The 57671-nt window shown below is 45.6% G+C and carries 43 protein-coding genes and 1 riboswitch (2 of these 44 cut by a window edge); of the genes, 25 read left to right on the top strand and 18 right to left on the bottom strand.

All coding sequences use genetic code 11. The features are described from left to right. From J4N45_RS21665 to J4N45_RS21625, 9 genes are all read right to left on the bottom strand, one after another. On the bottom strand, nt 1-793 hold the 5' portion of the coding sequence (locus J4N45_RS21665) for a LysR family transcriptional regulator (protein ID WP_252016909.1). The gene continues 125 nt to the left of window position 1, outside the view; the window shows 793 of its 918 coding nt (coding positions 1-793); it begins with the start codon at nt 791-793; the stop codon falls past the left edge of the window. Nucleotides 794-825: 32 nt separating this feature from the next. Next, nucleotides 826-2292 carry a sensor domain-containing diguanylate cyclase gene (locus J4N45_RS21660; RefSeq protein ID WP_252016907.1) on the bottom strand — a complete coding sequence of 489 codons (1467 nt, stop codon included), beginning with the start codon at nt 2290-2292 and terminating at the stop codon, nt 826-828. Between the two features lie 244 nt (nt 2293-2536). Continuing rightward, the gene (gene galM, locus J4N45_RS21655; protein WP_252016906.1) at nt 2537-3574 is read right to left on the bottom strand and encodes a galactose-1-epimerase; all 1038 of its coding nucleotides are present in this window, start codon (nt 3572-3574) and stop codon (nt 2537-2539) included. Nucleotides 3575-3590: 16 nt separating this feature from the next. Next, nucleotides 3591-4751, bottom strand: a complete 1161-nt coding sequence (galK, locus tag J4N45_RS21650; RefSeq protein WP_252016904.1) for a galactokinase — start codon at nt 4749-4751, stop codon at nt 3591-3593. Nucleotides 4752-4810: 59 nt separating this feature from the next. Continuing rightward, the gene (locus J4N45_RS21645; RefSeq protein ID WP_252016902.1) at nt 4811-5863 is read right to left on the bottom strand and encodes a UDP-glucose--hexose-1-phosphate uridylyltransferase; all 1053 of its coding nucleotides are present in this window, start codon (nt 5861-5863) and stop codon (nt 4811-4813) included. 171 nt (nt 5864-6034) lie between these two features. Continuing rightward, complete coding sequence (locus J4N45_RS21640; protein WP_252016900.1) at nt 6035-9142, bottom strand: beta-galactosidase; 3108 nt, start codon at nt 9140-9142, stop codon at nt 6035-6037. Nucleotides 9143-9233: 91 nt separating this feature from the next. Next, complete coding sequence (locus J4N45_RS21635; protein WP_234496968.1) at nt 9234-10463, bottom strand: extracellular solute-binding protein; 1230 nt, start codon at nt 10461-10463, stop codon at nt 9234-9236. Between the two features lie 103 nt (nt 10464-10566). Then, a complete protein-coding gene (locus J4N45_RS21630) occupies nt 10567-11418 on the bottom strand; it encodes a carbohydrate ABC transporter permease (protein ID WP_252016899.1) in 852 nt (283 codons plus the stop codon). Beyond that, nucleotides 11418-12338: a carbohydrate ABC transporter permease gene (locus J4N45_RS21625; RefSeq protein ID WP_234496970.1), complete on the bottom strand. Its 921-nt coding sequence runs from the start codon at nt 12336-12338 to the stop codon at nt 11418-11420. Before J4N45_RS21625 ends, J4N45_RS21630 begins: the two co-directional genes overlap by 1 nt. Before the next feature lie 371 nt (nt 12339-12709). Between J4N45_RS21625 and J4N45_RS21620 the strand changes: the two genes are divergently transcribed. The 10 genes from J4N45_RS21620 to J4N45_RS21575 all read left to right on the top strand — a co-directional run bounded on the left by J4N45_RS21620 (nt 12710) and on the right by J4N45_RS21575 (nt 27885). Then, complete coding sequence (locus J4N45_RS21620; RefSeq protein WP_252016897.1) at nt 12710-13804, top strand: ABC transporter ATP-binding protein; 1095 nt, start codon at nt 12710-12712, stop codon at nt 13802-13804. 140 nt (nt 13805-13944) lie between these two features. Continuing rightward, nucleotides 13945-14943 carry a substrate-binding domain-containing protein gene (locus J4N45_RS21615; RefSeq protein WP_234496972.1) on the top strand — a complete coding sequence of 333 codons (999 nt, stop codon included), beginning with the start codon at nt 13945-13947 and terminating at the stop codon, nt 14941-14943. A 20-nt stretch (nt 14944-14963) separates the two neighbouring features. Continuing rightward, nucleotides 14964-17231: an alpha-galactosidase gene (locus J4N45_RS21610; RefSeq protein WP_252016895.1), complete on the top strand. Its 2268-nt coding sequence runs from the start codon at nt 14964-14966 to the stop codon at nt 17229-17231. 264 nt (nt 17232-17495) lie between these two features. After that, nucleotides 17496-19367, top strand: coding sequence for a methyl-accepting chemotaxis protein (locus tag J4N45_RS21605; RefSeq protein WP_252016892.1), 1872 nt, complete (start codon nt 17496-17498; stop codon nt 19365-19367). A 134-nt stretch (nt 19368-19501) separates the two neighbouring features. Continuing rightward, on the top strand, nt 19502-20983 hold the full coding sequence (locus J4N45_RS21600) for an ATP-binding protein (protein WP_252016890.1): 1482 nt from the start codon (nt 19502-19504) through the stop codon (nt 20981-20983). A 22-nt stretch (nt 20984-21005) separates the two neighbouring features. After that, the gene (locus J4N45_RS21595) at nt 21006-21704 is read left to right on the top strand and encodes a response regulator (RefSeq protein ID WP_252016888.1); all 699 of its coding nucleotides are present in this window, start codon (nt 21006-21008) and stop codon (nt 21702-21704) included. Nucleotides 21705-21820: 116 nt separating this feature from the next. Continuing rightward, complete coding sequence (locus J4N45_RS21590; protein WP_252016886.1) at nt 21821-23347, top strand: Lcl domain-containing protein; 1527 nt, start codon at nt 21821-21823, stop codon at nt 23345-23347. Nucleotides 23348-23946: 599 nt separating this feature from the next. After that, on the top strand, nt 23947-25377 hold the full coding sequence (locus tag J4N45_RS21585) for a sodium-dependent transporter (protein ID WP_042471239.1): 1431 nt from the start codon (nt 23947-23949) through the stop codon (nt 25375-25377). A gap of 1033 nt (nt 25378-26410) precedes the next feature. Next, nucleotides 26411-26719 carry a hypothetical protein gene (locus tag J4N45_RS21580; RefSeq protein WP_252016884.1) on the top strand — a complete coding sequence of 103 codons (309 nt, stop codon included), beginning with the start codon at nt 26411-26413 and terminating at the stop codon, nt 26717-26719. 218 nt (nt 26720-26937) lie between these two features. Next, nucleotides 26938-27885: a DUF1989 domain-containing protein gene (locus J4N45_RS21575; protein WP_252016882.1), complete on the top strand. Its 948-nt coding sequence runs from the start codon at nt 26938-26940 to the stop codon at nt 27883-27885. 380 nt (nt 27886-28265) lie between these two features. Here the strand turns inward: J4N45_RS21575 and J4N45_RS21570 are convergent, their stop codons facing one another. Further along, a complete protein-coding gene (locus tag J4N45_RS21570) occupies nt 28266-28898 on the bottom strand; it encodes a response regulator (RefSeq protein ID WP_128650294.1) in 633 nt (210 codons plus the stop codon). Then, a complete protein-coding gene (gene narQ, locus J4N45_RS21565) occupies nt 28885-30612 on the bottom strand; it encodes a nitrate/nitrite two-component system sensor histidine kinase NarQ (protein ID WP_394150510.1) in 1728 nt (575 codons plus the stop codon). Before narQ ends, J4N45_RS21570 begins: the two co-directional genes overlap by 14 nt. Before the next feature lie 239 nt (nt 30613-30851). Between narQ and napF the strand changes: the two genes are divergently transcribed. The 7 genes from napF (at nt 30852) to J4N45_RS21530 (ending at nt 38753) form a co-directional block, all read left to right on the top strand. Then, nucleotides 30852-31331, top strand: a complete 480-nt coding sequence (napF, locus tag J4N45_RS21560) for a ferredoxin-type protein NapF (RefSeq protein ID WP_234496981.1) — start codon at nt 30852-30854, stop codon at nt 31329-31331. 36 nt (nt 31332-31367) lie between these two features. Further along, complete coding sequence (locus tag J4N45_RS21555; protein WP_042471229.1) at nt 31368-31673, top strand: chaperone NapD; 306 nt, start codon at nt 31368-31370, stop codon at nt 31671-31673. Next, entirely contained in the window at nt 31670-34159 is a 2490-nt protein-coding gene (napA, locus tag J4N45_RS21550) for a periplasmic nitrate reductase subunit alpha (protein WP_252016878.1), read from the top strand. The genes J4N45_RS21555 and napA overlap by 4 nt, the downstream gene beginning before the upstream one ends. A gap of 77 nt (nt 34160-34236) precedes the next feature. After that, the gene (locus J4N45_RS21545) at nt 34237-34698 is read left to right on the top strand and encodes a nitrate reductase cytochrome c-type subunit (RefSeq protein WP_042495465.1); all 462 of its coding nucleotides are present in this window, start codon (nt 34237-34239) and stop codon (nt 34696-34698) included. Nucleotides 34699-34724: 26 nt separating this feature from the next. Beyond that, nucleotides 34725-35303, top strand: a complete 579-nt coding sequence (locus tag J4N45_RS21540; RefSeq protein ID WP_234496983.1) for a NapC/NirT family cytochrome c — start codon at nt 34725-34727, stop codon at nt 35301-35303. An 11-nt stretch (nt 35304-35314) separates the two neighbouring features. Continuing rightward, nucleotides 35315-35449 (top strand): TIGR02808 family protein, encoded by a 135-nt coding sequence (locus J4N45_RS21535; protein ID WP_081935794.1) that lies wholly within the window; start codon nt 35315-35317, stop codon nt 35447-35449. Nucleotides 35450-35606: 157 nt separating this feature from the next. After that, a complete protein-coding gene (locus tag J4N45_RS21530) occupies nt 35607-38753 on the top strand; it encodes an HD domain-containing phosphohydrolase (RefSeq protein WP_252016876.1) in 3147 nt (1048 codons plus the stop codon). A gap of 23 nt (nt 38754-38776) precedes the next feature. Here J4N45_RS21530 and secF read toward each other — a convergent pair whose 3' ends face one another. The 3 genes from secF to J4N45_RS21515 all read right to left on the bottom strand — a co-directional run bounded on the left by secF (nt 38777) and on the right by J4N45_RS21515 (nt 42107). Beyond that, the gene (gene secF / locus J4N45_RS21525; protein WP_503058229.1) at nt 38777-39607 is read right to left on the bottom strand and encodes a protein translocase subunit SecF; all 831 of its coding nucleotides are present in this window, start codon (nt 39605-39607) and stop codon (nt 38777-38779) included. Nucleotides 39608-39681: 74 nt separating this feature from the next. After that, nucleotides 39682-41508: a protein translocase subunit SecD gene (secD, locus tag J4N45_RS21520; RefSeq protein WP_252017216.1), complete on the bottom strand. Its 1827-nt coding sequence runs from the start codon at nt 41506-41508 to the stop codon at nt 39682-39684. A gap of 101 nt (nt 41509-41609) precedes the next feature. Continuing rightward, nucleotides 41610-42107, bottom strand: a complete 498-nt coding sequence (locus tag J4N45_RS21515) for a hypothetical protein (RefSeq protein WP_252016873.1) — start codon at nt 42105-42107, stop codon at nt 41610-41612. A 161-nt stretch (nt 42108-42268) separates the two neighbouring features. Between J4N45_RS21515 and J4N45_RS21510 the strand changes: the two genes are divergently transcribed. After that, a complete protein-coding gene (locus J4N45_RS21510) occupies nt 42269-42670 on the top strand; it encodes a hypothetical protein (protein WP_128650289.1) in 402 nt (133 codons plus the stop codon). A gap of 8 nt (nt 42671-42678) precedes the next feature. On the opposite strand, the gene J4N45_RS21505 is transcribed toward J4N45_RS21510, so the two are convergent. Next, nucleotides 42679-43353, bottom strand: a complete 675-nt coding sequence (locus J4N45_RS21505; protein WP_252016872.1) for a hypothetical protein — start codon at nt 43351-43353, stop codon at nt 42679-42681. Between the two features lie 295 nt (nt 43354-43648). Between J4N45_RS21505 and J4N45_RS21500 the strand changes: the two genes are divergently transcribed. Next, nucleotides 43649-44671: a phosphate/phosphite/phosphonate ABC transporter substrate-binding protein gene (locus J4N45_RS21500; protein ID WP_252016870.1), complete on the top strand. Its 1023-nt coding sequence runs from the start codon at nt 43649-43651 to the stop codon at nt 44669-44671. A gap of 12 nt (nt 44672-44683) precedes the next feature. Further along, on the top strand, nt 44684-46846 hold the full coding sequence (locus J4N45_RS21495; RefSeq protein WP_252016864.1) for a bifunctional diguanylate cyclase/phosphodiesterase: 2163 nt from the start codon (nt 44684-44686) through the stop codon (nt 46844-46846). 47 nt (nt 46847-46893) lie between these two features. On the opposite strand, the gene J4N45_RS21490 is transcribed toward J4N45_RS21495, so the two are convergent. Both J4N45_RS21490 and J4N45_RS21485 read right to left on the bottom strand, forming a co-directional pair. After that, nucleotides 46894-47871 carry a GGGtGRT protein gene (locus J4N45_RS21490; protein ID WP_252016863.1) on the bottom strand — a complete coding sequence of 326 codons (978 nt, stop codon included), beginning with the start codon at nt 47869-47871 and terminating at the stop codon, nt 46894-46896. Nucleotides 47872-47886: 15 nt separating this feature from the next. Beyond that, the gene (locus J4N45_RS21485) at nt 47887-48579 is read right to left on the bottom strand and encodes an iron-sulfur cluster assembly scaffold protein (protein WP_252016862.1); all 693 of its coding nucleotides are present in this window, start codon (nt 48577-48579) and stop codon (nt 47887-47889) included. Nucleotides 48580-48695: 116 nt separating this feature from the next. Next, nucleotides 48696-48759: riboswitch (Fluoride riboswitch) on the bottom strand. A 319-nt stretch (nt 48760-49078) separates the two neighbouring features. Here J4N45_RS21485 and J4N45_RS21480 point away from each other — a divergent pair. From J4N45_RS21480 to J4N45_RS21465, 4 genes are all read left to right on the top strand, one after another. After that, entirely contained in the window at nt 49079-50791 is a 1713-nt protein-coding gene (locus J4N45_RS21480) for an ArnT family glycosyltransferase (protein ID WP_252016861.1), read from the top strand. A 1321-nt stretch (nt 50792-52112) separates the two neighbouring features. Beyond that, complete coding sequence (locus J4N45_RS21475; protein WP_252017215.1) at nt 52113-54173, top strand: protein-disulfide reductase DsbD family protein; 2061 nt, start codon at nt 52113-52115, stop codon at nt 54171-54173. Beyond that, nucleotides 54166-54684 (top strand): protein disulfide oxidoreductase, encoded by a 519-nt coding sequence (locus tag J4N45_RS21470; protein ID WP_252016859.1) that lies wholly within the window; start codon nt 54166-54168, stop codon nt 54682-54684. Before J4N45_RS21475 ends, J4N45_RS21470 begins: the two co-directional genes overlap by 8 nt. A 23-nt stretch (nt 54685-54707) precedes the next feature. Continuing rightward, a complete protein-coding gene (locus tag J4N45_RS21465) occupies nt 54708-55445 on the top strand; it encodes a DsbA family protein (RefSeq protein WP_252016857.1) in 738 nt (245 codons plus the stop codon). Here J4N45_RS21465 and J4N45_RS21460 read toward each other — a convergent pair. After that, nucleotides 55442-56389, bottom strand: a complete 948-nt coding sequence (locus J4N45_RS21460; RefSeq protein WP_252016855.1) for a LysR family transcriptional regulator — start codon at nt 56387-56389, stop codon at nt 55442-55444. The two genes, J4N45_RS21465 and J4N45_RS21460, sit on opposite strands and share 4 nt — an antisense overlap. A gap of 101 nt (nt 56390-56490) precedes the next feature. On the opposite strand from J4N45_RS21460, the gene J4N45_RS21455 reads away from it, so the two are divergent. Next, nucleotides 56491-57671, top strand: partial view of an MATE family efflux transporter gene (locus J4N45_RS21455; protein WP_252016853.1) — the 5' portion only. The gene runs 172 nt beyond the window's last position; 1181 of the gene's 1353 nt are visible here — the first part of the coding sequence; it begins with the start codon at nt 56491-56493; its stop codon lies beyond the right edge, outside the window.

The following is a 57671-nucleotide window of genomic DNA, read 5'->3' as shown; positions in this document are numbered from 1 at the left end:
TAAATGGCAGTGAGAAGGTACGCAGTGATAAGCGTTTCTCAAGATTGTGAGCAATGTGCTCTGGTAGCGTTAATAACCCATCACTTTGCTGCACCATCGCGAAAGCCGAGCTAAAAAACGGGGTGGAAACTAAAATTCGACGCTCAAGGCCTCTTTCCTTCATTGCAGAGTCGAGAAAACTGTCTTTGTCTCCTCCTGCGGAAATTCGGATATGTTGATAGGACTCTAAATCATTGAAAGTGATGTCAGATTTCGAACTCAAAGGGTGCCCTTCTCGAACTACCACCACAGGTACATCTTCGCCAATCTTACGCGAACATAATGATTCCGGCGCACTAGGCAACATTGTCGAGGCCAGTTGAACATCTTCATCGCCCAACTTCTGTAGCAACTTAGGTTCCCACAAACGGTAAGAGAATTTGAGTAGAGGTGCGAGGGGCGATAACTGGCTAACAAGTTCAGGAAAAATGTATTGTGCGACATAATCCGATGAGGAAAACGTAAGCGTTTGATCATAAAGTTTCGGGTCAAACTCCTGACCACCCAAGACTCTTTGAATTTCCTCTAATAGCTTTTCTAACTCAGCACTTAACTGTATTGCTCGGGGAGTTAAAACATAATGACTTCCTTCTCTCACAAGCAATGGATCTTGGTAGATATCTCTTAGCTGACTTAATTGACGGCTAACAGCAGACTGAGTCACGTTAAGACGCGAAGCCGCTCGACTGACATGCTTTTCTGAGAGTAGCACTTGAAGCGTGTACAACAGGTTTAGATTGGTTTTACTAGCCATTGTTACCGTGAAAAATACGTTAGACAGACGCACTATTCTAGTGCTTGTGCCGGTTCAACTTGAGTGGGTATGTACTCCACTACAGCCTGGTTTTTACCTTGTTTTTTAGCAGCATACATGAGTTTATCGGCCTCATACAGCGTTTCAAAGTCGCTAGCACAATGATAGATCGCACACCCGAGACTAACGGTCACTGGCCAACCATCTATCTCATCGAGATCAATACCTCTCACAGACTCACAAATACTGTGTGCAAGTTCATCCGAGAAACAAACAGGCTGGTCAATAAAGGCTATCGCAAACTCCTCTCCCCCAATACGAGCAACGATATGACTTGAGTTAGTCAATGCTTTTATTTTCTCGGACACATGCTTAATCACCACATCCCCTTTTATATGCCCGTAGGTATCATTCACAATTTTAAAATTGTCGATATCGATAATCATGACCGTTAAATTGCTGTTGGACCTTCGGAAGTACTTCAATTTGTCCAGAAAATAGCGACGATTCCACAGCCCCGTCAGAGCATCCGTCTCTGAAAGGTACTTCAACTGTACGTTTTCAGCGGACAATTCTTGAGTCTTGGTTCTCACTACATGTTTTAGAATTACTAGGTAGATAAGAAGCATGATAACAATGCCAGAAATGGCGATTGCCGGTAAGTAGGAGGGGTACACGGTTTCTATATGCATCCATCGTCCGTAAATCCGCTGTAAATCCTGTTTTCCGACATGTTTGAAGTCGGCAATGATCGACTCCATTAGGCTTACATTCGATTGCGACGTGGCGTAATGAATATCACCCGAATATAGGTGCTTAACATCGATAAACTGACCGCTTTTGGGGCCAATATGCAAATAGTAGTTCGCTACTTGAAGGTCAGCGACAAAGGCTCGAATCCTGTTGTCTCGCGCTGCTTTTATCATCAGAGCATTATTGTCAAAATAAGCTAACCCAACTTCGGGAAAGTGGTTGAGCATATATTCTGCTTCATAACCACCCTTAACTACCCCGACCTTGTTGTTGTGGTGACCGAGAAGAAATTCATCAGCATCAAAGCTTTGTAATGAGTGATGAAAATAAAGCTGAGTGTCTAATTCGAATAGAGGCTCTCCGAATGCCAAAACTTTCGCTCGTTCACGCGACCATAATAAACCAGCATGGACATCTGCTTGCCCCGCTTTAACGAGTTCAATGGATTCTTGCCAATCAACAAGTTTGAATTCGATAACAATATCGTTCGCTTCGCCGTATGCTTTCCACAGGTCGATCAAAATCCCCGCAGGCTGATTAGCGTCGTCGAGAAAAGAATAGGGTTTCCACGCTTTCGAGTTAGACACTATTAGGCGCTTTGGAGTCAACGGTTGCTCTCCGTGCTGCTCCAACGCCAAAGCACCTGTATCTTGCGCGGAAGATCCGGATGCCAGTGCTGGGAATCCCCCCAAAAGCAACATCAGAATCGAGGTCACCAACGTACTAAAGTTGGCCCGAATCAACATGTTATACACTCACCATTATCTATAAGAGTATTATTTATAGTAGGTAAAACTGTGACTTTCCTTCCGCACTGTTGTAATTCTGGATCTACGTCTCAATATGCTTGAGACTTAAGCAGCATTTATAAAATATGGCCTGCTTAAAACAGCCTAAAATATTGACTACTAGAGTTTCGCAGCTACGTCTCAAAACCGAAATCAGTCTAAAATTTCACTTCTACCTGAGTTCTCTGGACACATTGTTCATTTAGAACTCGAAGCAATACCTCGTACTATGATTGTACTCGTCATCAGGTCTGAGAATGGTGTTGGATTCGCGCCAATCTCGGTTTGGCGAATCTGGATAGAACTGAGTCTCTAGTGCCAAACCCGCATAATCTTCGTATGTTCCACCATTTCGACTTGGGGTACCCGCAAGCCAATTTCCAGTGTAGAGCTGCATCCCGGGCATGGTCGTACTCACTGACATTGCCAGCTTTTTATCTGGTGATTGCAACGCTGCAACGCGTGAGGAGATATCGCGCCCACTCAACAATAGATAGCAATGGTCATAACCTTTCGCCTGTACTTGTTGCTCATTGACTAGTAGTTCAGAAGACAATCGTTTGGTGCGGTTAAAATCAAAGCTCGTTTCACTCACCAGCTCAGGCATTTCGTGCGGGATGCCAACTTCGTTAGTCGGTAAGTAATGCGATGAATCGATTTGAAGCCAATGTTCTAACGCCGTCTCCCCGCTATCGGCCCCAGATAAATTGAAATAAACATGATTGGTAAGATTAACTGGGGTCGCCTTATTAGTTGAGGCCCGGTAATCAATGTTGACAGAGTTGTCTTCGGTGAGCGTGTAAATCACTCTCGTCACGAGTCTACCCGGATACCCTTGATCACCATCTTCAGAGATAAGTTCAAACACAACGCTATTTGCTGTTTGTTTTATGAGGCTCCAACGCCGTTTATCGAACCCGTCACGTCCGCCATGTAGACAGTTCCCGGCTTGGTTGGTATCTACTTGGTAGCTATTTCCATCGATCGAAAATTTCCCCCCAGCAATACGATTAGCATATCGACCAACCGTCGAGCCCAAGTAGACTTGCTGACGCTCGTAATCCTCTATTGAACTCACGCCCAACAGCACTTCTCGTAAACTGTTGTCTACTGGAACCTTGCAACTCAGCCAAGCCGCCCCGATGTCCATAACCGTTATTTCCATCCCAGCTGCGTTGGATAAGGTGACTAACTTTGGTGCCTGACCATCTTTTGCGATACCACTAAACTCGATTCCCATAACTTATCTCTTATTACTAAAGCGCTTCAGCAAGTCCCGCACCTGATTGAGCTTGGCAAACGTAGATCGACTCTTTTAATCCTGTTGCTGCTTCGTAGTTCTGATTCACTGCCTGCTCGATGACTGGCACTAAACTAGGTGGAACTAATGCAACAACACAACCACCAAACCCGCCTCCCGTCATGCGAACGCCGCCATTTTCGCCAACGGCAGACTTCACTATATCAACAAGCGTATCTATCTCCGTGACTGTGATTTCAAAATCATCTCGCATTGAGGCATGTGATTCAGCCATCAGTTCGCCCATTCGCTTCATATCACCAGCCATAAGTACTTTGGCCGCCTCTTCAGTACGCGCATTTTCAGTAATGACGTGTCGAGCGCGCTTCGCGACCAGCTCATCGAGTTGGTCCTGCTTTTGATTAAACGCCTCAATCGACACGTCACGCAGCGCTTTAACCCCTAACACGCGAGCAGCTTCTTCACACTGTTGTCGTCTGGTGTTGTATTCACTATCAACTAAACCGCGCTTTTTGTTGGAGTTAATAATGACGACAGACATGCCTTCGGGCATCGACACTGAGGTGGATTCAAGGCTTCGACAATCGAGTAACATGGCATGATCTTTTTGTCCCTTCGCCGAAATCATCTGGTCCATAATTCCGCAGTTACAGCCGACAAACTCATTCTCAGCTTGTTGGCCGTTTAGCGCGATTTCTTCTTGGCTGATATCTAAGTCATAAAGCACTTTAAAGGTTTGCCCAATCACGACCTCTAAAGCGGCCGAAGAGCTTAAACCAGCACCTTGGGGCACGTTACCACTGACGGCAATATCAACGCCGTTAAACTCATAGCCCCTCGCCAACAAGTACTTAACTACGCCTCGAATGTAATTCGCCCACATTTTATCGTCTTGAAACTCAATCGGCTCTGCTAGGTTGAACGCATCGGTATCGTTGTCGTAATCCACGGCGACGAGTCGAACTTGGTTATCTTCTCTTTTAGCCGCAGCGACCACTGTCTGGTAGTTGATTGCACAAGGTAATACAAAACCATCATTGTAATCGGTATGTTCGCCTATTAAATTTACACGCCCCGGTGCTTGCACAACATGGGTCGGCTCGTAATCTAATACCTGCTTGAAAGACGCTTTCACGTTATTTATTAAATCAGACATAATGAACTCTCAAATCTTGTGTAAACACGTCGACTCAGCCAACGTATGGGATGTTTGTATTAACGCTCTTTGTAATGAACGTCACTCAGTACGCGCAGTCGCTCAGCGGCTTGCTCTGGCGTTAAATCTCGCTGTGATTCAGCGAGCATCTCGTAGCCCACCATAAACTTTCTAACCGTGGCGCTGCGCAAAAGCGGTGGATAGAAAAGTGCATGTAATTGCCAATGTTCGATATTCGTACCCTCTTCAAAAAACGGTGCAAAATGCCAGCCCATTGAGTAAGGAAAAGAGCACTGAAACAGATTGTCATATCGGCTGGTCAACTTCTTAATTGCCAAGGCGAGATCATCGCGCTGCGCGTCACTTAACTCACTCATTCGTCGAATATGGGCCTTAGGCAACAACATGGTTTCAAAAGGCCAAGCAGCCCAATAAGGGACGATGGCTAGCCAATGATCTGTTTCGACGACCGTTCTCGAACCGTCCTTTTGTTCGGATTCGACATAGTCCACGAGCAAGTTGGAGCCGTACTGTTCAAAGTAATCTTTTAGATGGATCTCTTTGCGCTCAATTTCATTGGGCAAAAAACTGTTCGCCCAAATCTGTCCATGAGGGTGAGGTTGAGAGCACCCCATGGTTTCCCCCTTGTTTTCAAATGCCTGTACCCAAAGGTAGTCTTTACCCAACTCTTCAATCTGTTCATTCCAGGTATCGATAACGCCACGAATTTTAGTGACGGATAACTCTGGTAAGGTTTTGCTGTGATCAGGAGAAAAACAGATAACGCGACTCAGTCCTCTCACGCCTTGAGTTTTAAACAACGGATTGTCAGATTGCGGTGCGTCTGGTGAGTCGGGCATCAATGCTGCAAAGTCATTGGAGAAAACGTAGGTTCCCTCGTAATCAGGATTCGTTTCGCCAGAGATTCGAGCGTTACCCGGACACAAAAAACACCCCTTATCAAAACTTGGTAGCTCAGCGGTTGAGGGTTTCTCATCTTGACCACTCCATGGGCGCTTAGCCCTGTGTGGTGATACCAAGATCCACTGACCGGTCAGCGGGTTGTAACGGCGATGTGGGTGGTCTACTGGGTCAAAATGTATATCAGCCATAGTGTTTCTCAATCTGTTTTGCAGGCCCGTTTTGATTATTCTATCAAGCGAGTCCATTAGTAATCCGTGATGCAACTCTCGATAATGTAAACGTTTTCACACCCAAAACATCCAATTCTTTTAGCTTATTTTCTGCACAACGTTCAAAAAGTGATTAACGGTTACAGCCAATTAATCCGCGGTCTTCAATACCACAGCATATCGATATTGCTGCTCACGAAGTTGGTACTCATCATGAACACTTGGTGTCCAAGAGTCGTCGCCCCCCACTCCCATGTGAAAGCCGTCAATCCGTACATACACCGCATCATCTTTTACAAGGTCGTTTGTGTGTTTTGCGTTGGCAAGGTTCGCTTGATTAAACTCACTGACAGAAAAATGAAACTCACCTTCCACCGAGAGATTGCCTACCGTTAATTCATGACAATCACAACGAAGACCATTCTCTGAAGGGAAAATGTAATTGGTGTGCATCTCTTCAAGACACTTTTGGTAACGACCGATATGAGCTGAGTACAATCTGTCTGGGTAGTTTTCGTGTGGACCACGGCCAAACCAATCAACCATAATTCGATCTTCGCTTGACGTCTGTTTTGGCAAACATAACTCAAGGCCAACACGCGGAATCGGTGGTAGACCTCGAGCGAGCGTGACATCAACATCGATAGCAATCGAGCCATCACTCGCTATGTGGTAACGCCAAGTGCTTGAAATTACTGGGGCTAGATCATTACTGTAGATAGCAACACACTTTATCTCTACACCACCAGAGACCTCATAAGCCTCTAAGCTTTGAACGTCTCGTCGAAGCGTTCTAAATCCAGCGGCCTCCCAGCGTGCGAACCAGGAGTTAGGGTCGAGCTTATTCGCTTCACTTGTACCAATGTCATTGTCTAGGGGGGCACGGTAGAAATTGTCTTTTATTGGTTGGCTCAGTACCTCGGCTCCACTTACCATCCAATCAGCCAAATAGCCCGTCTCTTTATCAAACTCAATAATAAAACTATCGTTCTCAATTCGAAGCTTGGTATCAGTATCAAGCAGTTGGAGCGAACCAAAGTTTTCCTTTTCAGCAAGATGGAGCTTGGGAATAGAGGCTAACTCAATTTGCTCACACGCGGTGATGTGTCCTGACTCTGCCCAAGGTGTCGCATTGATTAATCTCGCTTGTAGATTAAGGTGATAGCGTGCGCCAGGGAGTCGCTTGATAGCATCACACAGCTGTATCTGAAGACTAGCTTGAGCGGGAATAGATAGTGCGACCTCTCCAGATTGCACGATGTTGCCATTTTCCAAAAGTTGCCAAGAGAGGAGTTCATTGTCACTGGAAACAAACAAGTTTTCAGACACAGCTTCTATCACAAGTGGCTGGTCGCTGATCAACTTGAACTGGAAAAACTGCTGCGCTTTTTTAACTTCAAATAGAGTTGGGTGCACCGTTCTGTCAGGGAAAATCAGTCCGTTGATGCAGAACTGTCGGTCATTGATTTCATCACCGAAATCACCACCATAAGCCCAATAGGACTGCCCTTTATCATCAAATTTGGTAAGCCCTTGATCTACCCAGTCCCAAATAAACCCACCCTGTAATCTTTGATGGTCACGAAAAGCTTTCCAGTATTCAACGAAACTACCAAGACTATTTCCCATCGCATGGGCATATTCACATAGGATCAGAGGGCGCGTTTCATTGGGTAGCGCAATGGCTTTTTTGATGCCTACGCGAGGTGTGACCTCTGGCTGGTGCCCCACCACAGGCAAATCCCAATCGACACGGGCATACATAGGACAAATGATGTCCGTCGCCGATGTCATCGCACCGCCACCCTCGTATTGAACCGGTCTTGATGGGTCACGCTGCTTAACCCATTGGTACATTGCATGATGATTGCTGCCAATTCCCGATTCATTCCCCAACGACCAGATAATGATCGAGGGATGGTTTTTATCTCTTTCAACCAGGTTAACCATGCGCCTCATGAAAGCATTTAACCACTCGCTATCATCAGACAGACGGCACATTGGAAACTGACCGTGAGTTTCAATGTTCGCTTCGTCGACTAAATACAGCCCAAACTGGTCACAAAGCTCATACCACACCGGATGGTTTGGATAGTGCGCCGTTCGAACCGCATTAAAGTTATTTTGCTTAAGGAGTTTGATGTCACGAATCATATCGTCTCGTGTCATCACATGACCAAGCTCAGGGTGATGCTCATGACGATTAACACCACGAATGAGCAGGGGTTTACCATTTACACATAGCTGGCCATCTAAGATCTCGACGTTTCTAAAACCTACAGAGTAAGCCTCACAATCGACAACTTGCTTCTGATCGTTAAGCAGTGAAACGACAACTCGATATAAATACGGGCGCTCTGCGCTCCATGCGTTTACATCATCCAACTTGATTCTATGGGTGGATTGATTGTCCCACGCACCTTTTTCATCAACAAACTCAACGCCCATCACTTGCGACTGTTCCGATACAAGCCTCCCTGTATCGTCATAAACTGTGACCAAAATGGTTTGAGTAGACTCTGGCTTGGCAACTTTTGTCACCACTTTAAGAAGCCCATCGCGATAATCAGACTGGAGACTAGCGATCGTCTCGACATCAGCAATATGGCTATTAGGTTTGGTCCTTAGAGTGACATCGCGAAAGATGCCGCTAAGCCACCACATATCCTGATCTTCGAGATAAGAACCATCTGACCAACGCAGGACCATAAGGGTCAGTTGGTTTTCGCCCTCAACTAAATGAGCACTCAGGTCGAATTCAGCAGGCAGACGTGAGTCTTGTGAGTAGCCAACCCAAGTCCCATTACACCAAAGGTGGAAAGCACTGTTGACACCATCAAACGTGATGGTTGTAGTCGCACCTGACTGACTCGCAAATTGAAAGCGCTTGCGATACACGCCTGTAGGGTTTTGCTCTGGAACATTCGGAGGATTGTCGTCGAATGGGTACTTTACATTGGTATAGATTGGCTTGTCATAACCATGCAGTTGCCAGTTGCTCGGAACGGATAGAGCGTCCCATTGCCCATCATCAAAGTCACTCGCAACATACGACTCCAGCATATCCTCAGGACGTTCCAACAAGTGAAACTTCCACTCACCATTTAATGATACTTGGTTTAAAGATGCTTGATTGGTACGAGCCTCTTCTATGGTGCGATAGGCACGCAAAGGCGCATGAGGGGCAAGCACATTACGTTGCACAACGTGTTGGTTTTCCCACTCGCGAGCGGCGATGACTTGGGCGAAAGATCTCATCTCTACTTCCTACTGTTCCGAGACAAAAAGAGCGCTCCAATGCGTTGAGAGCGCTCATTGGTATTGGGTAAAACAGATATCCTGTGTTTACCTAGTTTTTAAATGTACGTTGACGCACTTTTTCCAAACGTTTGAGGATCTGATCGACACGCTCAGGTTTTACCATGAACTCTTGGAAACCTTTCATCCCCTCTTTCGCCATGGCAGGATCAGTATCACGGTCATAGAACTGAGCTGTACCACTCGCTTGAGCTAGCATTTCAACACCGATGTTTAGGAACTCGTCATCAGCAGGCTTCGCTTTGCTATTCGTCGGGATTTGCAATAGAACGTCGTTAACAAGCTGCTGAATCTCTGGCTTAGCAACAAATGCAAGGAACTTACGAGCATCTTCTTTGTTCTTCGCTTTGCTTGGGATGTGAATCGTATCCATCGGCGCGTCTTCTGCCAAAGGAACAGCAGGGTCAATCACAGGGAACTGGAAGAAGCCCATTTTGCCTTCCAACTCGTCAGGGAAGTTTGGAGCAATAAAGTTACCAATTAGGTACATTGCGGCTTCACCGTTATATAGGAATGGCTGTGCTTCTTGCCAAGAGTATGATGCGTGGTTTTCAAGGTAGTAACCTGGTTCAACAAGTTCCGCCCAGTTAGCAAATGTCTTTTTCACTCGCTCATCGGTGTATGGGACCTTACCGTCCATTAGGTCGATGTGGAAATCTAGACCGTTGGTACGTAGGTTGATGTAGTCAAACCAACCTGCTGCTGTCCAAAGGTACTTAGTACCGATAGCGAATGGTGCAACCTCATTTTTCTTCAGTGTTGCAGCGGCAGCTTTTAGCTCATCCCATGTCTTCGGTTCTGCGATGCCATACTTCTCAAAGATATCTTTACGGTAGTACACACCCCATTGGTAATACGTGTATGGTACGCCATATTGCTTACCGTTTACCGTCATTGCCGGTGCTGCAGATTTGAAGTCCTGAGCCATGTTATTCTCAGCCCAGATATCACTCACATCTTCAAGCAAACCACGGTCTACGAACGTTTTCATACGGTTACCCGCATACCAGAACACAACATCCGGTGGAGACGTTACCAGCCAGTTACGTATCGTCGTCTTGTACGCTTCTTTGTCATACAGATTGTACTTCACCGTAATGTCTGGGTTTTCTGCTTCAAATCGTTTTACGATTTCAGCCCAAGCTTCCTTTGGTGCAGGGTCTGCTTGGTCAGAGTTGATAACTAACTCACCCGCCCATGCTGTAGCAGAGACGGTCGCGCTTAGTATCGTGGTAGCAACGAGGTGTTTCACAGTTTTCATAGTAAGATCCTTATTGTCGAGCGTAAGCTCAGGCTCCATTTGTTATCGTTATGTTTTGCGTTGATACACTGCATTCAACGCGGGGTATGCAGTACAATTAGAATTAACCTTTGGTCGCTCCTAATGTTAAACCTGCAATAAAGTGACGTTGCATCGTAAAAAACAACACCACCGGAGGAATGGCAGCGACGATTGCACCCGCCGACATAAATTGCCATGCTGCCAACCACTGCCCTTTCAGAGAACTCAATCCAGCTGTTACCGGACGTACTTCATCACTTTGAACGAGTACTAGTGCCCAGAAAAAGTCATTCCATATAAAGGTAAAGACGAGAACCGACAATGCCGCAAGTGCAGGTCTCACAAGAGGTAGCACGACATGCCAAAAGATTTTCATTTCACTGACGCCTTCAACTCGCGCCGCTTCAATCAGTGCGTTTGGAATGCCAACGATGAAGTTACGCATAAACAGCGTGCAAAACCCTGCCTGGAACGCGACATGGAAAAAGATGAGAGCCCAGTGGGTATCGTAAAGCCCAAAGGTAATGGTCAGGTCACGCACAGGAATCATCAAGATTTGAAACGGGACAAAATTGCCTGCGATGAACATCGCAAAGATCCAGATGTTCGCCTTAAAGTTGTATTTGGCTAGAGCAAAGCCTGCCAACGTAGACAGAGCAACCGCGCCAGCAACAGCAGGCAACGTGATGATAAGACTGTTGAGCAGGTATTGACTCATAGGCGTCGCAGTGAATACCTGAGTATAGTTTTCAATAAACTGGATATCCGTTGGCCATCCCCAATAGTTACCTTTGTTGATGTCCTCCATAGAGCGGATAGACGTCATCATTACCGCGATAAGCGGAAGTAACCACAGGACAATAGCGATAGGCAAAGCCACTCGATAGCTTATGTTGGTAAAGCGTCCTGACTTTTCGATCGGTTGTGGGTACATTATTTTTCACTCCTCAGCATTCGCCACAAGAAGTAAGCGATATAGATATCCATAATCAGGAACAGAACAACAGAAACCGCCGCGCCATAGCCCATCCGATAGTTAAAGATTGACTCTTCGTACATTTGATATGCCAACACTGTAGAACTACCCCACGGGCCACCAGCCGTCATAGTCGCAACCAAGTCAAAGGAGCGAAGTGCCCCAATCACAGTAACGACGATAGCGATAAAGGTCGCTGGACGAAGCTGAGGCAGAACCACATACCAAAGCATGCGAAGCTTTTTCGCACCATCTAATCGTGCTGCTTCAAGCTGCTCTGGATCGAGATTGTTTAAGCCCGTTAAATAGAGAATCATGCAGTATGAAATTTGTGGCCACAGACCCGCTGCAATGATGCCGTAGGTGACGTAGTCCTCATTCGACAAAATCGCGACAGGCTCAACATTGAAGAAGCCCAATACGATATTGAACAAACCAAATGACGGGTCATAGAACCAAGCGAAGACCAAACCGACAACCACTTGAGAGATAACAAAAGGGAAGAAGAACAACGACTTAACAACGCGTATCCCCCTTACCTGTTGGTTCAGAAACAGCGCGATAGCAAGCCCTAGTGGTGGTGCAAGCATAAAGAACACCAACCACAAAAAGTTGTTTTTTAAAGAGGTGTAGAAGGCTTCTGAGTCAAAGAGCTCGCGATAGTTATCTAAACCAACCCATGTTTTCTCGCCGAGCCCGTCCCACTCATAAAAGCTCAGCCAGATACTATCCAGAATGGGATAAATCACGTAAACCGCAAAAATGAGCATCGCTGGCGCCAAAAACAGCCAGGGGGCAACATTGGTATTAATGCGGCTCTTACGCCGCTGTGAAGGTAATCGGTTTTTGGGGTATACCGTTTTCACAGATTGTTCCATTTCAAGGTGACTCCTACCTCATCGCAACATACTGTTAACACATATTAATTTTAGTAAATATCAACAATAAGTACTGTTTTAGATGAGTTTTAGTGAAAATACACCTAAATATTAGCCAGCATGGTGAAATGTTGTACTGCTCAAAATTAAAACTGTAAACGTTTCCACACTTTTCACTCAAATTCGTTAACAAATTATGATCATGATCAACTATTCTGGGTTTGACAGCTAACAAGAGTGCGATTAGGGCGTATGGTGATGGTATCAACGGACATCATGCGAGCACGATTAGCGCTATCGAGAACGTATAGGCTAACCGCTAACACTCGCTAAACTTTTGCTTTTACTTGTCTGCATAACTAGGAGTTCTTATGGCTGACATCCGCTTAAACCAAGTCATCAAACGCTTTGGTAAGGTACAAACCATCCACGGTGTGGATCTCGATATTAATGATGGTGAGTTTGTGGTGTTTGTCGGACCATCTGGCTGTGGTAAATCAACACTGCTTCGCTTGGTCGCTGGGCTAGAAGAGATCTCCGATGGTGAGATTTATATTGATGATGAGAAAGTCAACGACGTCGATCCGGCAGAGCGTGGCGTGGCGATGGTGTTCCAATCTTATGCCCTCTACCCTCACATGACGGTTGAAGAAAACATGGGTTTTGGTCTCAAGATGAATAACCATCCTAAAGACTACATCCATAAGCAAGTACAGAATGCAGCTAAAACACTGCAATTAGAGCACTTGTTAAAGCGCAAACCCAAAGAGCTGTCTGGTGGTCAACGCCAACGTGTAGCCATCGGTCGCGCCATTGTCCGTAACCCTAAGGTGTTTCTATTTGATGAACCCCTATCCAACCTAGATGCAGAGCTGCGCGTTGATATGCGATTGCAAATCGCCAAGCTCCATCAAGATTTAGCCAACACGATGATCTACGTGACCCACGATCAGGTTGAAGCGATGACGCTAGCCGACAAAATCGTGGTGTTGAGAGATGGTCAGGTAGAACAAGTCGGCAGCCCTCTTGAGCTATATCACACACCGCAAAACGAGTTTGTTGCTGGGTTTATCGGCTCTCCTAAAATGAACTTCATTCCTACCCTAGTAGAAGAGATTACCGACAATAACCTCACCCTAAAAACCGACAAAGGAGAGCGCTTTACGCTTCCGCGAACTGACAGCAGTTCCTCTACGCCTAATACAGGTGACAAACTGAGCCTTGGCGTTAGACCGGAACATCTAACACTCAACCATGACAGCCCGGTCAAATTGCAGTTCCAAAGTGAAGTTGTGGAGCGTCTAGGCAACAGCACCTACTTGTTCGGACAGGCGTCCGGTGTCGACGGATTCAAAGTACACCTACCAGGTGACCAAGCAGTCAACAAGTTTGAAAAAGTTGAGATAAGCTGCACCTATGAGGATGTGCACCTGTTCGATGCAGACGGACAACGCGTCACTTTATAACCTCGAGTCCGTCGCAAGTCTCAGCGAGTATTCGAGCAATCATAGCAAACACAAGGATTTGTTTATCCAGCAAATTGCGCTCCGCTATGAAACACGCTCTAATACTCGCCTAATTTAAGAGCCCAAGTAAAAGGTGCCCAATGGCAACCATCAAAGATGTCGCAAAAGAAGCAGGAGTCTCTGTCGCTACAGTGTCTCGTGTGATCAATAAATCGCCGAAAGCGAGTCAGTCTTCCATTACTTCTGTAACGGCAGCGATGAAGAAGCTCGGCTATCGCCCAAATGCGGCAGCGCGTGCCTTGGTCAATCAAAGCACCAACACAGTGGGTGTTGTCGTCGCGGATGTCTCTGACCCATTTTTCGGGACTCTATTGAAATCGGTCGATCAAGTTGCTCGAGAAGCTGGAAAGCACATATTAATTGGACATGGTTACCACAACGCTGAAGATGAACGCCATGCGCTAGAGCTGCTGATTAACAGTCGATGCGATGCAATTATTCTGCACGCCAAAGGTCTCAGTGATGAGGAACTCATCAATTACGCCAAAGAGGTGAAAGGGTTGGTCATTATCAACCGCTACATTCCAGAGATCGAATCGCGCTGTATTTCCCTTGATAATGAACGTGGTGCCTACCTTGCCACTCTGCAGCTAATCAAATCAGGGCATCGTAACATCGCGTGTATTGCCTCTTCTCAGGATATCGAAGATACCCATCAGCGAATTAAAGGCTATCGCACCGCTCTAGAAGACCACGGTATTGCGCTTTCCAAAAACTACATTGAGGCTGGCGAACCGAGCAGTGATGGCGGTGAGCTGGCTATGACGAATTTGTTGTCAAAGTCACTCGATATTACTGCCGTCGTGACTTACAACGATTATATGGCAGCAGGTGCTATCCAAGCGCTGGAAACCAATGCCATTGCTGTCCCTCAAGACATTTCCATAATTGGCTTCGATGACGGTCTGATCGCCCGTTTCGTGCATCCTCACCTAACTACGGTTCGCTACCCTATCGCTATGATGGCAGAAAGAGCGGCTCGATTGGCCTTGCTGCTATCACGTGGCGAGAAGATTGAGGATGACCCAATTGTTTTCACTCCAACTCTCGTGCAGCGTAAGTCCGTAATGACACGCTAACCAACCCTTAAGGTGGCGCAATGATTTTTGTTAATAGCGAACAGCTTGAGTTCCATCTCCAAACAGCCAAAACCAGTTACATCATCAAAGCGGACGAAACGGGTCATCTCATCAATCTTCATTACGGTGACAAGATGACACATCGCAGCAGCTTTGCAGCACTTCATCAGCGTTACAGCGGAAAGATGGGCTCGACAACGGACTACGCCGATGTTCCTGGGCAAAGCTTAGATACCCTGAAACTCGAAGTCCCCACCTTAGGGAAAGGCGATTACCGAAGCCCACTTTTACACATTGAGTATGCAGATGGGTCACGCATTACCGACCTCACCTACTCTTCACACCAAGTTGTCGACAGCAAACCCGCACTCGCTGGGTTGCCGTCAGCAAGTGGTGAGAAAAAAGGCCAGCACCTTATCGTTACGCTTGTCGACGCTATCACTCGATTGGCTGTCGACGTTCACTACTCGGTTTATGAAGCCTCAAACGTTATCACTCGCCATCTTGTTATTCGTAATGAAGACAGCCATAACATGCAAATTCATCGCGCGCTCAGTAGCTGTGTCGATTTTGCAGACGAAGGCTTTGACCTTATCCACCTTCAAGGCAAGTGGATAAAAGAAGCACAAATTGCACGCCAACGCCTAAACAAAGGCATAGTGCAGATAGATTCGAAGAAAGGCGTAAGTAGCGCGAACCACAATCCGTTTATTGCAATAGCAAATAAAGAAACCAACGAGCACATGGGGCCTTGTTACGGCTTCGGCGTCTTCTACAGCGGAAATCACCTATCTGTCGCTGAGGTATCGCCGCATTGCTTAACTCGCGTCATGACAGGAATCAATGATTTTGACTTCCGATGGGAGCTAAAACCCAACTCAAGCTTCACGACGCCAGAGGTAGTTCTCACCTTCTCTGCCACAGGCTTAAATACCATGAGCCAACAACTGCATCACTTCATAAATCATCATGTGGTACCAGAGCAGTGGCGATTAGTTGAACGCCCCATCCAAGTGAATAATTGGGAAGCAACTTACTTCGATTTTGACTACGACAAACTGGATGCTATTGCCCAAAAGGCTCAAGATATTGGTGTTGAGCTGTTTGTGCTCGATGATGGTTGGTTTGGAAAACGAGACGATGATACTACGAGTCTCGGAGACTACTTCGACAACCCAAAACTCCAAGGCGGCATTGCTCGTATCAGCAACAAAGTCAAAAGCTACGGACTTAGATTTGGTATTTGGGTCGAACCTGAAATGGTGTCACCAGACAGTGAGCTATTTAGACAACACCCCGAATGGGCGGTCGCTCATCCACTAAGAGAGCCTTCTCTGGGACGCAACCAGCTCGTTCTAGACATGGCAAACCCAGACGTAGTCGACTACCTGTTTGATAAACTGAGTGACGTATTTTCCAGAGCGGATGTAGACTATGTGAAGTGGGATCATAATCGTAACTTCAGTGATAATTACGCCCAGTCTTTAACCCCATCGACTCAAAGTGGGTTTAATCACAGATATGTTCTTGGGCTATACGACTTGTTGGCTCGCTTAACCGGTGCATTTCCAAATATCCTATTTGAGTCGTGTTCTAGCGGCGGAAACCGATTCGATCTTGGTATGCTTTGCTACATGCCTCAAACCTGGACCAGTGATAATACCGATGCTATTGAGCGCTTAAACATACAGCACGGCACATCCATGTGTTATCCCCTGTCATCGATGAGTGCTCACGTCGCTGCCAAACCTTCACATCAGGTACTGCGTCGCACACCATTGGAGACTCGCTTTAATGTCGCGGCATTCGGCAACTTTGGTTATCAACTTGATATCACGCAGCTCTCAAGCAATGAAACGCAGGCTGTCAGAGAACAAATTGCGTTCTATAAGCAACATCGCAAGCTGATTCAATTTGGGCGTTTCTATCGGTTAGCCTCGCCTTTTGACAACAATATCTCCACTTGGCTTGTCACTAACGAAGACGGTACTGAGGGACTGCTTGGCTATTACCAAAAGCTTCAACAAAGTAACGGCGATTTAGAGCGAATCAAGCTACCATTTTTCGAGCCCGAATCTGAGTTCGAGGTCCAGTCACGCTCTCAATACAGTGAAGAGGTGGAAACAACCAGCGTAAAAGCGACACCAGAGCTTTATCACCTATTTGGTGACCAGCTCGCCGCGTTTGGTTTGCCTTTGAACAGCCAATTTCTAGGTGTAGAGATCACTGAACAGACCCGTCATATTGGCGATTTCGGTTCGAGAATCTACCACCTTAAACGAAAATAGATTTATAAATCAGCACGCTAATCGCCCGCTATTCCTAACCACGGAATAGCGGGCGATTGCTTTTATATATCCTTACTTATATCACTGTTATGACCAGTAAAAATATTCGATATATCCCTATAAAGTTCATGCCTGACAGGTCGATAATCTGTATAGTTATACAAAACACTGTTCTTAATAATAAATCTGATTCATAACACCAGTTATGCATTCAATGTTGGCTATCTATAAAGGCAATATTTAGAGCTAAATCTAGGAAGTAGTATGAAATTTAGTCACAAAATCGTTTCCGCTTCGGCGGCTTTGCTACTCGTTACCGTTTCAACCCTAGGGATTACCCAGTTGATCACGGTGCGTAGCGAACTTCAAAGTCACATTGACACTAGCATCAACGAGTTAACCACAGGCGTTAAAAACACTATCACTTATGACTTAAACGCTAAGCGCGATATGGCAAGTGCCGTTACAGAGTCATTGGAAATTGACCCTCTAAATAACGACTACGTGGAAGACATCATTACTACCTCAACACTGAAGTCTAACTTCCAAGCTGTAGGTGTGGGCTATGAATCAAATGGTTCGCTAATCAGTAACGATGGGTGGGTACCGGATAGCAACTATGACTCACGTGCGCGTCCTTGGTATAAAGAAGCTAAGGCAGCCAACAGCACAATCATTACTGACCCTTATGTAGATTCGTCGACTAACAATGTGATTATCTCGTTGGGCTCATCACTTAATGACGAGTCAGGTCGCTTTGTAGGTAGTGTTGTGTTTGACGTCACCTTGACCACCCTAGCAGACTTGGTAAACCAAACTAACCTTTTCAACGCAGGTTATTTGTTTGTAGTGACGGATAAAGGCATGACGATTGCTCACCCAGACGCAAGCCTTAACGGTCAACCTGTAGCTAAGTTCGTTCCTGGCATTCAGCTCTCACAAGGTACTCAAGAGCTTCAAATTAATGGTAAAGATTACCAAGTAAACCTTATCCAAGTTCCTGACGAGAACTGGTACGTGGGCGCGATCATCGATAAAGATGTCGCCTTTGCAGCGATTGGTAAGATGCGTAATCAGTCTATCCTGTTTATCTTGGTTGGCGTGATTGTCAGCGTTATTGCTCTGACACTTCTCATCCAATTCCTGATGCGTCCTCTGACAGATCTGAACGCTGCAATTCAAGACGTTGCAAACGGCGACGGTGACCTAACTCACCGCCTAGACACAGACACGGATGCAGAGTTTGCTGAACTCGCGAAAGGCTTTAACACCTTCACCGCAAACCTTCAGCAGCAAATCATTCAGTCGAAGGAGATTTCAACCAAGATCCTAGCGCTAACACAGCAAACGACGGAAGGCGCTAAACACTCAGCGGTTGCAATGAATACCCAGCTTCAAGAACTTGAGCAGCTTGCGACAGCAATGAATGAAATGGCCAGCACGTCGTCAGAAGTCGCTAACAATGCTCAAGGTGCAGCAAGTGCAGCGCAAGCCGCAGACACTGCGACTCAAGAAGGCTCTGAGGTAGTGCTTGATACCACATCGGCTATCACTAATCTCTCTATGAGTATTGAAGAAGCAGTTATCGAGGTTCAGGGGTTAGAGTCAGCAACAGACAACATTGAAACCATTCTTAAGGTCATCAATGACATTGCAGACCAGACAAACCTACTCGCTCTAAACGCAGCCATTGAAGCCGCACGTGCTGGTGAATCAGGTCGCGGTTTCGCAGTAGTCGCCGACGAAGTTCGTACTCTTGCGCAACGCACTCAAGAATCAACAACAGAAATTCGCAGCATGATTGAGCAGCTTCAGGCAGGTGCACACTCTGTTTCTAGCGCTATGTCTCAAAGCAAAGAAAGCGCCACAATGGCCGTCGATCGTGCGCAAAGTGCAAACGATGCGCTAGAACGTATTCGTCAGTCTATCGCACAGATTTCTGATATGAACATGCAAATTGCCGCAGCAGCAGAAGAGCAAAGCTTGGTTGCAGAAGAGATCAACGCTAACACCATCAAGATCAAAGATCTGAGTGAGCAAGTATCTGACGCCGCTAACGGTGCAAATACGGCAATGACTGAGCAGTTTGATAACGTTCATCAGCAAGAAGCGATCCTAAACCGCTTTAAGGTATAAGCTCGCTAACACTTCAAGCTTAAAGCTCCGGTCTCAATACCGGAGCTTTCTTTTTTAACCATCGCTATTTCTCCAAATTTTCTCCACAATATTGAGGTAGACTAAATTTAACACTCCGTTTTCTCTGGATTCGCATGCGCTTTACTCTGTTTCAAAAGCTGTTTTTATCGCTTCTAACTTCAAGCTTGTTACTGTTAGCAGGTATGGCGTATCTGATTAACTCCAGTTTCAAAGAAGGGCTACAAAGCTACTTGAATCAAGAAGAGCTCACGAAGGTAGAAAGCCTTGCAAGCAATGTCTCTAGTTACTACTCCGAAACCTATGGTTGGGATAAGCTGCTTCGCTCTCCACAAGTACTCGCCACCTTGATGCAGCAAATTGGCGAAGCACCCCCTCCTCGCCCTAGGCGAGGTCCGCCCCCAAGACATGACCGATTGTCTCCTGACATACCTTCACCTTCATCAAAGCTTGAACGCGACCAGGTCTTATTCGTGCCACTTGGAGTGCGTATCAGCTTGCTAGATGAAAGTCGTATGCCTCTGTTAGGCCCTATGAGTCACGACTTTATCCTTGATGAAAGCTTACAGTTTGTAAGCTATGTGCCTATCAAACATGACGACAATACAGTTGGCTGGCTTAGCGTAGTGCAGAGTCGCAGCGTCTCAAATAAGCTTGCCGAGAGCTTTATTCAGTCACAGACCACTCATGTGCTGACCATTTCATTAGCCGCTCTGTTACTGACGTTAACGATCGCATTTTTCTCAGTGCGGTACTTGCTTAAACCATTAAGCGCGCTACACCATGGCGCCGTAGTTGTTGGCTCTGGTCAGTTGGACCATCGCATTGAGCATACAGGGAGCGATGAGCTTGCCGACCTTGTCGATGCATTTAATCAACTCACCGCGTCGTTAGAGCAGCAGAAACAATTGAGAGACCAGTGGCTGTCCGATATTTCTCATGAGCTTCGAACGCCAGTGGCTGTACTAAAAGGTGAAATCGAGGCTCTACAGGATGGGATTCGCCCCCTTGAAATGCGGTATGTCGATGGATTGCATGACCAAGTATCCACGCTGACACGGTTGATTAATGATTTACACACATTAGCCCTATCAGACAGTGGGGCCAAAGACAGTGACCAGAGAGATGCCGTAACACTTGTAGACGTGTTATCACCTATCGTTGAGCGTTATGAACTGAGGCTACAAGAAAAATCCATCTCACTTGAGCATCAACTTGAAGGCAATCCTGAAATTGAAGTCTTCGCCGATTCGAAGTCACTTCAGCAAGTTTTTCAGAACCTGTTTGAGAACTGCTTCCGTTATACTGATGAAAATGGCTCGGTCAGACTTTCAATTCAAGAGAGCAAAACCGAGGCGACTATCATTATTGAAGACAGTTATCCAAGCGTGCCAACGCAAGCTTTACCTAAACTCTTCGAGCGCCTTTATCGCGTCGATAAATCTCGCAGCCGCGCCAATGGCGGCTCCGGACTTGGGCTTGCTATCTGCCAAAGCATCGTAAAAGCGCACAATGGAAGCCTAAATGCCGAACACTCACCGCTGGGCGGTTTGAAAATGGTCGTAACGCTGCCAAAATCCAGCAACGATGAGCAATAAAAACAGAAACAAAGGAATGACCATGATTTTAATCGTTGAAGACGAACCTTCACTGGCAAACATTGTGTCCGAATACCTACAGCATAATGGATTTGAATCACACATTATCGATGACGGCGATAAAGTCATCGAATGGGTAAAGGAACACACCCCTTCTTTAATTTTGTTGGATTTAATGCTCCCTAATCGCGATGGATTGGATATCTATCGAGAACTACGCACTTTCAGCGATGTACCCGTCATGATGGCGACGGCTAAAGTCGATGAAATAGACCGCTTGCTAGGTTTAGAACTGGGCGCTGATGACTATATCTGTAAGCCTTACAGCCCAAGAGAACTTGTTGCCAGAGTCAAGAACGTACTAAGGCGCAGTCAAAGCACAAAGACGGCGTCACTGTCCGAGGCTGAACAAGTCAGCCCACAAGCGTCGCTAATCATCGACGATGCGCAAATGAAGGTCACCATTGATAGTGAAATTTTATCCTTAACGCCCGCTGAGTTTAAATTATTGCGTCATTTCAATAGCCATCACGGTGTCGTCTATAACCGAGATCAGCTCATTGACCGCATCTATTCAGACGGAAGAGTCGTCACCGATAGAACCATTGACAGCCATATAAAAAACCTGCGCAAGAAGATATTGGCTATCAACCCAAGCTACGATTGGATTAAGTCGATATACGGCGTGGGTTATCGATTCGAGTTGACTGAACGCGACTAGCCATCGGACTTCATCTTCACAAACAAACCCAGATACCTCCATATTTTCTGCACTTTTATCAAGCATACTTTTTTCATCAATTAAGTATGCTTTTACACACGAACGTGAGGTAGTGTATGAACTCAGACAACCGCCGCCAAATCTTTCCCAAGCTTTCTACATTAGCATTTGTGCTTTGGGGGACATTTTGCTTCACCGGACAGGCTTCCAGCAGTGAATCTCTCAGCTATAAAATCGTCGATACAGGCCAATCGGTTTGTTCAGACGAGTCGACTCAGCTTTCAACCTGCCCGCTTCAAGGGGAGTATGGTTTCGGGCAAGACGCCCAATATCAAGGATACGCGCCAAGTTACACCGCAAATAACGATGGGACGGTAAGTGATAACGTCACCGGCCTAATGTGGGCAGCATCGATTGACACCAACCGTGATGGAAAAGTAACTGCAGCCGATAAAATGAGTTACGACCAAGCAGTCAGCTACATCGCTAACCTAAACACGGCAGGATTTTCTGACTGGCGACTACCTACAATCAAAGAGCTCTATTCGCTGATCCTCTTTGACGGAGAGGATCCTAGCGGCATCAATGGTCCTGATTCTTATTCTATTCGACCTTTCATCGACCATCGCTACTTTGGTTTCGAGTCTGGCGATATGGCATCGGGTGAACGTCTTATTGATGCTCAATATTTGAGTAGTACTCAATATGTCTCTAAGACAATGGGCAAAGATGACACCGTATTTGGCGTGAATTTTATTGATGGACGCATCAAAGGTTACGGAATGCAGAGCCCCCGTGGAGGAGACAAAACCTTCTATATCCTGGCTGTTCGGGGGAACTCTGATTACGGTGTAAACCAATTTGTCGCTAATTCAAACGGCACAGTACACGATGAAGCGACAGGTTTGATATGGCAAACAGCCGACAGCGTAACGAGCTTAGATTGGAATGGTGCATTAGAGTACTGTGAGAATCTCGATTTAGCGGGTCGCCAAGATTGGCGTCTACCTAACGTGAAAGAGCTTCAATCCATTGTTGATTCCTCACGTTCACCGGCAACGAGCAATAGCCCGTCCTTAGATCCAATATTCAATGCTAGTCAAATTACCAATGAAGGTGGTGAACTTGACTACCCGAACTACTGGAGCAGCACAACTCACATGAATCTAAAGAACGCCAAGAACGCGAGTTACGTCGCCTTTGGTCGTTCCATGGGTTACATGCGTGACAACTGGGTGGACGTACACGGTGCTGGTGCTCAAAGAAGTGACCCTAAGGTGGATAATGGTCAAAGCTATCCACAAGGTCACGGGCCTCAGGGTGATGCGGTAAGGTTTGAAAACCACGTTCGATGCGTCAGTGACAATAATACAAGGTTCGTCGAACAGCCAGAGACAACTGAACGTCCAACGAAAACCTATACCCTGTCTAACTCAGACCTAACTGACTCTAAACCAGCAGGCAAAGTGGAGGGCAAGGGAAAATCGCAGCGTCGTAGTGGGGACCCGTTTGCCGACATGGACACCAATGGTGACAACAAGTTATCTCGTAGCGAAGTCCGCGGTCCCCTAGCTAGAGACTTCGATAAACTCGACAAAAACAAGGATGGCTTCATAACTCGAGATGAACTGCCTAAGAGATAAGTGGAATTCTCTACTTTATTTAGCAATCACTCGCATTATTAACTATAGTTTAACTTATCAGCATCGCGATCATTCTAAACAAGCGGACGGGATAGTTTACAGCACCATCCCGTTCAATTTTAACCCACCCTATTGACATCGTATTTATCTATATATTCTTTGCCATAATCGGGTAATAATCCGATATAAACATGCACTTTCTCACCTTCCAGGCTGGTAGCTAGCACTAATCGTCCGAAATTATATTCACTTAACAATCGCCTAAATGAAAATGCACTCATGCTAAAAATGAAAGCAACTCCAGAATCTTAATCTATAATATGCAAGTGAGTGATTAGTAAAAAACAGAAAATGGCGCCACCTAGTCAAGCATTTATAGAAACATCATCAAACAATGTTTAAAAAATCAGCAGTTGACAACAATTTGAATACAAAAGTCAGAAAAAAACACTTTTAACACTTCCAACTGCAACCATAAACTGTTTTACTTGTCACGGATAAAGCGCCTCTACAACTTTTAGAAAGTGTATATAAATAAATACACACAACGTTTCGGCGCCAAAGTTACGGACAAACACAACAGATTATTTGGAGTTATCGTGGCAACGAGCAACACAAACGCAGCACCCCGCGACAATTGGGGTTCGAAGCTTGGCTTCGTAATGGCCGCAGCAGGTTCTGCTGTAGGTCTTGGTAATATTTGGAAATTCCCTTACACAGCAGGTGAAAATGGCGGTGGTGCATTCATCGTTATTTATCTTGCATTCGTAATTTTCATTGGCTTCAGCGTAATGCTGACTGAGTTTGCGGTAGGTCGTAAGACTGGTCGCAGTGCAGTTGGTGCGTTTAAATCGACTGACGGTCGTTGGACATTCGTAGGTGTTATCGGCGTATTGAGTGGTCTACTTATTATGGGTTTCTACCCTGTTGTAGGTGGTTGGGCTCTAGCATACGTGCAGAAAGTATCTACAGGTCTTCTAAGTAACCCAGAAGCTATTGGTGATAGCTTTGGCGGTTTCATCACTAACCCTATCCAGCCACTAATGTGGATGGGTGTTTACTTGCTGATGAACATCATCATCGTTAGCCGCGGTATTTCTGGCGGTATCGAGAAAGCGGGTAAAGTCCTGATGCCAATCCTATTCCTGATTCTTATCATCGTTTCAGTAAAAGGTTTGTCTCTACCAGGCGCAATGGCGGGTGTGGAATTCCTATTTAGCCCAGACTTCTCGAAAGTAGACAGCGGCGTCGTGCTAGCGGCACTAGGTCAAGCGTTCTTCTCTCTAAGTCTTGGTATGGGCTGTATGATCACATACGGTAGCTACCTGAAGAAGAAAGAGAACCTCGTTCAAACGACTGGTATGGTTACGGCAATGGATACAGGTGTCGCTATTCTTGCTGGTATCGCAATGTTCCCTGCCATGTTCGCACTTGGCATGGAGCCAGCAGCGGGTCCTGGTCTAGTATTCGTCGTTGTTCCTCAGCTGTTTGCTGAAATGGGCGGCGTTGGCCTTATCTTCGCACTACTGTTCTTCGTTGGTCTAACGGTTGCAGCACTGACTTCTTCGGTATCTCTACTAGAAGTAGTTGTGTCTTACCTAATCGACGAGAAAGGCATGAAGCGTACTACGGCTGTACTATCTGCAGCAGCGGTAATGGCAGTTCTTTGTATCTTTGCTTCTCTATCTCTAGGTGGCGTTGGTCCTACTCTGTTTGACACTGGCGCATTCGATATCTTCGACCTACTAACTGATAAGATCTTCCTAGCAGTTGGTGGTATGTTGGTGTGTATCTTCGCTGGTTGGAGACTAAGCCGTGAAGAGCTAGAGAAAGAAATCACTAACGACGGTGAAGTGAAGTTCCCACTGTTCGGTCTGTGGTACAACCTAGTTAAGTTTGTTATCCCTGTAGCAGTTGCAATCGTAGCGTTTGCAGGTATCTCAAGCGGCTTCGATAGCGGTAAAGGCCCAATCATGCTGATGGGTATCGGTATCATCGCTCTGACTGGTCTTCTATCTAAGAAGCTATAATCTAAACAACGATTACTTGAAGCCCTCGTTTAATACGAGGGCTTTTTTTATCTTTTCAATACTCCCCTCCCCAATATTTCTATGCATCTATTCGGTCCACCTATGAGGACCTATTTTGTCTCTAAGACTTAAAATACGTACTCTTGACCTGAGCGCAAAGAAAGCAAAATCAGCCTACCTTTTGCGTTGAATTTTCGCTTGTGCATTCTTATTAAAGGCCTCTTGCCAATAGGGTGAGTTTCTCGGTGACAGCTCGTTCAAACCATGGGGGACTCATTTACCTTGCGGGGGTAATTGGCGGGCATGTTACTCATGGTTTTCATTCAGTTCCAATACGTAAAGTCGTCGCGATTGGAGCTGAGTTACGTCATCGAGAAAGTGGTGAGAGGCCTTTAAAAGAACTCGAAGACAGTTTGATTTTGCAAAGCAGCTAGACCGACGATCAACTGGCTGTTTTGCAAATGGCTCTAGCAAGTCTTTTTCTCAGCACGAGATTATAGCTTCATCCCTATAGTGCTAGAGCTATTTACAGAGCGTTTCTAAGTGGAACTAGAAGCCCTCTGCCCGGTGCTCAAAGTGATTGGGTTTGGTAAGTGTATTAGGGGTATTCTTACCTAGCAGTAACCACGCTTTGAGCATCACTTTATCTGTGAGACAGGTAACAAGCACAACTTTATACATTCTTAATTGCAATTTGCATTTTCAGCCTGAGTCCGCTCAGGCTTTTTTTTACATGCAGATTGTATCTGTACCTCGACCTATTCGTATTTCAACCCCAACCTATTCGTATTTTCGAGCGTCTCCTATTTTGTCTGACTTGACAGCGATAGATAACATACCTCACGCAGTCATTGGTCTGGCCATCTCTGCCCAATAAAAGGAGTTGTTGGCTCGTATCACCTTATTCAATCCGATTTGAATCAAACTGAGGACATTGGTCATACGAGACAAATCGATGCTTTAATTATCTTGTCAGTACGGCCATACGGACAAAGACGTCAAAGCATCTCTTCCAATTTAAGAGGTAATCGACATGAGTAATGGAGCAAACAAAACACTGGACGAGCAAAAGATGACCATCAAAGACTTAGTTAACACGCCTTTGAAAAAGGCCGCGTTGCTGGTGTTCATTCTAACGAATATAGGAATGGTTGCTGTACCAGCGGCACTTGCCGCTTATGGTGGAGCATTAGGTTGGAGTGCTGGCGAAGTCGCCTCAGCATCTGGCATCGGTTTTGCCGTCAATGAAGTGGTTCTTATTGCATCGGCACTATTACTGGGTAAACCGATCGTCGCGCTGGTTAAGTCCAAGATCAAGAATCGCTTTGGCAAGAAAAAATAACAGATTTTCTATCATTTAAATGGGGCTTCGGCCCTTTTTTTGTGCCTATTTTAAGCTGCGATCTAGGGTCTTGGAAAATTATTGCAACCTCAAGTATTAGCCCTCGTAAAGAACTCCTATTTTGTGATTATCTTGTAGAAGCTTGATACTAGCTGCACGCCCACAGTTGGACACGGGTCATTGTTTTAATCAAGGATGCGACCAAATAGGTAATCAATATGACTGACATTAAAATTGCAGAAGCTCAAGTAAACGCACAAATCGATACAACCTACAACGAGGACTGCGATCCAGCAAAGACCTACGAGCGTATGGCATCGCCGGATATGGCGTTTTATGACGCTGTTAGAGCAACGAAAGAAGATAATACTCGACAACATGTCTACGATGATACCTTAGAAGCTCATACTGGCAATGCGTTCTTCGTCAAAGCAGGTCAAGTAATTCGATTCGAGCAGCGCCCAAGTCTGCACAATGGTCGTACACAAATAATCGACGTACAAATGATAACCCCAGACCTAGAACAATGGGCGGATCACCTCAACACCTCAGCATTAGAGGGCTTGAACTTAAGAGTAAACTCTGGCGTCTGGTCTCAGCGTCATAAGATGGAAAAAATGGCTACACTCGTTGAAGATGAGTTCCCATATGAAAAACTCGAAGAAGGGTTTACGCATATCTTCTACGCTGCGCACTGTAATGCTGATTGGCTCACGATGCTTTATGGTGAGGAAGGCAACGTAAACTCATGCAACGAGAACTTCCTTCATGGGTTCCTGCGTGTACCAGCGATTGCTAACATCGAAGATGACGAAAGACGCAGAGAGGTGGCTGTTTTTCATGCGAACCGAAACGACGTCAATATCTTCCAGCCCAACCGATTTACCCAAATGGACGGAGATATCACGCGCTGCGTGTTAGCACCAGCGCCAGCCGTTGACGACGGAGTTGGTGTGGAATTCTATGCTGAGAAGGATCAATACTTCGTCGTATCAAATTGTCCTTATGCGGATCAGCAACTGCCGTTTCCCGAGGCTCGACCGAATCCTGTCTACGTATCGGTATTCGACACTGGCATTAAACCAGAACACCCTGGGATGAACAACCAAGGCTGGGAAAAGCAGGTTTGGGATAGAATCATGTCAAAAGACACCAGCGCAAAGTAATTTAATTTCAGCCACTTAGCCCCTTTTCATAAGGGGCTTTTTCTGTCATTGAAAACTGTATTTGATACTTTTCTCTGAACTAACCCCACCTACCCGATTACTCGAAAGAACATATCTACTTATCCTATTAGCGCGCAGAGTTTATATCGCTTCAGTGTTAGACGCCCTTAATAAATTTCAGTACTATAAATCCCGCATGAAATGTTCATATTGATTACCTCGAAGATGTGAATTCTTGCCTCAATCGGAACAGGCGGCCACCTGTTCCGATTACTCTCTTCAACTAACCACTTCACTATCATCACAAATAGAGCAACCATCGGGCACAAAAAAGCCCAACACTTTCGAGCTGGGCTCATATTTCTATCTTGCTTTACTTACTACTTTATTTCACCGAATCGTTCTAAGTAAAGGATCGTCGCAGCAGTACGCGAAGGCACTTGCAGCTTTCTTAACAAGCTCTTCATGTGCACTTTAACTGTCGATTCAGAGATAAACAGTCGGTCGGCAATTTGCTTGTTTCGAAAGCCTTTCGCTACTTCTTGTAAGATCTGCATCTCACGTTCAGTGAGTGTGGTGAACACATCTGTCGCGTTGGCTCTTTCGTGCAAGTACGTTTTAATCGCTCCGCTGAACGCCTTGTTGCCTGAGGAAAGTCCGAGAAGCAAATCAACGATTTCATCAGGCTCAGTGTCCTTGAGCAGATAACCGTCCGCACCAGCCTTAACAAGTGCATCGATATCAGCAGGGATATCAGACACGGTTAGAATCACTATGTGACCTTGGAAATCATCCTCTCGAAGCGCTTTAAGCGTGTCTAAACCAGACATTCCTTTCATGTTGAGGTCAAGAAGCACCAAATCTGGCTCGGTTTCTTTTGCCAATGCTACGGCGTCTGACCCATTACTCGCTTCCGCCACGATCTCGAAATCGTCTTCAAAGCTGAGTAACTGTCCTATACCACGCCTCATTAAAGGGTGGTCATCGACTAACATGACTTTACATTCGCTCACTTAGTGGCTCCTTAGTTCTTTGGAACGTGAATTGCACTTCGCAACCTTGATTCTCTGCTGAGGTAATTGAGAACTCAGCATTCAATCGTGTGGCACGTTCTTTCATAATACTCATGCCATAGTGGTCTAACTTTTCAATAGTTTGGTCAAACCCTACGCCATCATCACTAATTTTAACAGTTACAACAGCGTTGTCTTCCTCAATGCAGGAAACTTGTATAAAGGAAGCTTTGGCGTGCTTAATCGCATTAAGCACAGCTTCTCGGATCAATTGTAGAATATGGACTTGTTCGTTAGCCCCTAACTCAAGGGACGACATCTGATTGTCCAATTTTATTGTAGCGCTCGTCTGCCCATCGAGTTGGTTCAGCATCTCAGTGAGTGCTTCCCCAAACGTTCCCTCTTTTATCGACAACCTGAACGTCGTTAATAACTCACGGAGCTGAATATACGCATTATCTAAGCCTTCGCGAATATCATCTAGTACTCCTTGAGATCGGCTTCCCTCAAGAGTATCTATTTCCTTATTAAGCGAGCGATTGAGTAGTGTAACCTGTATCTTCAAATAAGACAGTGATTGTGCGAGAGAATCGTGAAGTTCACGAGCGATCGTCGCCCTCTCTTCCATCAAAATTAACTGCTCGGTTTGACGTTGGGTTTTGTTGTAATAGACCGCTCGAGACAAGATCTGCACAAAGTTATCAATGAGCTTTTCATCTGGACACGGTAACTCTATTTGATATCTAAGCTCGCCTAGAACTTCGCCGTCAAGCTGCAGTTGCTTTATACGCTCAGAATTACCATTGAACTTCCCTTCACTAGCAACCCAAGGCGACCCTTCAACTTCTGTCACTTGAAGTTCGACCGCGGTAATTCCTTCAACACTATGGATGTAGCTGAGTATGGCTCTGAAATTTTCATGTGAGATTCGTGTCGCGGTCAGCTCTTGTGAGGATTGGTATAGCACCTGAAGTGACTGATTCGCGTGTTGGAGCTTATGCGTTTTTTCATTCACTGCTCCTTCTAGCCCTCGATAGAGCTTACCGAGGTCCTCAGCCATATTCTTGAAGGCTTTGCCTAAGATCCCAAGCTCATTATCTGAGTTAACATCCACCTTTACGTCAAACGATCGATTTTGAATCTGTTCACTTGCAGAGATAAGCTGTCCTAACGGCCTAACAATTTGTTTGCGTACAAAAAGCACCACATAAACGGCCACGATTAATATTCCACCTAAACCAAGACCACCAGCCCAAGCTAATCGAATAAGTTTATTTTCTGAATGTTCTTGGAGTTTAAGAACAAAATGGTCGATTCGGTCTACAAAGTCCGCTACCAAAATTAGATATTGCTCGCGTTCTTCGCTAATTAGCACTTCCTTAAGTTCGTGCCAACGAATAATGAGTTGGTAGTAATCATTGGTAATTTCTTCCGGCACATCCCAAGACTGCAACGCTTTCATTGAAGGGGAATAAAGAGAACGTTCAAATTGCTCCACATGAAGAAAATAGAGCGGCGAGTTAACCTGCATATCATGCGCTAAACGATAGCTCTGCATACGCATAGAGCCCGAAACATTAACCGCTTCGGCGTCATTCAAACTAGACGCAAGTGTCAAAATAGCGAAATTGGTGGTCAATACGGATAGCAAAAGTATGAAAATCATAGCTTTAGCTATTGTGCCCGTTACAGATTTAGTCGGTTTTCTCATGATCCATTCATCTCGTCAAGGTTTCAGACTTGTCCAACTTCAACCTCTCTCTTGGTGGCTACACTATCCTTCTCTATTGTCGGTAATTTATTGATCCAAAACAAGGTTGCACCTTAATTACCTCCTTGGAGGTATTTATACAAATGTGTCCAAAACTACAATTTATATGACTATAAATTAAGGATTGTTAACAGAAAAGATGCGCTAAACTCTCAGTAACGCATTTTTTATCGGTGTGATGAATGGTAGATATCGCAAAGCGTCGCTTTTTTACGAGAAAAAAAATAGACACATCGCAAGTCAAACTCCCTTGGGTTAACAATTTACAACAGTTTACAGACTTATGTACTCGTTGCGGCAAATGTGAAGAAGTTTGCGAAACGAGAATTATTCAAAAAGGGGATGGCGGATACCCCTCGGTCGACTTCACAATTGACGAATGTACGTTTTGTTACAAGTGTGCAGAAATCTGCCCAGAGCCTATATTTAATAGTGCTGACACCGAACCATGGAGCGCAAAAGCCGGAATCTCCGACACCTGCTTGGCAAACAACAATGTTGAATGCCGAAGCTGTGGTGATAGTTGTGAAACGATGGCGATTACCTTCAAGCTGCGCGCGGGTGGTGTTGCGTTACCTCAATTGGAGCTAGCGGACTGCAATGGATGTGGAGCATGTGTCTCTACTTGCCCTACTTCCTCTATCTCAGTGAGCAATGTTTAAAATCAGAATTAAAAATAACAAAGAGAAGACCGTTTAATGTCACTAAACGAAGTGCATATCTCAAGTTTGGTAGTTAACTGCAAGGCTGAACACCTTGCGGAAGTGAAAAGCGAAATCGAGAAGTTCGATAACGCGGAAATTTATGGGGACAGTGAGGAAGGCAAGATTGTTGTCGTCCTTGAAACCGAGAACCAAGGTTTCGTCACTGACACTATCGACGCTATCAACAACTTACCTAATGTCCTCACCTGTGCTTTGGTTTTTCACCAAATCGAGTCCGGGTTAGACGACGATGAAAACAACACTGGAAGTAACCATTCCCAATTAGAGGGTGAAGTATGAAAATGACAAGACGTGCGTTCGTGAAAGCGAACGCAGCGGCATCAGCGGCAGCTGTAGCGGGTATTACCCTTCCTGCATCAGCGACCAACCTGATTGCTAGCTCCGACCAAACAAAAATTACCTGGGATAAAGCACCTTGTCGTTTCTGTGGTACAGGCTGTTCTGTACTAGTAGGGACGCAAAACGGTAAAGTTGTTGCGACCCAGGGTGACCCAGAAGCACCAGTAAACAAAGGTCTAAACTGTATCAAGGGTTACTTCCTGTCTAAAGTTATGTACGGTAACGACCGTCTAACTCAGCCTCTTCTTCGCATGAAAGATGGTAAGTTTGACAAAGATGGTGAGTTCACACCTATCTCTTGGGACGAGGCTTTCGACATCATGGCTGAGAAATGGAAAGCATCTCTCAAAGCTAAAGGGCCAACAAGTATCGGTATGTTTGGCTCGGGCCAGTGGACCGTTATGGAAGGTTACGCTGCTGCGAAAATGATGAAAGCTGGCTTCCGTTCAAACAACATCGACCCGAACGCACGTCACTGTATGGCGTCAGCGGTAGTTGGTTTCATGCGTGCCTTTGGTATCGATGAGCCGATGGGTTGTTACGATGACTTCGAGAACGCTGATGCATTCGTGCTTTGGGGTTCTAACATGGCAGAGATGCACCCAGTATTATGGACTCGTATTACTGACCGTCGTCTAAGTCACCCACATGTTCGCGTTAACGTTCTATCTACGTACTACCATCGTTCATTCGAGCTTGCAGATCACGGTTACATCTTTAATCCTCAGTCTGACCTTGCAATCGCAAACTTCATCGCTAATTACATCATTGAGAACGATGCCGTTAACTGGGACTTCGTGAACAAACACACGAACTTCAAGCAAGCTGACACCGATATCGGTTACGGTTTACGCGACGACGACCCACTGCAAAAAGCCGCAGCTAACCCTAACTCTGGCAATATGAGCGATATCTCGTTCGAAGAGTACAAAAAGTCTGTTGCGCCTTACACGGTAGAAAAAGCTTCTGAAATTTCAGGTGTAGAGAAAGAAAAACTGATTGAGCTTGCTAAGCAATACGCGGATCCGAACACCAAAGTGATGTCTCTTTGGACTATGGGTATGAACCAACATACTCGTGGCGTATGGATGAATGGCTTGGTTTACAACATCCACCTACTGACCGGTAAGATTGCAACTCCGGGTAACAGCCCATTCTCATTGACAGGTCAGCCATCAGCATGTGGTACTGCTCGTGAGGTAGGTACTTTTGCTCACCGTCTACCTGCAGACATGGTTGTAGCGAACCCTAAACACCGTGCAATCGCCGAGAAAGAATGGAAACTGCCTGAAGGTACCATTCCACCAAAACCTGGTTTCCACGCAGTTCTGCAAGACCGTATGTTGAAAGACGGCGTACTCAACTGCTACTGGGTGCAATGTAACAACAACATGCAAGCTGGTCCTAACATCAACGAAGAGCGTCTACCTGGTTACCGTAACCCAGAGAACTTTATCGTTGTTTCAGACCCATACCCAACTGCAACAGCACAAGCTGCTGACCTTGTTCTGCCAACCGCTATGTGGATCGAAAAAGAAGGGGCTTACGGTAACGCTGAGCGTCGTACCCAAGCTTGGTATCAACAAGTTGAAACCGTGGGCGAAGCGAAGTCTGACTTATGGCAAGTTATGGAGTTCTCTAAGCGCTTCAAGATGGAAGACGTTTGGCCAGAAGAGCTTCTAGCGAAAGCACCAGAATACCGCGGTAAAACCATGTACGACATGCTGTTCAAGAACGGCCAAGTCGACAAGTACCCTATCGAAGAAGCACGCGAACTGAACGATGACGCACACCACTTCGGTTACTACGTTCAAAAAGGCCTTTTCGAAGAGTACGCAGCGTTTGGTCGCGGTCATGGTCATGACTTAGCACCATACGACGTTTACCACCAAGTGCGTGGTCTACGCTGGCCAGTTGTTGATGGCAAAGAAACGCTTTGGCGCTACAAAGAAGGCTCAGATCCATATGCGAAAGCAGGCTCTGGCTGGGACTTCTACGGCAAGCCAGACGGCAAAGCTTGGATCATTTCAGCACCATATGAAGCGCCACCAGAAGTGCCAGACGAAGAATTTGACTTGTGGTTATGTACAGGCCGTGTTCTTGAGCACTGGCATACAGGTACCATGACTCGTCGTGTTCCTGAGCTGTATAAAGCTGTCCCTGATGCGGTATGTTACATGCACCCAGAAGATGCCAAGGCTCGCGGTGTACGTCGCGGTGAAGAAATTCTCATGGCAAACAAACGTGGTGAAGTACGTGTACGTGTTGAAACACGTGGTCGTAACCGTCCACCTAAAGGTTTGGTATTCGTACCATTCTTCGATGCTCGTATCCTAATCAACAAGTTGATTCTCGATGCGACTGATCCTCTGTCCAAACAGACAGACTTCAAGAAGTGCCCTGTTAAGATCACCAAATTGGCTTAACAGAGAACGAATGAGCGAAACGGCTGCTCCTTCAGGAGTAGCCATCGAAGAATTAGCCTAAAGGCGGAGAAACAAAAATGAAAAAATTGATTGTTGCTATTCTCTCTGTTGGTGCACTTATCGCCGGCGTAGCACAAGCAGAATTGAATAACCCGGGTGGAACTGGTGGTCTAGATTCACTTCGTGGGAGTACAAACCTTGAAGACACCCGTCCTGCGGATGACTTCAAACACACACCTAAAGACCAACTGGTAGAGAGTTCATATGTGTATCAGCCTCCACTGATCCCTCACCAAATCCGTAACTATGAAGTATCGCTTAACGCGAACAAGTGCTTGGCATGTCATAGCTGGAAAAATGCGAAAGAAGCAGGTGCAACCAAAATCAGTGTGACTCACTACATGAACCGTGAAGATGCTGTGTTGGCTGATATGTCTCCTCGTCGCTACTTCTGTCTTCAGTGCCACGTACCTCAAGTTGACGCTCAACCATTGGTTGGCAACGACTTCGAGCGCGTTGATTCATTGCGTACTGAATAGCCAATTGAAGTAGAGAGAGGCTATCTATGAAAATTCTAAAAGCGTTTTGGAAACGTCTTAAGTCACCAAGTAAAGTCGCGGCAGGTGTTGTCCTGTTCCTAGGCTTCTCTGGAGGACTTTTGTTTTGGGGTGCGTTTAACACGGGTATGGAAATGACCAACACCGAGGAGTTTTGCTCGGGCTGTCATGCTCCTATCGTAGCGGAAATCCAGGAAACCATTCACTGGTCAAACCGTTCAGGTGTTCGTGCTATCTGTTCTGATTGTCACGTTCCACATAATTGGACGGATAAAATCATTCGTAAGGTTCAAGCATCGAAAGAACTATTCGCTCACTATGTACTCGACACCATCGGTACAGAAGAGAAGTTCCAAGCTCGTCGTGGACACCTAGCAGAACGCGAATGGGCTCGATTGAAAGCTAACGATTCATTGGAATGCCGAAACTGTCATGAGTTCGACTTTATGGACTTCTCTGAGCAGGGGCAACGAAGCGTTCAACAACACTCAACTGCCCTAGCATCGGGTGAGAAAACTTGTGTAGACTGCCACAAAGGTATCGCACACCGCCTACCTGATATGGAAGGCGTGGAAGGCTGGCAATAAAGGAGCACTAAATGAGTACACTAGAGTCGGTTATTTGGCACGTTCTTGGCTATGCAGCTATGCCTGTCATTATCCTTTCTGGTTTTGCCGGTGTAGCAGCGGTATCACTTTGGCTACTATCACTAGGTAAAGATAAAGAAGTGTAAGTTATTTCTGATAACTGAAAGGCCTCGCAGCGTTGCGAGGCCTTTTTTTGTCTAACGTAAAGTTTCTCGTCTATAGTTAAAATTCAATAAGCTCAATAAATTAACGAATAAATGAGCGTTAGATTTTGCTTGCTGCTATAGGACGAAGTCCCCACCTATGGAAACGAAAAAACGAACAATAAGGAAGTTGTCGATTCGACGTGTCGTCGCGCTTTTGATTACATTAGCGATTACGATAATGGCATTGATATCTGCGGCTGTTATCTACTCATTAACCAAAGAGCGTGAGATCGAGAGTACTCTGGAAACCTATCAACTTGTCTCTTCTGTGGTTTCTAATCGACTTGAACAATTCGATAGAGTGGGCCAACAAGCTGCCTATCAGCTTGGTTATTTACTCAACTCGACCCCAAAAGGAAAAACGCCAGCCGAGCTTATTGACTTGTTTGGGGCGGCATTTGTGGGTAACGAGTTTCTTCACAGCATCTATATTGGCTATGACAATGATGATTTCCTGCAACTTTTCAATGTGAAACCAGAGTACATCGCGAAGCAACTGTCCTTACTCGATGATGAAGCTTGGATGGTTGTCGCTCATGTCACTGTCGATGGTGAGCGGTTAAAAAGGACGAGATATTTCCTAAGTGATTTGACGTTGAGTCGTGAAACGGTAGAAGTCAGTCACTATTATCCCACTCAACGTAACTGGTATTCGCAAGCTCAAACCAACGCAAATACTGTACATAAAACGGCGCCTTACCTTTTTCACAATTTGCGTGTTCCAGGGCAAACGTATTCCATCAGACTCCCAGACCGCGATGCAGTAATTGGTGTCGATATTTCTTTGGCTTCACTTGGCGGCCGGTTTGAAGACAGTTTAGATCAAATCGACCTGCTTCAAGAGTCAAATGTCTCCGTGGTTGAATCAAATGGCAAAATGATCGCAGCCAGCACATACGACTCTAAAAGCCGAGGTTTACCGCAAGTGACAGCAATGCCACTCACGGATGAAGAGATTACGCTGATTGTTGACTCCCCCCCCCTACAACTTTCTAATCAATCGGACTGGGAGCCCTTAGACTTTACGATAGCAGGTGAACCATACGGTTTAACCGCCGATCTCTTTACGCTCATTTCTGATGCAACAGGACTTCAGTTCCAGTTTGTGAATGGCAGAACTTGGGGGGAACTCGTCGAAGACTTCCGACTTGGAAAAGTCGACATTTTGCAGTCTGTGGCAGAGGGAAGTGACCTCGCAAACGAGCAGTTGGAGGGAGACACGCTCTACACTGTCGATTACGCACTCGCTACACGCACCGATGAAGCAAAAATATCGAGCTTAGATAATATTGGGGAAAGATATATAGGTGCAATTGCTGGTTGGAGCATCATGGACGCGATACAAGAGGCTTATCCAGACCTCACCATTTATTACTATGATTCCTACGAAGAGGCATTCAAAGATCTCACCTCACAGCGTATCTCAGCTGTATTGGATATCGCCGAAGTATTACAAACTAAAGTCGACCGCATCAAACACGAAGGTATATCGCTGCAGGTTTTAGAGCCACATCGCCTATTGCCTAATCGCTTTACCTATCTAGCAAAAAAAGACCTAGAGCCCTATGTTGCTCTCATCAATAAAAGCCTTACACACTTAGAGGAAATCGGAGTGGTAGCACGGCTTAAAGCTAAATGGTTCGAAACGTCCAGCGAGAGCTACGGTCACTTCGCAAACCAAGCTATCCTCGATAAACTCTCACAGCCAAAGTACTTTGGCACCATTAGTCAGGCCACGATAGAGGGTATTCCACACTTCATTTATCTTGATAAAGTAAGCAGTGAACCAAACGAATATTTGATAATCTCTATCCCAACACAGAATATCCTTGAAAAAGCTTATCACTACGTTGCCGTAAACGTCATGTGGATACTAGGCACACTGTTCATCGTGCTCCCTATAGCTTGGTTTGCAAGTACGCCGCTCTCCACACCTATCAAACGCCTAGTAATAGAGACGAAAAAGATAAAGCACAGGCGATACAACAAAGTCACCATTCATAAAAGCTCGATTTCAGAGTTAAACGAACTTTCCACATCTATCTACGATATGGCTCAGTCACTTGAACAGTTCCAGCGCTCTCAAGATGAGTTTATTGAGTCGATCATCCAATTGGTCGCAAAAACCATCGATGATAAATCTCCTTATACAGGAGCGCACTGTTTGCGCGTGCCAGAACTCGCTCTCATGTTGGTTCAAGCAGCTGAACAGGATAAATCTAAGGCGTTTAGAGCGTTCCGATTTGAAAATGAAGATCAGCGCCGAGAGTTCAGAATCGCCGCTTGGCTACACGACTGCGGAAAAATCACAACACCTGAGTACGTGGTTGATAAAGGCACCAAACTAGAGACGAATTACAACCGGATTAATGAGGTCCGAATGCGTTTTGAGGTATTGTGGCGCGACGCAGAAATCGAGGTGTTAAAGCAGCAGCTTAATGAACCCGAGAACATTGGGCCACTCATGGCTCAACTCGACGTTCGTAAAAAAGAGCTAATGGCTCAATTTGATTTTGTCGCAAAAACCAACGTTGGCGGCGAGTTCTTAAGTGATGAAGACAAGCAAAAACTGAGCGGCATTGGTGGCCAGACTTGGGTAAGGCACTTTGATGACCGATTAGGGTTATCCCCTGTTGAAGAGCTTCGCATGCCTAAAGAGCGACCTACATTGCCGACCACTGAAACATTGCTCAGTGACAAAGTCCAGCATGTCATCAAACGTACCACTGAAGTCACGTTCCCACCTGAGTTAGGGATCAAAGTCGATGTCCCCGAGCATCAATATAATCTGGGCGAGCTGCACAACTTATCGATTTCTCGTGGTACGCTCACACCCGAAGAGCGTTACAAGATCAATGAACACATGATCACTGGGATTAAGATGCTCAACAGCATTCCTTTCCCAGACTACCTTCAAAATGTCCCTCGTATTGCTACTACGCACCACGAGACAATGAAAGGCACCGGTTATCCAAGAAAGCTTAAAGGAGAGGAACTCTCTATCCCTGAGCGCGTTCTCGCTGTCGCCGATATATTTGAAGCATTAACCGCTGGAGATCGACCATACAAGAAAGCAAAGACGATAAGCCAGTCATTGAACATTCTTCATAAAATGGCGCTAGATGAGCACGTGGATATAGAGGTATTCCGATTGTTTATTCGCAGTAAAATCTATCTGCAATATGCCGAGCGATTTCTATCTGAAGAGCAAATCGATGAAGTAGATGAAAGCCAATACCTCTAATTGAGGTATTGGCCAATTGAGCGTTAAGGGGCGGTGTCTATCTCGACTGGAAGATAGTGTTTTCCTTCTAAGTGCAACCACTCAGGGATCACTGTACCCATCGAAATGGATGACCACGTACCTGAGAAGATACCGATAAACATTGCCGTTGCAAACCCTTGCAATGCATCACCTCCCAGTAACCAAAGCGCTCCGACCGTTATCAATGTCGTGCCCGATGTCACCATGGTCCTAGCAAATGTCGCAATGACAGCTTGGTCACTGACGTCAGCCGTTTTCTCGTTTGGCTTAAGTTTTAGAATCTCACGAATGCGGTCCGCAATAATGATCGAGTCATTTAGAGAGTAACCCAAAATCGCCAATATCGCCGCAAACACGGTCAGGTTAAACTCCATTTGCGTTAAAGCAAAAAAGCCCAACACCAAAACGACATCATGAAGTAACGCAGCCAGTGCACCACTAGCCAAACGCCATTCAAAACGAAAGCTTAGATAACCTAAAATACACAGCAAACATACCAGTAACGCTAGACCGCCTTGGTCATAAAGCTCTTGGCCCACCTGCGCTCCTACTATGCTGTCACTTACGATGGTTGAGCTTGGATAAGCATCGGCTAGAGCTTGTTTAAATGCGTTGTGCTTCTCCGCACCTTGATCGGCCGAATAACGAATCGTCCAACGTCCCTCTTCTCCAGACTTAGTTACAGAGATGCCCTCACCCAGTACTGGCGTTAATGTATCTCGCAGTTCACTTTGTGTAGTCGCGCTGGAAAGCTGTACTTCCGAAACAACACCGCCAGTAAAATCTAGGCCAAAGTTCAATCCTCGCATAGCAACTGCCGCGACGGACAGCACCACTAATGCAATTGATAACACGTTGGTTAAATAACGAATACGTCGAATATTAGTCTTAAAGAAATCTTTCACGCTTAAACCCTCACCTCACGACGAGTGTCGCGCCCCCAAATTAAGTTAATGATTGCGCGGGATGCAAAGATCCCTGTAAACATGCTGGTTAGCAGACCAAGCCCTAGTGTTAGTGCAAAACCCTGAATAGGGCCATTACCGATGGCATAGAGAATCACGGCCGTGATCATGGTCGTGATGTTGGCATCAAGAATAGTGGCAACAGCCGAATTGAATCCTTGATCAATGGCTTGTGCAAAACTTCTACCTTCAGCAAGCTTATCTCGGATGCGTTCAAAAATGAGCACGTTGGTATCCACTGCCATGCCCACTGTTAATACCAAACCGGCAATGCCAGGGAGCGTCAATACCGCTCCTGGTACAAGAGCAATAAGCCCTAATAGACATGACATGTTTAGTATCAAAGCTACGTTAGCAACCCAACCTAAACGGCGATACCAAAGCGCCATGAACGTGAGAGTAAGACCTAAACCTAGCGCCAGTGCAGCAAAGCCATTTTGAATGTTCTCAGCACCTAGAGAAGCGCCAATAGTGCGTTCTTCAACAATAGTGACAGGTGCGGTTAATGAACCTGCACGCAGCAACAATGCCAACTGCTGCGCCTCTTCGAGATCACCAGAGCCTGTAATTCGGAACTGACTACCCAGCTGAGATTGTATCGTTGCGACACTAATGACCTTCTCGTTACGCTCAGTTTCGCCGCGCGCATTAACACCATATTCTCGATACACTGTCGCCATCGGTTTACCAATATGAGTCGCCGAGAAGTCGCTCATCTTCTTACCACCAGCATGGTCGAGAGAAATATCCACTTCAGGGCGATGCATTTGGTCAAAACCAACGCGAGCATTGACGATGTGTTCACCGGTCAGCACAGGCTTCTTCACAAGCGTGACCAATTTTCCTTGGTCATCTTTGATTTTTAGTGTTGAGATAGGATTTGATGATGTGCTCACTTCATGAAACGCAAGACTTGCCGTCGCACCAATGACGCGTTTGGCCAACGATGGATCTTGAACACCCGGCAGTTCAATTCGGATACCTGTACTGCCTTGACGCTGCACCAATGCCTCGGTAATACCCAGCTCTTCAATGCGCTGACGCATGATTTTAAGGTTTTGCTGCATGGTCAACGTTTCAAATTCTGTGTACGACTGCGCTCGCATTGAAATGGAAAGCGCGTCACCCTTGCCTTTTGCCTGCCATTCAGGGTAATTTGCATTGATGAACTTACGAACGGCAATCTCTCTCCCTTTTTCGTTAGATGTCACGAGAATGCCCGTGTGCTGGTCGGCTCTAACAGTGACACCAAAAACTCGTTCTTTACGTAGCTCAGTTTTAATTTCATCAATAACAGCATCACGCTGCTCTGAGACCGCCTGATCAACATCGACATTGAGTAAGAATTGCACCCCTCCACGCAAGTCAAGACCAAGCTTTATTGGCGTAAAGCCCATCGACTGCAACCACTGAGGGGCCACGGAGGTATAGGAATAAGACATGGTGTCATCTTTACCAACCCACTCACCCAGTACGTTTCGAGCCTTGGTTTGGTCAACTTCATTGTCAAAGACGAGCTGAGCCACGTTGTTTTCAAGCTTAATAGACTTAGAATCTACACCCTGCCCTTCAAGTAGAGAGCTAAGTTTAAATGGGCTATTTAAGTGCTCGTTGGTTTGACTCAATTTGATTTCAATAGCAGGTTTCTCGCCAAACCATGAAGGCATAGCACTCAGTGCCAACATGACACAAGTAACGATTAAAACCAGATACTTCCAAGTGGAATAATGGTTTAGCACTGCTCTAGATTGTTTTTTTGTACGCATAATGTTTCCTCAGTCTCAAGAGACTGAAAATAAAATAGAACCAAGCTCAAAGCTCCCACGACAAATTGTGCGCGAGCATGAACGTTTTATTCAGATAATGGAGATTATGCGTAGAGTGAGTTTAAGTAGACGTAGAGGGTATTTCCGTCTTTCCAGCCACTAAGTCGGTGCTGCGACGATGCATAACGGAAATAAAAAGGTGTGAGTAGTCGAGTCGTCCCATTGACAGCGAATTGCTCTAAATAGCAAGAGGCACCAAAGTCAGCAACTTGTGTGTAGTGCGGTGTTTCTTGCTCTCGAGATTCATGGCCGCCACCAATCCATCGCCAAGATGACAGAATACCTTGAGCATCATGCTCACCAAAAGAGTTCGAAGTTGGTCGAGTTGGTTTATTCGGTTTTGACTGGCGCTGGTTTAGCTTGTTTGCAAGCCGAGATGAAGGTTCATGCGATATGGCTAGGAAATGATTATATGACGACGATTGCCACGTTGTTCCCGCTGTATCAAGCCTAGTATCCTTTATATCAGACGCAGCAATTCCCATTGGCGCGAAAAACGCGACAATCAAAGATAGGAAAAACGACAAACTGAACTGACTCAAAAGGAAAAACCAATATTAGTTGAAGATCTGCATTATGTTCCCATACTTCTTCAAAGACAAATAAAAAAAGCTAAAACATAGGTTGGTAAATTAGCAGTCATCTTGAGGTAACAAAGCTAAGCAACTATATTCAAAAAAGCAGTGGTGGAATGGAGTTGGCAATGGAACTGTCACAGAATGAAAGACTTACCTTGGTCAAGTACGCGCTCGGTGTGTTGGACGGCTGGGGCGCGTCGAATGAACAAACAGAAGCTATCTTAGAGCTATCAAAGGAACAGCACGCGCGACTAAAAGTGACGCCGGCTACTGTACCTATTGGACCCTCTACGTTTGAGCGCGTCCACCTCATCGTAGAAATCGACGGTCTATTACGTACCGCATTCGAAAGCTCTCACTTTATCAATAATTTCATCAACGTCAGAAACAACTCAACCGTTTTCAATGGCTATGCGCCCATTGAGCACATCGAGCACGGTGATCTCACGGCAATCAAACGTCTAAAGCAGTGCGTAAGAGACATGGCTAGAGCCGCTGAGAAAGAACGAGATCAGTCTCCTTGGTAACTTCCAGATTAGAATACTTCACCACTTGCCACATTTAAGTAGATCTTGTGTTCGGTTTCTATCCCGCCGCAGTAGGTGAAGTACACACTATCCTGGTGATTGATTGATTTTATCCAACCACCAACTTCCTCAAAGTCAGCAAGGCGACATCGACGTTGTCGAATAAGCTTAGTACTCGCATCGAGAAAGGCTTCTTGATAGCTCATATAGTTGTCACTGTTTTCGATGTAATCTTTAAGTACATCTAGCCAAACTTTCCCCTCTAGCTTAACTTGCTTAGTAGAGAGTGACGTTGAATCAACCCATTGCGATACTTCTTCAGCGCCCTCTTCTAACTGGTAAATTGGCGCTATACGTATCCAGTCACCGCGTCTTTCCATGACACTTAAACGCTCACCATAATAGGCAATACCATCGGGCACAGAGTTGGTTTCTGGCTGAGTGTAGACGGTTTCCGAAGCTCGTGAGACGTAATAATGAGTCGGTAAAGGAGCTGGTGCAGGAGTGGGCTCTTCAATCGTTGTTGGCTCAACGATACTATCGGCAACCGTTTCTTGACGTGCTTCGTTTTTCGCTACGGGTTCATCTTGATCAAAGTAACCCAAGTAATAGGCGACAGCAGCACCTATACTAAGCAGTACCGTCAACACTCCAAGTGCCATTGCTATTTTCTTCAAACTCATTTACCTGCTTTCTTTTTTGACGCACCTCTGTATCGGCGTGATTGCCAAAGAGTTTAATTGATTGTGGTTTGAGTGGGCATGCAGATCGTCAATAAATGGGCTCAAGTCGATGAATATGAAAAATTTTTCTCGCCACTTACATTCACGCGCGAAATGTTTATGTTAACATTTCTCACTATAACAACGACTAAACTATCAACAACGCCAATGCTAGTACTAGATATAGATAACAATAATAAGCACTTACTACACGATCTACAGCCATTCTCTGCGTCAAAATTTTCAATCGTGATGTGTGATTAAGCTCGAATGTCGAGAGCTATCACCTAATATACCTTTAATAAGATTACATAAAGCGGATACTGCGCGTATGAAGTATATCTTTTGCCTTATTCTAACCATGACGCTTACTTTAAGCAGTCAAGGTTTTGCTGCACCCTCGAATCATGATGCCAAGAACCAAACCTTTACTATTGGCGTTTTAAGCAACAAAGCACGTAAACATATCGTTTTCTCATCCCCACTCGCGAAATATGTCAGCCAAGGGCTCACTGACTATGGTTATACCAGCGGTCGCGTAAAAGTCACCGACTCTATCTTTGAGCTTGGTCAATGGTTGGAAAACGGCGAAGTCGATATGGTATCGGAAACACTTTTTGCTGCTCTAAAACTTCAAGAAGATTACCAGGGGGACATCGTTCTGCGCCGATGGAAAAAAGGTCATCCAGAGTATCAGACCGTATTCTTTGCCCGAAAAGATAGCGGTATCCAGTCTCTTGATGATCTACATGGAAAAATCCTAGTCCTAGAAGATAGAAGCTCTACGTCTGGGTTTTATATGCCGATACAGAGCTTACTCAGCCATCAATTAGAAGTAACCCCTCATTTTTCACTTCCAAAAACGCCAACAGCGGATAAAGTTAATATAGTACTGACTTCAGATATTTTGCGTCGAGCAGACGAAATTTCGCTCTCAACATGGGTCGCCCACTCTCAAGCCGATGTTGGTGCTTTTTCCAACACAAATTGGGAAGACTCAGGGGATATGCCACCTCATATTAAGCCAGGAATGGAAATTATTCATCGTACTGAATTTGTTCCTCGTAGCGTTATTTTACTCCGAGGTGATTTAGACACAAATGTACGCTCTGCAATCATCGAAATCTTGGTGAATGCTAACAAATCAGAGGAAGGAAAAGCTGCGCTCTATAAATTTCAAAAAACCACAAAGTTTGATCGTTTGTCCAAAGAGCGGTTGCAGTCTTTAGCAGACTACAACCAATCCCGAGTTCAAATAGAACAGTTATGGTTAAATTAGGTTGGTTATAAGATGAAGTTAAACTTAAGACTACAAGGGCAGTATATGCTAGTGACCTTTGCGCTAGCCGTAGTCATGACGTTGACCAGTGCTGCAGTGCACCTTTGGTTATCGTCAAACCACTCTGAAAGACTGTTGCAAGAACTCACCGTTCAAAACAGTAAGACATTTAGAACCGAACTAAGTAAGCGTGCAACTCAAATGTCAACATACCTTGCAGAAGCTATGTTCGACCCACTTTACATGTATAACCTTGAAGAAGCAGGTTACCTAATCGAGCCTTTGCTTCAGATGGAAGAAATTGAGCACCTGATTATTTTCGACAAGAAAGGCAACGTCTTTCATGATGGAGACCCTTCTTTAGAGCAACTAGGAAGGCCTGTTAACTTCGCTGTTGATGTAAAGCAAGTTATAGCGAATGGCAAACCGATTCATATGTTTATGGAATCAAGCCTAGTCGTTATTCGCCCTATTCGAGCTGCCGATGAAACTATCGGTGGGATTTACCTAGAAATGTCTCTAGACAAGGTGGATAACGAAATATCTGCCATGGCTACGCTTATTGAAGCGACAAATAAGCGCTCTCAAGATGCGCTATATGTCGGAGTGTTGGCTGCAGCGGTTCTGCTTCTGTCACTATCTGGATTAATGGCCGCTATAATATCGAGAAGATGGAGCCGCCCACTTGTTCAGCTTACTAAGCAAGCCGAGTCTATCGGGCGCGGTGATTTCAAACTTGCTCAGACAATGAATAGCGAGGAGCGACAAGACGAAATCGGCAATTTGACCCTCGCAGTACAATCGATGGCGACCAAACTTGAGCATCGTACGCAAAAGATTTCTCACTTAGCTTATCACGATGCACTCACGGATTTACCCAACCGCACGCGTTTCATTCAGCATTTGCAAGGGACTATCAAGTCGTATCCAGCAACGTCATTTAGCGTACTCTTCCTCGACCTTGATGAGTTTAAGGTCGTCAATGATAACTATGGCCATGACAGTGGCGATTTCCTGCTTATGCGCATTGCAGAGAAACTCACCCGCTGTGCACGAGAAATTACCAATGATCATCCGTTAACCATGATTTCCCGCATCGGCGGGGATGAATTCCTCATGTTGATTCCACATCTGAAAACAACAGAAGACGTCGACGCTGTTGTTAAGAAGATTTTTTTAGCGGTACGCTCCCCAATTCTGATGGAAAATGAAGAGCTTGTTGTAGGTGGTAGTATCGGCATCGCTCGTTACCCAAGGAATGGAAAGACAGCTGAAGACCTAATCAAGAATGCTGATATTGCCATGTATCGCGCAAAAGCTGATGGCAAAAACACGCACAAAGTATTCACACCCAAGATGTTCAAGTCTGTTGTACATCGCGCCAATATTGAAAGGGAGCTACGCCGCTCACTCGCGGATTTACAGCAGTTTGAATTATGGTTCCAACCTCTTGTGTGCCTCAAAACAGGACGGGTTATGGGTGCTGAGTCCTTAGTGAGATGGCGCCATCCAACACTTGGAATTGTGCCTCCTGGTGATTTTATTCCTATTGCCGAAGAAACCGCTATGATTCTGCCTTTAGGTCAGTGGCTAATTGAACGCTTGTGCTTTCAAATTCAGCAATGGATGCCCTATTTCTCACACGACTTCCATGTTTCGATCAATATTTCGTCGAAGCAGCTCTATCGTCAGAATTTAGTTGAGATGTTCGCGTTTTACATGGAGAAATACCATGTGCCACCGCACACCATTCGTATGGAAATTACTGAGAGCTTGCTGTTACAAGACGAAGATGAGGCAGAAAGAACGCTAAAGGCTATCCGTGCGAGTGGCATCGAAGTTTGGCTTGACGACTTTGGTACTGGTTATTCATCGCTTAGCTATCTACGCCGATTCACCGTCGATGGCATCAAGATAGATCAGTCATTTGTCAGAGACATTATCGCTGACTCTAAAGACCAACAGCTCGTCCAAGCAATGGTTGCAATGGCAAATAACCTTGATCTCCTCGTCGTAGCTGAAGGAATTGAAACGCTTGAACAAGCGGAAAAACTCGCACAAATTGGCTGTGAGGTAGGACAAGGGTTCTACTTTGATAAACCAATGCCGGTTGATGATTTTGTGCGAAGGCTAATTAACGAGAGTAACTCGAACGTCGTAGAGTTCAAGGTGTAAGGTGTAGGAACAAGGGCATTCTTTCTTATCGAATGCCCTTAGTTATTCTATTGACGGTTTAAATGTTGGTCGACCTCAACGGCCAACGCAACCGATGCCCCTACCATTGGGTTATTGCCCATTCCGATAAAGCCCATCATGGCAACGTGAGCCGGTACCGATGAGCTACCAGCAAATTGCGCATCAGCATGCATTCGACCCATTGTATCTGTCATACCGTAGCTTGCTGGACCCGCTGCCACGTTGTCCGGGTGAAGAGTACGACCTGTACCGCCTCCTGATGCTACAGAGAAATATTTTTTGCCCAAAGCAAGACGCTCTGATTTATAAATACCCGCGACCGGATGCTGGAATCGCGTAGGGTTAGTCGAGTTTCCGGTTATACTGACATCGACATTGGCTTCGTGCATGATAGCCACACCCTCACGAACATCATCCGCCCCATAACATAAAATTTCTCCACGCTCACCTTGGCTAAAGCGCTTACGGCTCACCTCTTCAAGTTCACCCGTCTCATAATAATATTGGGTTTTGACGTAGGTGAATCCATTGATTCTAGAGATCAAATAAGCAGCATCTTTACCTAGGCCGTTTAGTACAACTTTGAGCGGTGACATACGTGACTTATTGGCGTTCAAGGCAATTTTGATTGCGCCTTCTGCCGCGGCAAATGACTCATGACCAGCTAGAAAAGCAAAACACTGAGTTTCTTCGTTAAGGAGTCTTGCAGCCAACGCACCGTGACCAAGACCAACTTCTCGCTGTGACGCCACACTTCCCGGCTTGCAAAATGCCTGAAGCCCTTCACCGATACTGAGCGCAGCCTGTTGAGCATTATTTGCCTGACGATATAGAGCGAGTGCACCACCCAATGTATACGCATTGCAAGCGTCTTCAAACGCGATGGGTTGTGTCTCTAAAACGAGTTTCTTTGGATCGATATCTTGCGCTAAGCAGTATTGGTAGGCTTGCTCTAATGTATCGAAGCCCATTTCATTTAATAGTGATTGTTTAGTGATTGGCATAATAGGTACCTCAGCTTAGTCTTGACGTGGATTAACGGTTTTTACAGCTTCATCAAAGCGACCATAACGCCCTGTAGCGTTTGCCACCGCCTCTTGTGCAGGTATGCCCTTACCCACATCTGCCATCATTTTCCCTAAGTTAAGGTATTCATAGCCGATAATTTCATTGTCTTCATCTAGTGCAAGCTGCGTGACATAACCTTCAGCGACTTCCATGTATCTTGGACCTTTAGCACGCGTCGAGTAGCTTGTGCCAACTTGACTTCGCTGAGTTTTGCCTAGATCTTCAAGCGCAGCCCCTACCTCAAGTCCCCCTTCAGAGAACGCCGACTGAGTTCGTCCATAGGCGAACTGCAAAAATATCTCTCGCATCGCAACGTTAATAGCATCACAAACTAAATCAGTGTTCATCGCTTCAAGAATGGTTTTACCTGTAAGGATTTCCGACGCCATTGCGGCCGAGTGGGTCATTCCAGAACAGCCGATGGTCTCAATTAAGACCTCCTCTACAATGCCGTTCTTAACATTGAGGGTGAGCTTGGCAGCGCCTTGCTGCGGCGCACACGCGCCAACACCATGACTGAGACCAGAGATAGCAATCACGTCTTTTGGGTTTAACCAGCGACCTTCGACAGGAATAGGTGCAGATGGATGCAGTGCCCCTTGCTGAATTGTACACATTGATTGAATTTCTTGAGAGTATTGCATTGTGTTTTCCTATGACGGGAAAACAGGCGTAGGAATCGGCTTATGAACTACAGTCAGTGGTCGACAGAACCAGTCCCACGCAATAATAACGCAAAGACAAGTTACACCTGTTTTCTGAAACTGTAGGAGTCATCAGCCAAATGGCGGTTAAGTAGGTGGAACCCCATCACCTTGGTGGCAATATTAGATCTAAGTCACATTTCATTGCAATAGTTCGCACTAGAACAATTCGTCATAATTATTCGACTCTTTATTCCTTCCCTTTGTAAGTATAGTTATATCAAACGTTACAAAAACAACATATAAACGCACCTTATTGGTCGGTATGCTCCTGTCAGATAAGCGTTAAATTTACCGGATAAAAGTATAGATTTCATACACAAAGTGTTGATGCCTACATGCTAGAATTTTAAAATCTAGCGCTTTTATTTTATAACAAGTTTTAATATTAGGTTCGCAAGCTAGCTTTATTAGTGCGCAGCATAATTGGAGATAAAAAGTGTCAACAACACAAACTGGCGACCAAAATCAGAGTTGGAAATTCATTCTTCTACTCGCCATCGTCGCTGTGGTATTTAGTGGTCTGTTTGATCATGATGTCTGGACGCCAGATGAACCCAGAGTCGCTGCGATTATTCACAGCATGTACTTAACTGGGGACTATATTATCCCTCAGTTTGCAGGGATTTCATTCGTCGAGAAGCCACCTGTTTTCTTTATTGTTTCAACTCTATTTATGCACGCAACGGGTCTCGATGCCATTATGGCAGGCCGTTTGGCGCTCGCTCTACTGTGCTTAGGCTCACTGGCGGCGACCTATCGCATCGCCTATCTGTTCAAAGGAGAAAACTTCGCTTGGGTCGCACTGGCCGTACTAGGCACGCTTGAGGGGTTTGTACTGAATTTCCATTGGCTCCGTGTCGACGCCGCGCTTATGTTTACCACTATTGCCGCTATTTGGGCATTCAGTGAAGCCTATTTGCGACAAAAACTGGGCTTTCTCGTTGTCGCTGGCGCATTCACTGGTCTCGCATTCTTAAGCAAAGGACCCGTTGCGATCGTCCTCTGTATTGGTCTTGCTTGGGTTCCGTTGATCAGTAGAGCTGTGTATCTTCGTAAGCAGTTCCCAGAACAAGCAGCACCAATGGGTCAGTTTGTTCTGATGCATATTATTGGTATTGCTGCCATGTGTTTGGTTGCCGCAAGCTGGATCTATCCATTCTATAAGACCGCGTCACCAGAACTTTGGAAGGCATGGTTCTGGGACAATCAAGTAGGTCGCCTAACTGGCTCCGCGACCAATACCCTTGGGCACAACAACGCGGGTAAACCCTTTTATTATGTCAATGGTGTCCTAGAATACGGCGCCCCTTGGACACCTCTATTATTGCTATGGCTCGGACATTTCATTTATAAGCTGCGCCAACCAAAGCAACTTACTTGGATTGATGGCTTCTTGGCGTTTTGGTTTACCTTGGCGATATTTGTTTTGTCTTATTCAGTAACCAAACGTTCAATGTACCTGGCACCCTTGATGCCGTTGTTCGCTCTCATGATCGCAGATGCGCTCATCACCTTCTCAGGCAAATGGTTTGATTGGTACCGCCGTGGATGGATTGCACTAATGTCATTCGTCTTGGTGGCTTTCGCCGTTGTCCCTCTATGGGCTAACTTGCTACCTCAGGAGAAAATTCCTGAAGCACTAATGGAATGGCTAAGCAGTTGGCACCTAGTTGCGTTAATCCCATTGATTGCTATTGCACTAATGCTAGTTGTTGAACGCAAACTTTGGCCACAATGGACAAAGATGGCGATAGTGACGGCGCTATTTTTCTCGAGCGCATTTACTTACTTGTTCCCAGCTATCGATATTGCAAAAGACATGAAGCCTGATCTTCAAGCATTTGTTGAACAAGTACCGGAACAAAAGCGTGACCGTATCGCCAGTTACCATTTTTCGGAAACCATGACCTCTATATTCTTCCTTTATCATGACTGGGCAGTCCCGCAGGTTGACCGAGCCCGCGCGCAAGATATTCTTGATGGTGTCGACCCGGATTACGACTATCTTCTGCTAGATAGAAGTAATTCTCTTCAAGATATTGTGACGTTTGCCGGATTTAGACCCGACACTCAAATCGACATACTGGCTAAAGGTACGCCGAGAAGTGACAAAGTCAGAGACGCTGTGTTCTGGCTCTCTGGGAAATAGAAGAAACCCATTTGAAAAGCCCCCTGCATCCTTGTGGACAGGGGCCTTTCTTTCAATCTAATCAAGATTTAGATCACATCTCTGAATGCACCTAATGAAAGCCAAAGCAACGGGTTAACAATACGTTACAAAATACCAACTCAGGATCAACCTAGTTTCAATCAGTTAAAAGTCAGCACCAGTAATCTGATATACCAAACCAATAGTAGCTTGATTGATATAGCCTCTTTCCATTGGAATCTAATCGAATAACGCACTATGATGTGCGCACAATAAAGATACAAACACCGCTGTTTGACCGATTGTTGCAAGTTTTAAGGCTAAATTGTCACAATAAACAGGTAAGATAGCGGTACAAAACAGATACAACAACGTCACAGGCTCACTAACATGTTCGAACAGAAACAATTTGAATTAATGAAGAACACTCTTGAGGGAAAGGTAAAAAACATTGATGTTATCCCTTGCTGCAGCAAGGAATCTCTCATGGATGCAATAAGAGGCGCCACTTCTGTTAACGATCTTATCGGGATCAACAAAGCGATATTACGATTAGTCAGTAAAGCAGCGTAAAGACTGCGCACTAACTCTGAAAAAGAGCAATGCTAGGTTGCTCTTTTTGTTCACCCCATTCACCCTGCACATCGATACCCAACCTACCCATAATCTGGGTAATTATTTTCACTTGACGTTTTTCACTTGACGTTTTTCAGTAAGACGTTAACTTAGTCGTGTCTTAACTGGGTGGTTTATTACCTTCCAATCAACGATTGAGAAAACACTTTTTGCATACTTTTAGGCACAACACTTTTCGCGCTCTGTTTCTATTCACTGCCTTAATGGTAGTGTTGTTGTGCGCCCTCAAAACGAATGTCGCCTACCACAGCAAAATTCAGACCTCTAAAGTTACGCTATCTAGTCATTTAAGCGTCAATGACCTATTCAACGCAGAATCAGTCGATCATATTGTGCACGACACTGCTTCGACTGAAGAGCCCTGCTTTGTGACTAAAAAGTTGCTGACCCATTCCCTTCCTAACATGGAAGATTTTACACCCATACTGTTTCTTATTGCGCTTGCCGCAATCCTATTTACTCGCCAACCTCAGCATAAAGCCACACAACGTGTGGACGAAGCTCCACCGAAAAACCGGCTTCATCTCACTCTCTGCACATTTCGGGAATAAAAAAGTACTCACCAAGGTCTATTAATTACTTTTTGGAGAATACTGTGTCGAACGAAAACACTGAAGTTAGACGTGCCCCGATGATGGCACTCGCAATTACCTCGTCTTTAAGACGAAAAATCAGCATTGCTTTTATGCTTCTGCTGACGAGCACCGCTGCATTTTTTAGCGCGACCTCTGTCGCTCAGTCTACTGGCTGGGTACAAGACCCTATGCACCCTCCCGTTAGAGTGCGAGCCCTTTCTACTGGACACATTGATCCCAGCACTCGTCAAATGGAGATGGTGTTAGATGTTGAATTAGATGGAGAGTGGAAAACCTATTGGCGTAGTCCTGGCGAAGGTGGTGTTGCTCCTGAGTTTGATTGGAGCGACTCAACCAACATCGACGACATCGAATGGCATTGGCCGGTACCCTCCTATTATGAACAATTAGGTGTGCTGACCCTCGGCTACAAACATGAGGTCAGCTTCCCTCTTATCGTTACGGTGACTGATCCATCTAAACCTGTGCAGCTAAAAGCTAACCTGCGCCTGCCAAGTTGTACGAATATCTGCGTTATTGCCGATTACCCTATCGAGCTTACCATCGACCCGAGCTCACTTGTGCTTGATTCCGACGCGGCGTACTTGTTTGGTCAAGGTATGAGTTTAACGCCAAAGAAAACTGAACAAGTTCAGGTTTCCGAGAGCTATTGGAATCAACAAGGGCAAACACTCACCCTCAAACTAACGACGGATTCTACCTGGAAAAAACCGTTTATTTTGGTCGATGGAAAAGAGGTAGCGAATGAGTTTTTCTCTCAGCCCAAGCTTACCATTGAGGGTCATGCTCTTTATGCCACCTATCAGGTAAGTAACTGGCTTGGTGAAGCAGATATTTCAGACAAAACGGTTCAGATCACCGTATCCGATGAACTGATACTGGCAGAAACTTCGACCACTGTATCTACCACCCCAATATCGGTACCGAGCGAGGGTGGATTAATCTGGATGTTAGGCTTTGCTTTGCTAGGGGGGCTGATTCTCAATGTGATGCCCTGTGTGCTTCCCGTCTTGGGAATGAAGCTTAACTCCATCATTGTCGGCGCTAACCAATCCGCAAAGCAGGTTCGTCTATCATTCCTCGCCTCAACCGCTGGCATCATCACTTCGTTTTTGATTTTAGCAGGCGCACTCAGTGCGTTGAAATTGGCAGGTCACATGGTCGGCTGGGGGATCCAATTTCAAAGCAGTGGCTTCATCATTTTCATGGCAGTTGTAACACTGTTATTTGCCGCTAACCTACTCGGACTGTTCAATATCCAGCTACCAAGCTCTATGAATACGTGGCTAGCAACGAAAGGCGATCAGAGTTACGGCGGACACTTCATCCAAGGTATGTTTGCAACTTTGCTCGCAACGCCATGCAGTGCGCCTTTTCTTGGTACCGCCGTCGCCTACGCACTCGGTGCAAGTTATGGCGAGCTTTGGCTTATCTTCGTCGCCCTAGGCGTTGGAATGAGCTTACCTTGGATTTTATTCACCATTTTCCCGTCTTTAGTGAAAGCTTTCCCACAACCAGGTCCATGGATGAATAAACTCAAGGTTCTGTTTGGCGCCATGATGCTGCTCACAAGCTTGTGGTTAACCTCTTTGCTCTCGGTGTTTATCGGCAAGCCCGCAACCGCCGCTATTATCGGTATTATTTTACTGACCGTCTTTATCTTGGTAGGTAAGACGTTTGGGAAAAAAGCGGTGATTTTGATGTCGGGCTTTTCGGTGTTTGCACTTGGTGGAGGGCTTATTATCGGCAGCATCACTGCAGATAGTTGGTCGACACCAATCGTTGATAACCTCAATTGGCAGCGATTAGATGCCAATTCTATCCCAGCGCTGGTCGCGGATGGAAAAACCGTCTTTGTTGATGTTACCGCAGATTGGTGCATTACCTGCAAAGCCAACAAGATTGGTGTCGTCCTCCAAGACCCTGTTTATAGCGAGCTGCAACAAAGCAACGTAGTGACAATGCGCGGGGACTGGACAACACCAAGTGACAGCGTCACAAAATATCTGCAAAGTTATGGCCGTTTTGGCGTGCCATTCAATATTGTCTACGGACCTAACCATCCAGAGGGAATTGCACTGCCTGTAATACTCACCTCTGAGGCGATAACACAAGCACTTAATGCGGCAAGTGGGACTCCAAATGGCTAAACGCAAAAGTTGGAAAGGCACATTGTTTAAATGGAGCAAAGAGCTTATCAGCATCTTTGTGCTGGTCACTCTGATTTCTCTCGCTCTCGATTGGTATCGAAGTTTAGATATGCCGAATGGGGAGGCTCCAGCTCTTCAAGCGGTAACACTCGACAATATCCCCGTTGATATTATTGAGCAAAGTCACCAAGAGCCGGTTGTCCTCTATTTTTGGGCGACCTGGTGCGGAGCGTGTCGATTTGTAAGCCCAACCATTGATTGGTTCTCAGAGCGCTACCAAGTGGTATCGGTAGCCCTCTCATCGGGTCCCAATCAGCGCGTAAAACAATACATGCAAGCAAAAGACTACCACTTTCCAGTGATCAACGACCCGAACAGTCTTATTAGCCGTCAATGGAACATTACAGTTACGCCTACCATCGCCGTCATCAATAAGGGCCAAATTGAAAACATCTCCACAGGTGTTACCACACCGATGGGACTTTGGTTAAGAATTTTATCTGCTCAGTAGTTCACTGAGCCAAGGAAAAAGACATGAAAAAGACAATTATCTCAATCGCAGTCAGCATCGCAGCTATGTTGCCAGCACTTTCACATGCAGAACTCACCAGCGCGCAACAACAGCAATTAGAAGGGATTCATCAGCTACTGAGTGATAACCCTGAAATCATCGCAGATCTTCATGCCAACCTTCAGCAGTATGTTGAAAATCAAAAGCAACTAACAAAAGCAAAGCAGCAAAGTGAAACCTGGTTAAATGACACGACGATCCACAGTGTGACGGGTAACCCTGAAGGCGGTACTGTCATCATTAACTTTACCGATTACAACTGCCCTTATTGCAAACGCTTGGACAATGTTTTAGCAAAAATGGCTGGCAAGAACTCAGATCTAAAAGTGATCAATATCTATGTGCCTCTTAAGCAGCAAGTCATCGATGGCTTGGAGACAAACTCTGCCGCATTTGCCATTAAGGTGTGGCAAAACGCACCAGAGAAGTTTGCCGAGGTCAATCGTCTACTTGTTGCTAAACCAGGCCTGCATGACAAATCTTCCATAGAAGCGGTTGCGAAAAAGACAGGCACTGAGGAATACCTAACCGGTGATACAGCGATCAATGAATCACTTGTAAAGAACTACAAAACATTCGTTGCATTGGGACTTCGCGGCACACCAGCCATGTTCATTGGTGATGAGGTTATCCCGGGATTTATCCCTTATGACAAACTTGAAGAGATCGTGAAGAAACATCAGGCCGAACAAAAAAGCTAACTTTCGATCGGTCCCCAGCCATGACGCTCAGAAAGCTGTTCTAGCTTTCTGAGCTCTTCGACAGTCTCTTGTTTCAACCAATCGACCAACTCTTCTACGATGGGTGATTCTGTCCTTTGGTGGCAGAAATATCGCCAACCACTCGGATGTATCATCGCATTCTCTGGACATACAAGATACTCCCGCTCAAGTTCCGGAAGGGCAAGTAACAAATCAGTGACCGCCACACCATGACCTGACAGACAAGCACTGAGCGTCAAATCGAGGGTAAAAAAGGTCGAGTTACGAGGAACCTTTCTATCAGTGTGATCAATCTTATTTAACCACGCACGCCAATCTAAATGGTCGAGAGTTGGGTGTAACCTAGGAAGCGTCAGTAAGTGCTCAATATCTCGCCTATCTCCTATCAACTGCTGAGTACACACTGGCGCCATATACTCTTCGCGCATAAAGAATATTTCAGGATCATTGTCATAGCTTTCGCTATTTCTTGTGGTGAACACAAATAAGTCGTAATCCCCTTTACCTAAACTCTCTTCCTCGTCAATGACAGGAATAACGGCAATTTCATAGTTTGGGAAACGTTCGTTCAATTGCTGGATCTTAGGCAATAGAGCACGAGTGGCATAACTTAGCGCTGCACGAATGACGATTTTTTTTGCTTCCGACTCTTTCCATGAGTTCAAAAGCGATTGCAAAGCCGCGTAATTCCGTCCCAACACTTCATAGAGCGCTTGCCCTTTTAGCGTTAACTGAATCGAGCGATGACGACGAATAACCAAAGATGCATTCAGATCATCCTCTAGCTGCTTCACCTGTCGGCTTACAGCACTTTGCGTGACGTGAAGCTCCTGAGCAGCAGTCGTAAAGCTCATATGCCTTGCAACAGCTTCAAACACTTTTAGGGCATTGTGTGAATACGGAATGTTCGAATATGGATTCATAATTGCTCACATGATCTGAAGGAATACCAGAGTGACACAAATGTTAATTGAACACCATAATTATGCATCTAAAATACACCTATTATCATTAGAGGTTATCCATGAAACGCATCTTGTCACTCGCGACACCCTTAATCATTTCACAGCTCATCGCTATGGCGTTGGTCCTGACTGACGTCTGGATGATGGCGCAATTAAGTGTCAGTGACCTTGCTGGTGGCGGGTTAGGTGCGTCCGTCTATACCTTTGTTTTTCTGGTAGCGGGCAGTACTGTAGGCTGCGTGGCTAACTTGATCGCGATTGCGTACGGACAAAGCGTTGCACGACCTGAACATGGTTTAAAACAGGTTCGCCTTGCGGTCAAAGGGGCTTTCATGCTTTCAATTTTGCTGACTATCATACTAACGTCAGCTTTTGTCTTTGCTCCTGATTTTCTAAGAATGGCCAAGCAGCCAGAAGAAGTGATTGTCGTCGCAATGACCTACCTCGATACACTCAAGTGGGCCATGCTTCCAACCTTGTTACTACTGATCCTCCGTGGTTTAACCAGTAATTACGGTGACGCTAAATCTGTCATGATTATGTCACTCGCAACCGTTGCCTTGAACGTACCGTTTAGCTATCTCCTCGCCTTCAACATGGGATGGGGTATTGCAGGGCTTGGGCTTGGTACAACACTTGCCGCCTCACTTGTTCTGTTGGGCTATGGTTATTGGGTGTTTAGGCGCCCTACCTACTACAGATTCGCGCCTTGGCTTAACCTAGACGAATATGAGTGGCGTTTAATGCTGCCTTTGCTTTCAATGGGTATCCCTATCGCTATCGCTGCCGCACTAGAAATGGGGCTAATTTATGGTGGCACCTTAATGGCTGGGTTTATTGGCGTTACGGCACTAGCGTTGCACCAAATTTTACTGCAATGCCTGAGCTTTACTTGGAATATTAACTTCGGCTTCTCTCAAGCAGCAGCGATTCTGGTTGGCAAAGAGTTCGGTAACAATAACTTAGCTGGCGTAAAAGCCGTATCCAAACGTAGCTTTGCGCTAGTGACGGTCCTAAGTGCGGTGTTAGCGATAGTGTTCATCGTATGGCCAGAAGCGATTGCCAGCCTATTCCAGCTTGATGGTGAAGGTGAGCATGAGCTGACCGATATGCTTGCATCTCTTATTTGGGTCGTTGCCTTAAGCTTTGTCGTCGACGCATGGCAGTTGCTCGCGATCAACCTGTTAAGAGGTATGAAAATCGTCGTACTGCCTACAGTGATGACAGCGATAGGCTACTG

Origin of the sequence: Vibrio sp. SCSIO 43140, from assembly GCF_023716585.1 — a bacterium.
GTDB lineage: Bacteria > Pseudomonadota > Gammaproteobacteria > Enterobacterales > Vibrionaceae > Vibrio > Vibrio maritimus_B.
The sequence above is the reverse complement of the archived record's forward strand: the minus strand, read 5'-3'. Positions and strand labels throughout refer to the sequence as shown.

Coding starts and splice junctions, on each gene's coding strand:
- J4N45_RS21490 (WP_252016863.1), bottom strand. CDS start 47,871: ATGCCAATCACTAAACAATCACTATTAAATGAAATGGGCTTCGATACA.
- J4N45_RS21630 (WP_252016899.1), bottom strand. CDS start 11,418: ATGTACCCACAACCGATCGAAAAGTCAGGACGCTTTACCAACATAAGC.
- J4N45_RS21465 (WP_252016857.1), top strand. CDS start 54,708: ATGAAAAAGACAATTATCTCAATCGCAGTCAGCATCGCAGCTATGTTG.
- J4N45_RS21600 (WP_252016890.1), top strand. CDS start 19,502: ATGCGCTTTACTCTGTTTCAAAAGCTGTTTTTATCGCTTCTAACTTCA.
- J4N45_RS21610 (WP_252016895.1), top strand. CDS start 14,964: ATGATTTTTGTTAATAGCGAACAGCTTGAGTTCCATCTCCAAACAGCC.
- J4N45_RS21660 (WP_252016907.1), bottom strand. CDS start 2,292: ATGTTGATTCGGGCCAACTTTAGTACGTTGGTGACCTCGATTCTGATG.
- J4N45_RS21575 (WP_252016882.1), top strand. CDS start 26,938: ATGACTGACATTAAAATTGCAGAAGCTCAAGTAAACGCACAAATCGAT.
- J4N45_RS21505 (WP_252016872.1), bottom strand. CDS start 43,353: ATGAGTTTGAAGAAAATAGCAATGGCACTTGGAGTGTTGACGGTACTG.
- J4N45_RS21605 (WP_252016892.1), top strand. CDS start 17,496: ATGAAATTTAGTCACAAAATCGTTTCCGCTTCGGCGGCTTTGCTACTC.
- J4N45_RS21495 (WP_252016864.1), top strand. CDS start 44,684: ATGAAGTTAAACTTAAGACTACAAGGGCAGTATATGCTAGTGACCTTT.
- J4N45_RS21590 (WP_252016886.1), top strand. CDS start 21,821: ATGAACTCAGACAACCGCCGCCAAATCTTTCCCAAGCTTTCTACATTA.
- J4N45_RS21475 (WP_252017215.1), top strand. CDS start 52,113: ATGCTTCTGCTGACGAGCACCGCTGCATTTTTTAGCGCGACCTCTGTC.
- galM (WP_252016906.1), bottom strand. CDS start 3,574: ATGGGAATCGAGTTTAGTGGTATCGCAAAAGATGGTCAGGCACCAAAG.
- J4N45_RS21640 (WP_252016900.1), bottom strand. CDS start 9,142: ATGAGATCTTTCGCCCAAGTCATCGCCGCTCGCGAGTGGGAAAACCAA.
- J4N45_RS21580 (WP_252016884.1), top strand. CDS start 26,411: ATGAGTAATGGAGCAAACAAAACACTGGACGAGCAAAAGATGACCATC.
- galK (WP_252016904.1), bottom strand. CDS start 4,751: ATGTCTGATTTAATAAATAACGTGAAAGCGTCTTTCAAGCAGGTATTA.
- J4N45_RS21635 (WP_234496968.1), bottom strand. CDS start 10,463: ATGAAAACTGTGAAACACCTCGTTGCTACCACGATACTAAGCGCGACC.
- napF (WP_234496981.1), top strand. CDS start 30,852: ATGGTAGATATCGCAAAGCGTCGCTTTTTTACGAGAAAAAAAATAGAC.
- J4N45_RS21545 (WP_042495465.1), top strand. CDS start 34,237: ATGAAAAAATTGATTGTTGCTATTCTCTCTGTTGGTGCACTTATCGCC.
- J4N45_RS21510 (WP_128650289.1), top strand. CDS start 42,269: ATGGAACTGTCACAGAATGAAAGACTTACCTTGGTCAAGTACGCGCTC.
- J4N45_RS21530 (WP_252016876.1), top strand. CDS start 35,607: ATGGAAACGAAAAAACGAACAATAAGGAAGTTGTCGATTCGACGTGTC.
- J4N45_RS21485 (WP_252016862.1), bottom strand. CDS start 48,579: ATGCAATACTCTCAAGAAATTCAATCAATGTGTACAATTCAGCAAGGG.
- J4N45_RS21645 (WP_252016902.1), bottom strand. CDS start 5,863: ATGGCTGATATACATTTTGACCCAGTAGACCACCCACATCGCCGTTAC.
- J4N45_RS21535 (WP_081935794.1), top strand. CDS start 35,315: ATGAGTACACTAGAGTCGGTTATTTGGCACGTTCTTGGCTATGCAGCT.
- napA (WP_252016878.1), top strand. CDS start 31,670: ATGAAAATGACAAGACGTGCGTTCGTGAAAGCGAACGCAGCGGCATCA.
- J4N45_RS21625 (WP_234496970.1), bottom strand. CDS start 12,338: ATGGAACAATCTGTGAAAACGGTATACCCCAAAAACCGATTACCTTCA.
- J4N45_RS21460 (WP_252016855.1), bottom strand. CDS start 56,389: ATGAATCCATATTCGAACATTCCGTATTCACACAATGCCCTAAAAGTG.
- J4N45_RS21620 (WP_252016897.1), top strand. CDS start 12,710: ATGGCTGACATCCGCTTAAACCAAGTCATCAAACGCTTTGGTAAGGTA.
- J4N45_RS21540 (WP_234496983.1), top strand. CDS start 34,725: ATGAAAATTCTAAAAGCGTTTTGGAAACGTCTTAAGTCACCAAGTAAA.
- J4N45_RS21615 (WP_234496972.1), top strand. CDS start 13,945: ATGGCAACCATCAAAGATGTCGCAAAAGAAGCAGGAGTCTCTGTCGCT.
- J4N45_RS21595 (WP_252016888.1), top strand. CDS start 21,006: ATGATTTTAATCGTTGAAGACGAACCTTCACTGGCAAACATTGTGTCC.
- J4N45_RS21555 (WP_042471229.1), top strand. CDS start 31,368: ATGTCACTAAACGAAGTGCATATCTCAAGTTTGGTAGTTAACTGCAAG.
- J4N45_RS21470 (WP_252016859.1), top strand. CDS start 54,166: ATGGCTAAACGCAAAAGTTGGAAAGGCACATTGTTTAAATGGAGCAAA.